Raw genomic sequence first — 57,671 nt, 5'->3', positions numbered from 1 at the left:
CATACATCAACAGGAGGCTATCCATAATGACCAATCCCAACATCGCAAAACAGAAAAGGCTGAGATACATCCAATAGCGGTGAATACCTGAATCGCCATGCATATAGGCTCTGGAGTATATATTTACGGGTAAGGCAACAGTCGGTACCAAGAAAAGCATTAAAGTGCTCAAATTGTTCAGCAGGATACCAACTTTAAATGATGTTTCGCCGATGGTGAACCAATTTGCCTGAATTGATACCGCCGGATTATTCCATATGGAGAACCAGGTTAAGCCGCCAGCGATAAAGCTGAGGATGATGGCCGTGAGAGAAACAAGGCCGGACTGGTCGCGTTTACCTACTATTGCTTGATATACGAATGCCGCTAATGGTGCTATCAAGGTAAGCAACGCGGTCAGAAGGGGCGATATGTGAACAAATTGATCCAATGCTTACTTGTCTTTTAATTGGTTTATCTCATCCGGATTAATGGTTTTGTAATGTCTATAAACATTTAATACGATAGCCAATCCAACAGCGACTGCGGCCGCGGCAAGAACGATGGCAAATAATGCAAAAATTTGCCCACCATAACTCAATTTATCATATTTTCCAAAAGCAACAAAGTTCAGGATAGCTGCATTGATCATCAACTCAATACCGACCAAAATCATAATTGCATTTTTCTTGGAAAGAACGGTATAGAGACCAATGCAAAAGATGCAGGCACTGACAACTAAAAAATGCGTCAGCGTAATCATATTGTACGCTCCTTTCTGGATAAATGTGAGGCTCCTATCAAGGCCATCATCAAAAACACGGATATGATTTCAAATGGCAATACATAAAAAGTCATAAAACGTAATCCGATCTGATGAATATTATTGTCTGTTGCAACAATCTCGGTGTTATTTTCTCTAGCTTGTAAAATCCACGTAGAAGGGGCTTGTTGCCATTCAATAATGCCATATAGCATTAGGAACAGGAAGCCAAGCACTACTGGAATAGTCTGCCATTTGGGTATGCTTAAGAATGAACCGCTGCTATCTTGGAGATCTTTTAAAAGCTCTTTATTGGAAAGCATAAAGGCAAATAACATCAATATGAGCACGCCGCCAACATAAACCATAATTTGTGTAATGGCCACGAAATCGGCTAAAGCAAATAGGTAAAGTCCTGCCATTGCAAATAAGACAATAAAAAACAGGAATAAAGCACGCGCAATATTTTTAAGATTGACGAGCAAAAGTGCTGAACCGATTGCTAGGGTAGCAAAGGCGTAGAATAAAATACTTTCCATCTTTTATTTTTGCTTTGCTGCCTCCTTTTCAGCTTGAAACTTGGTCCATTCTGCTTTACGTTGTGCAACCTCGCTATCGGTCATATCTGAAAAACCATAGATAAGATCAGTCAGTTTTTGTGAGCTGCGGTCATATTCGTTGGTCATGGTAATACATTCTGTCGGACATACGACAGTACATAGCCCACAATACATACATTTAGCCATATCAATGTTGAATTTGGCCGGGTATAGTCTTTTAACGCTACCATCTGAGGTTTTTCCAATCGCTTCCGGTGATTTGATGGCTTCGATTTCGATGCAGTCGACAGGACAAGCCTTTGCGCATAAATCACATACAATACAGTCCTCGATATCGACTTGCAGTTGATAGCGGGCAACCTCGGGGATAGGCATTTTTTCACGCGGATATTGAACAGTAACAATACCTTCCTGCTGATCAAAGTAGTTATCCTTTTTAATATTTAATTCCGTTCGCGAACGTCGGGCACCAAACAAGTGTTTAACAGTCAAAGATAAACCCTTGATTGCCGTACGAAATGCATGCGAAGCCGTTTTAAATATCATATCCTATGCTATAACTAAAATTCGCCAAATTGCAGAAATGGCCATACAAATAAAAGCCAACGGTGTCAATACTTTCCAACATAAACTCATCAGTTGGTCTGCACGTAACCGAGGTAATGTCCATCGAATCCACATTTGGATACCGACAATAAATAATGATTTTGCTAAGGTCCAAAATATTCCCCACACTAAGCCTGTGGTCCAATCGGCCAAACGTATCACACCTATGTTTGGTAATGGTGTATTCCAAGCTCCTAAGAAGAGGACAACCCCCAACATCGAGACCAAAAACATCATGGCATACTCCGCCAAAAAGATAAAGGCAAATTGTATCCCGCCATATTCCGTATGGAAGCCACCGACCAATTCAGATTCGGCTTCCGGGATATCAAAGGGAGCACGATTACATTCGGCAAGGGTTGCGATAAAGAATATGATGTAGGTGATAATCAAATGTGGGGCCTGAAAAATATTCCAGGCGAAGAGGCCCCCAATCTCATTGACTTCCCAAAGACCTAAGAATTTAATGCTTCCATTGGTTAGGATGCCTTGCCCAATAGCTATTTCATTCAAATTTAGGGTTTGGGTTAGCATAACGACCGTAATCAGCGAGAGGCCTACCGGAATTTCATAGGACACCATCTGTGCTATGGCACGCATGGATCCTAATAAAGAATATTTGTTGTTAGATCCCCAACCAGCCATTAAAATGCCCAAAGCATCAATGGAGATTATCGCCATTATGAAGAACAGACCCGTATGTGTATCCGCTGGAATAAAATCTTTGGCCCATGGAATAACGGCAAAACCTGTAAAAACAGCCACGAAAATAACGATAGGAGCAACTCTAAAGAGAATTTTATCGGCCGATGAGGGGGTAATTAATTCTTTTTGTAATAATTTGAGAATGTCGGCGATCGTTTGGAGACTGCCATACTTTCCTGTTTCCATCGGTCCTAGACGATCTTGTACAAATCCCGCGATCTTTCGCTCGGCATATACTGCAAACAAGGTGAAAGCTGCTATAAAGGTGAAAATAGCAATGGGAACCAAGATATGTAGTATTGTTTCTAACAAGTCTTATTTATAATGATTTTTAATAAGAGACCAATGAATACGCAAACTTAACGAAAAACAGGGAATTTAGATAAGGAAAAATTAAAATATACTTAACAAGTAGATTATCGTGACAATAGCGTAACGACGAGTAATCATATATTATTCGAGTGGGTGGTTTCAGATAGCTGTAAAGCCATTCATGTTAGCTCGGGTGAAAATAAAAAAGCACCCCGAAGGATGCTTTTTTAGGATATAAATCGAAATCGGATTAACGATTTGAAAATTCAACGTAGTCGCGTTCTGTGTGGCCAACGTATACTTGTCTAGGACGACCGATAGGCTCTTTGTTTTCGCGCATTTCTTTCCATTGTGCAATCCATCCCGGTAGACGGCCTAAAGCAAATAATACGGTAAACATATCTGCTTTGAAACCTAATGCACGGTAGATGATACCTGAATAGAAGTCAACATTCGGATAAAGTTTTCTGTCGATGAAATATTGGTCATTCAATGCTGCTTCTTCGAGCTTTTTAGCGATATCCAATACCGGATCTTGAACGCCTAATTTCTCCAAGATATCATCACATGCTTTTTTGATAATCTTAGCACGAGGGTCGAAGTTTTTGTAAACCCGGTGACCGAATCCCATTAAACGGAAAGGGTCGTTTTTATCTTTTGCTTTAGCAAGATATTTTTCAGCATCACCACCATCATTTTTAATGGCCTCCAACATCTCGATTACGGCTTGGTTTGCACCACCATGTAATGGTCCCCATAATGCATTGATACCCGATGCAACGGATGCATAAAGGTTTGCATTGGATGAACCAACGATGCGAACAGTAGATGTTGAACAGTTTTGCTCATGATCAGCATGTAAAATCAACAATTTGTGCATGGCGTCAATGACAACAGGATCAAATGTTTTTTCATCATTCACTTCTCCAAACAGCATGTTTAGGAAGTTGTCAATGTAACCAAGGTTATTTTTTGGATAAACAACAGGATGACCTAATGATTTCTTTTGAATCCAAGAAACGATTGTTGGCATTTTTGCCAAAAGATTGATGATCGTTTGATCTTCTTCTTCTTCTGTTAAGTTTGGATTTAAAGATTCTGGATAAAATGCCGACAATGCGCCTACTAAACACGAAAGTTGGCCCATTGGGTGAGATTTGGATGGGAATCCAGCGAAGAAGTTTTTCATATCTTCGTGAATCATCATTTGCTTTTTGATGTCAGCTCTGAATTTTTCCAATACCTCTTTTTTTGGAAGCTCTCCATAAATCAACAAATAAGCAACTTCCAAGAAAGTCGATTTCTCTGCCAATTGTTCAATTGGATATCCTCTATATCTCAATATGCCTTTTTCGCCATCAAGGAAAGTAATCGCACTTTTCGTTGCACCTGTGTTTTTGTATCCTGGGTCTAACGTAATAAATCCGCTTAGATCTCTTAATTTGGAAATATCAACTGCTTTTTCATTTTCAGTACCGACAATGACTGGAAGGTCATACGAAGTACCGTCTAAATTTATAGATGCTTTATCTGACATGTTTATATATTATCTTATATCTGATTTGTTATGCTAATCTCACAAATTTAACTATTTGATATTTAAAATTGAAAGTTCTTTTGGAATTAAAATGACATGATTGCGTCATTTTGGATAATATTCACTAATTATTTACTTAAATAAGCAAATAATTTATTCAAATTTAACATTATCTTATTTTGCAAAAAATATCAATCTATTTTTCTTTGTGCAACCTTTCCTTTGTCTTCGTAGTTGCCCTGTTTACCCGATCCAAAAAAGGGTAGTATGACAAAACACACCAGAATAATGGACGTTAGTGTCAGAATTCCTGTAGTCCACAATATTTTGCTGAAGTTCTCTGCATCCAATAGCTTAATGCCCCAAAGTCCCAGTAGGAAATAGGTGGCAACGAAAAGTATCACCAAGGTGAATAATATACCGAATATGTATTTCATAGCTGAATTAATTTATGTGTTATGAATTGATTCACCTCGGTATAATTGAGCTGAATCGTCAGATGAATATCCCCGCATGCGTTATATTTTGTTGAGGATCTGTTTTTTTAGTGTATCGAATTCTTCTTGGGTAATGATGTTCTCACGGAGCAACAGCTGCAGCTTTTGAAGTTTCTCGACAAAGTCGCCCTCTTGCTGAATATGATCTTTAATCTCCTCTTTTTGAAGGTCAAACTGTTTTCCGAGTTCCATACCGACGCCCAGCTGTGCCCCTACACCGGCGATTCCCCCTTCATTTTTAGCGGCATCACGGAGCGCACGTAGTTTTTCTAATTCAACATAGCTTAGACCCGCCTGTTGTGCCGCCTGATTTTGTGTGCTTAAATCGGCGATTTCTCCAATTCTTCGTTGTGTATTGGGATCAAATTGAGTTCCTAAGATTTTGAAATCCGTAATGTCGAGACCAAGGTCATTAAAATCTTGTTCAACCGCAGTCTTGATGTCGTTGGATAACAGTCCCAGTTGACTGTCAATCTCATTGTAACCCAGTTTTTTTTGTGCAATCTGCGCAATAATTTGTTGTGGGATCCGATTATTGATGATGTCCTGAATGACAGCTGTGCTAACCGTATTTTGATTAGCTACAATGTTTTTATAGAAATGTACCGGTTCCTTGATGAGGTAAGAGAACGTACCATTCAAGCCGATTTCTATTGGTAAATTGTAATGGGGGTCGATGTATTTAATAGGTGTCCCCGTTCCCCAGGATTGATTGACGATAGCGGCTGTGCGAAAAAAGTAGATGTAAAGCTTATGTTCGGATTCAAAGTTCTGCCGCAAACGCGCTAAAGTGGTAAAGAATGGATGGTTGTCCGTTTTGAGGTTGTACGTTCCCGGTTCAGTCAACAGGTTTTCACCTTTTCCTTCATAGACAAGGATGCAACCCTGCCCTGGAGCGAGGATCAGCTTGCTGGAATTTTTGATCTCATTCCTTTCGGATGGGAATTTATACCACAATAATCGAGGGTCTTGGTTTTTCCACTCGATGACTTCAGAAAGCTGGTTGTTAAAAAGATTAAATAGTCCCATAGTGTTTAATTTAGTGTGTCGAATTTGGGGTTATACCCTTCAAACTTGTTGATTTGTTTGCCGCTATTATCAAAATAATAATAGTCGCTGGCTCCCTTTATAATAAAACCATCTTTGAGGAGGCTCCCATTTCCATACATGGATTTAAGGTCTGTGGTCACTGTTTTTTGTATTGCGCCTGTTGCCACATCCAATAGTTGGATCTGGAAAGGGTCGTCTTCAGCAGGCGTTGGTTTATACGCAATGAGTAGCGTTTTGTCATTCTGCGCAATGATTACGGGCTGAAAGTAAAGTCTTCCTGGCGTAAAGTCTTTGAAGCTGATCAGACGGGCGCCTTTAAATTGCCATGGATTAATCAATACCTTTTTATAAGGATCGCGGTCGGTGAATATGCCCGACCCGCCATAGTCTTTATCCCAGGAAAATCGCGGGCTATCTTTTGGGAATCCATATTGATATTGGTAACTGTACTGGATTAACTGGATTTTTTCTTCTGGATAATAACTGGATTTACTTGAAAAGGTAAATTCCGTTTTTGTCGTTGGGTTGGGAAGCTTTTTCCTTCTTTCGTCGTACAGCTGTTTATCGGGAATAGATTTGTTAATCAAGGGATAATAAGCTAGGTTTTGTCCTTCATTGTTGACAATTTGATAAGCCGAACCATAGTCTTCGTATTTAAATTCAACTTTAGCGATGCCTGTGCTTAAAGATGGTGCATCTTTTACATAGTTCTCAAGGACACTTTTATACGTGAATGTATTTCTGTCCAGCTGATAAATATATTTGGATTTGACGATGATATATAGATTCTGGTCTTCAAATACCTGAAGTTTGACGTCGCTGCTTGACAGTTCGACGGGAGTTTCCATCAAAGTCTTTACCCATTCTTTTTTACCTGTTTTGGGATCGAAGAGTCCGATATAAACTTTATTGTCCTTACCTTCGTCCATTCGTTTTCTGAAAGTTCCGACATTACCGACGACAACAACGTGTGGCGTATTATCTTTATCCAAAAATAGCGTGTTGCTTGCATAGTTCCATTCCAGTGGTTCGGCCTCTTCTTTTTTCTCTGCTGTATTGGAAGTGCTGTAAGTTGAATAATTGGGCGCTGGCTTTTTGGAAAAAATAGCGCTTAGGGCTCCAATGACAAACATAAGCGCAATAAAGCCTACAACAGCAAATAATACAATCCGTATGGCTTTATATTGATCTTGGTTGTTGCGTGGGTAGTTATAGTTGTGGTTGATATTGATGTCATCACTATCCAGAAAAAATTCTGTTCCACAGCTATCACATTTGTAATAATCGGGGCGTAATGTGGTGATTTTTATACTGCCACAATGCGGACATTTGATCGCTTTGATATTTTTAGCCATTTATCTTTCTTGTATTTGTTTTAAACCATCTCCTTTTGGAATGAACAGTGCGACTGATTGCTATCAATTTTATACAGTGGAAATTCTTTTTTTTCAATTGATGAAGCGATTTATGAATGAATTTAGAATTAAAATAAACGTATCGCAAATTTTCTGCCAGCTAACTTATATTCGTCGGATTTGAGTTTAAATACGCAAGAAATGAGCCACTTCTTTTTTGGGAGGGTTGAGGAAGGCCTTATTTTGGGAAAGATCCGAAAAGGAACGAAAAAATATTTTTTGTATTTACGAATTATTCGTAGATTAGTGATAGATTAGAAAAAGGAAGATAAAGACATGGAAAAATTAACAGCACAGGAAGAGCAGGCAATGCAGTCCATTTGGAGCCTCAATGGAGGTTTTATAAAAGAGATCTTGGATAATGTAAAGGGCGAGAAGATGCCTTATACGACTTTGGCTTCGACAGTAAAGAATCTGGAGCGTAAGGATTTTGTGAAAGCAGTACGCTATGCCAATGCCAAACGCTACGAGCCGATGGTGAGTGAGGAAGATTATAAGGCCAAGTTTATGAACTCCTTTGTGGGCGATTATTTCAAAAATTCCTATAAGGAGATGGTTTCCTTTTTTGTACAGGAAGAAAAACTGACGGCCGATGAGTTAAAGGAGATCATGGATATGATTAAGCATAATAAATCTTAATGGCATGGAAAGTCTACTAACCTATATTATACAAGTCAACCTGTTGTTGGGTATTATCTATCTGGGATATATTGGACTGTTGAAAGGCTTGACGTTCTATTTTTTAAATAGAGCCTACTTCTTAGTAGGGGGGCTATTTGCTTTTCTGTATCCGTTTTTGGATTTAAAGTCTTTGTTTGTACAGCGTGGATTGAGTATTGGGGTCGTAGGCGAGCGGATTTCACTTTATATTACGGAGCCGGAGGTTCAACAGCAGCTGACGTTAGGAAGGTTGGTGGAAATCGTGTTTATGGCCGGTGCTGTTGTATTGTTATTAAAATTTGTATTTCAATTATTGAGCTTATTGCGAATTCATCTGAATTCGAGGTCCGATCAATGGCGGACTTATCTATTCCGGAATGTGCTTATTCCTATTGTTCCATTTTCGTTTTTGAATAAAATCTATGTCAATAAAGGACAGCATGTTGATGCTGAACTAAAAGATATTTTTAAGCATGAAGATATTCATGTGAAAGGCCTTCACAGTCTGGATATTTTACTGTTTGAAATGATATTGGTGTGTTGTTGGTACAATCCTTTCGTCTGGCTCATGCGCAGGGCCATTCGCCAAAATTTGGAGTTCCTGACTGATCAACAGGTTCTCGATAAAGGAATTGACAAGCAGACGTACCAATACAGCCTATTGAATGTGTCCAAAAAGGGCACTTCAGTAGGGTTGAGTAATCAATTTAATTTTAAACTTTTAAAACGTCGTATTATGATGATGAACAAGAAGCGATCATCGAAAATAGAGCTGAGTAAATACGCCTTTCTTTTACCGGTATTTTTATTGACGGGAGCAGCATTTACGGTAAGTAAAGCGGAGGGTAGTATTGAGGGGGTAGTTGAGAAGGCAAATGAGACAGTATTACCTATTCAGTTGCCAACAGCTGATTTAAAATCTCAGGAAGATCAATCAAATAGGAGCTCTATTGCGTTAGCGGATACTGTGGCTAAAGCAAATCAGGTGGAGGCGAGAGATTTTAGGGAAATCAAAAGATCTGCTATTGATTTCTCAAAAAATCAAAAGTATTTTGTGGATAATAAATTGGTCTCCAAGGCAGAATTTTTGGCTATTCCTGAAGGAAAACTGGCGAAGTACTGGTTTTCGAATGATAGTGATATGATCAAGTATCGGACGAAGTCTTCAATTGATATTGCTGGCGGAGCAATCTTGGCCAATACTGTTGAGATGCAACAACATTCGGATATAGCGCAAAAAAAATTACGTTGTGTCATGAATGGTATTGTGCAGGAAAGAACTTTTACTGTGGATGATATCGATCCAAATGCTATAGCATCAGTCTCGGTATTACAGGGGAAGGCTGCTATTGAAAAGTATGGTGAAGATGTTGGGAAAGACGGTATCCTTGAAGTGAAATTGAAGGAAGGAGCTCATATTGGCAAAGATATGACCAAACTCAAAGGGCTTACGATAGGGGTGACGTATCGTGATGATCAGCTAACGAATGATAAGTCAACTGATGTGGTGTATGTTATTGATGGCAAGAGAGCAGATCAAAAAATGGTGAAGGAGCTGGCGCTGACGCCGGATGGAATTGACAATATAACGGTATTAAAGGGAGCGTCTGCGACCGTTAAATATGGATCAGATGCAGAGAATGGCGTTATATTGATTACGACAAAAAAATGGGCCCGTGAAAATCCGGATAAAGTGAGTGATAAAGTGCGTCCAATTGGACAGGATGATAAAAAGGGGGATAATGTTGTTACCGTCGTTGGCTATAAGAATGACAACAGAGCGGATGATAAGATTAGTTCGACGATTGGTTCTAAGAAAAACGAAGGACAGAATGACAAGGTTGTTACTGTTGTTGGTTATAAGAAAAGTGAGAAATCAGATGACGCGAAACTGGATGTTTTTTCGGATAAATCAAAAAGGATAAGTTCTAACGCGGTAATGGGATTGTTGGGGAATAATTCAGCGAATGAGTCTATTGGTACTGATTTTCCATCTGTTCGTGTTCGTGGCTATGATGGAAAAGTCAAGCCATTGCTTGTGGTTGATGGGACGGTTAAGAGGGAGACCAGTTTGGAAAAACTTGATTCGAAGGATATTGAATCAATAGAGATTTTGAAAAATGCAAGTGCGACTGCGTTGTATGGAAATGCAGGCAAAGATGGTGTCATTATCGTTACGACCCGGAAGAAAGTAAGTGAACAGAAAAACGATGAGCAGGCTAATGGGAAATTAAAAGAGAAGGTAAGCGGCACGATTAAGATGGAGATTGAAAAAGAAAAGGCCCGGGCAGAAAGCAGTAACTAATGTAAAGTTCTCTGAGTAAAAAATAAAAAAAGACCGATTTAAATCGGTCTTTTTTGTTATAAATCAATACCAATATAAGGCACTACATTAATGAGCTTTAGAAACGTTTACTATTTTGTATTCAAATTTGTCATCGTCAGCTCGATGCCGATATTGACAAAACTCTGGATCATTTTAACGGAATGGTCAATTAAAGCCGGTAGTTCAGCTTGTTCCTCTTTGTCAAAAGGGCCAAGTACATAATCTACTTGTCTACCTTTTGGGTAATTATCGCCAATACCGAAACGTAAGCGCGGATAAACCTGTCCGCCGCAAAGCTGCTCAATGGATTTGAGCCCGTTATGACCGGCGCTACTTCCTTTGGGTTTCATCCTTAGCGAACCAAATGGAATGGCCAGATCATCCACAATCACCAATACATTCTGAATAGGAACTTTGCATTGTTGCATGTAGTAATTGACGGCCCTGCCGCTTAAGTTCATATAAGTCGTAGGTTTAATCACAGTGACATTGTGCCCCCTTTGTTTAAATTCGCTATAATAGGCCAACTTGAGCAAGGAGAAACTGGCGCCAACCTGTTTAACAAGTTCATCGGCAACCATAAAACCTATATTATGCCGTGTATCGGCATATTCACTGCCAATGTTGCCTAATCCAACGATAAGATAATTCATGCTGCAAAAATAGAAATTTTAATAAACAAAAAAAGCACCGAATTTCGGTGCTTTCTGCAGTATTTTAAAAATCTTGTTCAGATTATTTTTTACCACCTTTAGTTGCTTTAGCTGCTTCTTGTTCAGCTTGACGCAATGCACGAGACATGATTACTGATACGATTGTATCATCAGCATTGTTTAATACTTTTGCGTTTTCCAATTGAATTTGACCTACACGAACTGATTTACCAACTTCTAAAGATTCCATTGGTACTTCAATGTCTTGCGGCAAGTTTGCAGGTAATGCTTTTACGCGTAAATTACGTAATTTTTGAACTAATTTACCCCCCATTTTTACACCTGGTGAAGTTCCTGTTAATTTGATAGGAATATTTAATGATATTTCTTTGTCATCAAATAATTCTAAAAAGTCAACGTGAGTAACTAAGTCAGTTAATGGGTGGAATTGTGCGTCTTGAACGATAGCTCTTTTAGTTTGACCTTCAATGTTTAATTCAACAATGATTACGTCTGCAGTGTAAAGAACTGGTTTCAAATCAGCTGCGGATACAGAAAGAGCTGTTTGCTCTGTACCACCGTAAAGTACTGCTGGTACTAAACCTTGGTAACGCAATTCTTTTGCATCTCTTTTCCCTACGTTCTGTCTTACAGAACCGCTAATAGCAATTGATTTCATCTTTTAATTTTTTATAAATTTGAGGTGCAAAGATAATCTAATTTCTGATATTATCAAAAAAATACGATCGATATTAGCTCGGAAACAGGCACTTATTCAATGTGTTCAATTTTTCTGTGTTCATGACTATACTTATTCAATGCTGCTTGTTTACCCTAATGTATGACCAAATTAATACCATTTCCTATATTAAAACTGGAATAGGACTCTCTTAGTAGGGGTATAACAGGGGGTTAGCAGGGCTTTACCCCTGTTATACCCCTGCTAACCCTCTGTAAATCCCCTGTTATTGTAGAATTTGGTATCAATCAATTGCTAACTTATATACTCGCTTATACTCGATAAAAAGGGCTATTCGCCTATGGTTAAAAGATAAGAACCAAGCGGAAGTGCACTTTTAAATGTTTGTTGTTTTTTGGGAGAAGGTGGGGTGGTGGCGCAATACAAAAAAAAGACCCTGGTCGTTGAGCTGAATGCTTTCTGTACCAGGGTCCAATATCTAGGATCTAAAACTCAAAGATTACTCTACTTCAAATAAATTAGAGATTGAAGAGTGTTGATTTACACTTGTGATTGCTTTTGCAAATAAATCAGCCGTTGATAATACTTTGATTTTGGTCGATTGTTTTGCTTTTTCTGGATCCAATTGAATGGTATCGGTTACGATCATTTCTGACAATACTGAGTTTTCAATTGTTTCATATGCCTTTCCGGACAACACAGCATGTGTACAAACGGCTCTTACAGATTTTGCACCATTTTCCATGATCAATGCCGCTGCTTTTGAAAGTGTACCAGCCGTATCACAGATATCATCGATCAAAACCACATCTTGACCAGTTACATCGCCGATAATTGACATTGATTCGATTTCGTTTGCACGTTTACGACGTTTGTCACAGATAATAACTTCTGCATTGAAAAATTTAGCAAAGGTACGTGCTCTGTATGAACCACCCATATCTGGTGAAGCAATCGTTAGATTTGGAAGTTTTAACGATTTGATATAAGGAACAAAAATGATAGAGCCATCCAAATGGTCAACAGGGATATCGAAAAAACCTTGGATTTGTGCTGCGTGCAGGTCCATTGTCATGATACGGTGGATACCAGCTGCAGTCAACAGATTGGCGATCATTTTTGCGCCAATAGCAACTCTTGGTTTGTCTTTTCGATCTTGTCTTGCGAAACCAAAGTAAGGGACTACCGCTGTGATATAATGCGCTGAAGCTCTCTTCGCTGCATCTGTCATCAATAATAATTCAAAAAGATTGTCGGTAGGTTGGTTGGTAGATTGGATAATGAATACATCGCTTCCGCGAACTGACTCATTGTAGAAAGGTTGAATCTCACCGTCGCTAAAACGTGACAATGTTTTGTCTCCTAGTGGTTTCCCGTAAGATTGTGCGATTTTTTCGGCTAGTTCTGTAGTGCCAGAACCTGCAAATAGTTTAACCGTGTTGAATTGCAAAGGCATGGTTTTGTATATTTATGTTGGGTTATTGTATTGTCGTTTATTCAATATTTTTATTCCCTTACTGTTTTTTAAAGTTAAACATTAAAAAAAATGGATTGTTTTCACAATCCATATACGCTTAACTTTAAAAGTTGTCCGACCTGGATTCGAACCAAGACAAACAGAACCAAAAACTGTTGTACTACCCTTATACTATCGGACAATGTCTCTAAAAAGTCAACGTTTCCGTTTTTCTCTTTTTGACGACGCAAAGATAGAGATTTGTTTTAAAAATCAAAATGTAAATTTAAAAAAATCTAAACCCTTTTATAAATAATAAGCCTTGCATATAACGCAGAAAAGGCTTGCATTTGCAAGCCTTTTCTATTGTTTGTTGTCCGACCTGGATTCGAACCAAGACAAACAGAACCAAAAACTGTTGTACTACCCTTATACTATCGGACAAACAATTCAAAGGTGATTGTTATCGTGATGATCTCGTTCACATTTGATGATGCAAATATACGGACTATTCTCATTTCTGCAAATAAAAATGAACTTAAAAGTGTATTAGGGCTGATTTTCAAAGAAATAATTTTTGTTTTGATTTGAAAAGATATGCGCGCTAAGCTTTTTTATCGAGATGTTGGCCCACAAAAGTACATGCGTGCTTTTGGGAATGCTTTCCTTTCAGCCAATATTGGATCGCGTAATGAAATTTTTTCAATTAATATGTGTTAAAAAATCAGAATAAAGTTCATTTCTTATTAACTTATCCTTATTTTCGAGCCGTATTAATAATACTTTTTACAGTTATCATTTTATGAACTATACTAAAATCAACAATCTTTTAGGATGGATATGTGCGCTAATAGCAACTGTAGCGTATGTCATGACTGCCGAACGATCGACGAGTTGGTGGGACTGTGGCGAGTTTATCGCTTCAGCCTTTAAACTTCAAATTGTGCACCAGCCAGGAGCACCTTTATTCTTAATGATTCAAAATATATTCTCAAACCTTGCTGGTGGAGATGTTACACGAATTGCTTTCTGGATGAACGTGGGATCTGCGGTATGTAGTGGTCTGACCATTTTGTTTTTATTTTGGACAATTACAGCTTTAGCAAAGAAAATCGTTGTAAAAGGTGTTGATGGATCATATACATCAACCGATTTAATCAAAATATTCGGCTCGGGCGCTGTTGGTGCACTGGCTTATGCTTTTACGGATACATTTTGGTTCTCAGCAGTAGAGTCCGAAGTATATGCCATGTCGTCTTTATGTACAGCCGTCGTATTTTGGGGTATTCTAAAATGGGAAAACCATGCCGATGAAGCTGGTTCGGACCGCTGGTTGATCTTTATCGCCTATGTGATGGGACTTTCTATCGGGGTGCACTTACTGAACCTTTTGGTGATTCCGGCAATTGCTTTGGTGATTTATTTTAAACGTTCAAAAACTGTAACATCATCGGGGGCGATCAAAGCTTTTTTGATCGGTGTCGTTGTTTTGGCGTTGATTTTATGGGGTATTATTCAATACACCGTGAAAGCGGCAGCATATTTAGATCTGTTCTTTGTGAATAGCTTGGGAATGGGCTTCGGAACTGGATTTAACCTATTCATGATTTTAGCGGTAGCTCTTTTTGTATATGGGATCTGGTATTCAATCAAAAAGGTCAAGCCGATGCTAAACCTGATCTTAATCAGTGCAGCATTTATCATTTTTGGTTATAGTTCCTTTGCCATGATCACGGTGCGTGCCAAGGCAAATCCTACGTTAAATAACAGTGATCCGGATAATGCGTTTTCTTTTGTGAGTTATCTTGGACGTGAGCAATATGCAAGTGAGCCTCTTTTAAATGGACCTACATTTGATGCGCAAGTGGTTGATGCCGAACCTACGTATACATATCGAAAAGATAAGGACAAGTATACCAAGGTGGAGAACGGTATGGACTATAAATACGATAAAACGATGTTTTTCCCTCGTGTTTACAGTTCACGGGATCAAGGACATATCGAATATTATCGTGATTACTTAAAAATCCCGGAAGGCCAGTCGCCGACTTTTGGCGATAACTTGAAGTTCTTTTTCAGTTATCAGATCGGACATATGTACGGCCGTTATTTCTTATGGAATTTTGCCGGTCGTCAGAATGACCAACAAGGGCAGGGCTCATTTACCGAAGGTAACTGGATTTCAGGTGCTAAACCTGTTGATGAGTTGCATGTTGGTGGACAAAATGCCATTCCAGATTCTTTGAAGACTGACCCTTCGAATAACAAATACTACTTCTTGCCTTTGATTATTGGTTTAATCGGTGCCTTTTGGCATTTTGGAAAAAGACAACGCGATGCGGGAATTGTGGGTCTGTTGTTTTTCTTTACAGGATTAGCAATTGTATTATATTTAAATCAAAGTCCACTTCAACCACGTGAACGTGACTATGCGTATGCAGGTTCTTTTTATGCCTTCGCCATCTGGATCGGGCTTGGTGTTTTCGCTATTGCGGATTATCTGAGCAAAAAAGTGGATGGTAAAATTGCAGCTGGTGCCGCTACAGTAGCCTGTCTATTGGGAGCTCCAGTATTGCTAGGCTTCCAAAACTGGGATGATCACGATCGTTCGGAGAAAACAACTGCCCGTGATCTTGCTAAAAACTATTTGGCGTCATGTGCGCCCAATGCTATTTTATTTACTTACGGTGATAATGATACCTATCCTTTATGGTATGTTCAGGAAGTCGAAAATTATCGTCCGGATGTACGTGTCGTAAACTTAAGTTTGTTGAGTTCGGACTGGTATATGCGCCAGATGAAACAAAAAGTGAATCAGGCAGATGGTTTACCGATCAATATCGATGATGAAAAGTTCAAGAAAGGTGTTCGCGAAGTGCTTTATTATCAGGATATGAAAGTTCCAGGACATGTGGATCTGGATTTGATCATGCAGATTTTATTGTCTGACGACCAGAAGAACAAATTGGAATTGAGAGGTGGTAAGTTTGAAAACTTCCTGCCAACCAAAAACTTTAGCCTTCCAGTGAATAAAGAATCTGTTCTGAAAAATAATGTCGTTCCTAAAGCTTGGCAAGAATCTATTGTCGATACCATGAGCTGGACCTACAATAGAAATTATATCTCTAGAGCTGAATTATCTATCTTAAACGTGTTATTGAATAACGATTGGAAACGTCCAATTTATTTTGCCGCAACAGTTCCAAATGATAACTACCTTGGTTTAGATAAATATTTGGTGCAAGAGGGGTTTGCCTTGCGTTTGATGCCAATTGCAACTCCTGCCGGAGCAGAAGGTACATTGGTTGATACACAGTCTGCTTACAAAGACATTACTACGAAATACCAATGGGGTAATATGGCACATGCTTCTTACCTGGATCCTGAATCTTACCGCATGATTACCATGATTACAAATACTGTAATGGGTGGTACAGCGACACAGTTGATGATGGAAGGTCATAAGGATGAGGCGCGTAAAATCGCTGTTGAAACCTTTGAGAAAATGCCAAAACGTGTTTATTTGATGCGTGATATTTTAGGCTATATTCCAATTGTCAATGTGTTGTATGAAACTGGTGAAACGAAGCGTGCGAATGAGATTGTAAACCGTAACTTGAAGTTTATGACCCAAAATATGCGTTGGTATCAGGATATTGCCCAAACGAAGCCAGAACTTGAATATTCCAATATTGGAACAGCTTTGCGTGCTTTGGGTGCCTATAAGAGTATTTTAGCCTCTACCTCGGAAAAACAATTGCTACAGCAAGTGACCGATTTAGAAAAATCGTATAAACAACAATATGGTGTTGAGTAACAATTAGAGACATCATTTTAACCGAAGGAGCTGCCCTTTACTACAGGTATTCGAAAAGGAAAAACACTTTTTGATGCGATGTAGGAAAGGGCAGCATTTTTTTTGATTATTTTTTCTTAGCTTAACGCCATATAAAACCAACCTTAAGTTATGATGAAACGTCAATTAAAATTGTGGGATGCAGTTATGCTGGTCATGGGATCGATGATCGGAAGCGGTATTTTTATTGTATCGAGTGATATGATGCGGCAGCTGGGATCCGGATATTGGTTGGCGATAGTTTGGTTATTGACCGCATTAGCAACTGTTGCGGCGGCAATCTGCTATGGCGAGTTGTCGTCTATGTATCCAAAGGCTGGCGGGCAATATACCTATCTGACAGAAATATTTGGGAAGCCAATCGGCTTTTTATATGGCTGGAGCTTATTTACTGTCATTCAAACGGGAACGATAGCAGCTGTAGCTGTTGCCTTTGGTAAGTTTACAGCCTACCTTATTCCGCAGCTAAATGATGCAACACCGCTATTTCAGCGTGGAGAGTTTAAGATTACCTGGATACAGATTGTTGCTATGGGTGTTATTATTCTCCTTACTTTTATTAATACAAGAGGGATCAAGAGTGGGAAAGCTGTTCAATCTTTCTTTACTTCAGCAAAAATCATTGCGCTGATTTTATTGATTTTAGGTGGCCTTTTCTTGATTAAAGAAAATCATTTTTCAGAAAATATGGCTTATGGCTGGGACTCTTTTCAAAATTTGAAAGGAGCAGGCTGGTCGCAGATCTCAGGAGGCGTACTGATGGGGGCATTAGCTGCTGCCATGGTAGGTTCTGTATTTAGTAGTGTGGCCTGGGAAAATGTAACGTTTGTTTCCGGTGAGATCGTCAATCCGCAGCGTAATGTTGTTCGGGCATTGGTTATCGGAACTAGCTTGGTGATGTTGCTCTATATAAGTTGTAATTACATTTACCTGGCGGCATTAAATAGAGAGGAAATTGCTTTTGCGGCAAATGATCGTGTTGCCATAGCGGCGGCTGAAAAAATATTGGGACATAGTGGCACGGTAGCGATGGCGATTTTGGTCATGATCTCGACCTTTGGTTGTGTTAATGGACTTGCACTGTCCGGAGCGCGTGTTTTTCAGACCATGGCAAAAGATGGATTGTTTCTGAAGCAGGCGATTCCCAATAACAAATATGATGTGCCCGCGCGATCGTTATGGCTTCAGGGAATCTGGGCTTCCTTACTTTGCCTGAGCGGACAATATGGCAATTTACTGGATATGATATCTTTTGTTATTGTCATATTTTATATGGTCACAGTGCTAGGTGTTATTATTCAGCGTATCCGGAGACCCGATTTGGAACGTTCTTATAAAACCTTCCTCTTTCCGATTACACCAATCTTGTACCTGTTGATAGGTACCGTATTTTGTGTATTATTAATTATCTATAAGCCACAATATACCTGGCCCGGCTTTATACTTGTATTAATCGGTGTACCGGTGTATTTTTTTGCACGGAATAATAAACGTGCCAAGCTAGATGAATAGTCTCTACCTATAGCATTTCGATTTCAGGGAATTTGCTGTAAATGATTGGCAATTCGTATTGTATATAACTTCAAAATCTGTTAATGTGCTAGAATAATTGGTTTGTAAATTTCCCTGAAAGGAAGATATTCTTTGTTTAAATCACTTTTTGTTATTGTGCCAGTTGGGTGCAAATATTGAAATTAATTGCCCTTCATGGCTTCGTTTTTGTTAAAAAAAGTGTAGCTTTGCTCAAACATTCCCATAATGAAACAGTCGATTTTATTAGACGGACCAAAATTTCAAATCACAATTCAAAGACTATGTCGTCAATTGATTGAGAATCACGGTGATTTTTCAAATGCTGTCGTCATAGGTATTCAACCCCGAGGAACTTTCTTAGCGAGACGTATCGTCAAAGAGCTTGAACAAATGATCGGAAAAGAGATTTTAGTTGGCGATTTGGATATTACCTTTTATCGCGATGACTTCCGTACGAAAGGGAATACTGGTCCAATCTTAGCAAATAGCACAAATATCAATTTTATTGTAGAAGGTAAAGAGGTCATCTTTATAGATGATGTCTTATGGACAGGACGTACTATTCGTGCGGCAATGGATGCTGTACAGGCATTTGGCCGTGCAAGAAGAATAGAATTGCTTGTTTTGGTCGATCGCCGCTTCTCTAGACAGATCCCTATTCAGCCTGATTATATCGGAATACAGGTAGATTCTATTGATTCACAAAAAGTAATTGTTAACTGGAAAGAATCAGAGGATCAGGATAGTATTATCTTGATTACAGAAAAGAAGACGTCAGCTAGCGATTAATAGCGGTGTCATGACGATACTAGAGGTTATTGGTGACCTTTGGAAACAGGCACTTTCAATAAAAAATGATTAGTAAATATTTGAATATACTATAAAATGTCATCTGTAGCAGAACAATTAAGTACCCGCCATTTATTGGGGATCAAAGATCTAAATGAGAATGATATCCAATTGATCCTGGATACAGCAAGTAATTTCAAAGAGGTATTAAATAGACCAATCAAAAAGGTTCCGTCGTTACGGGATATTACGATTGCCAATGTGTTTTTTGAAAATTCAACGCGGACACGTCTATCCTTTGAACTTGCTGAAAAGAGACTTTCTGCGGATATCGTGAATTTTGCGGCATCCTCATCTTCAGTAAGTAAGGGTGAGACACTCATCGATACGGTGAACAATATTCTTGCAATGAAGGTTGATATGATTGTGATGAGACATCCATACGCCGGAGCTGGGGTATTTCTAAGTAAACATGTTGATGCACAAATTGTCAATGCAGGTGACGGAGCACATGAACACCCTACACAAGCTTTACTTGATTCATTTTCGATCCGTGAACGCTATGGTGATGTAGCTGGTCGTAAAGTAGCTATCGTTGGGGATATTACGCATTCACGCGTTGCCTTGTCGAATATCTTATGTCTTCAAAAGCAAGGTGCAGAAGTGATGGTTTGTGGTCCGACCACACTAATTCCTAAACATATTACATCATTGGGTGTAAAAGTAGAGCATGATTTGCGAAAAGCGTTGAACTGGTGTGATGTTGCAAATATGTTACGGATTCAATTGGAGCGTCAGGATATTGCCTATTTCCCTTCCTTAAGGGAATATTCCATGCTATATGGATTGAATAAAGAGATTTTGGATTCTTTAGAGAAGCCAATCACAATTATGCACCCCGGGCCAATCAATCGGGGGGTCGAAATCACATCGGATGTCGCGGATAGCGAACATTCAATTATTTTGGATCAGGTTGAAAATGGTGTTGCTGTGCGCATGGCTGTCTTGTATCTATTAGCAGGGCAACGCGGATAGTCGAAATTGGTTTTGACGTGCGTTAATGTACGTATGAGACTAAATAGCACTGTTTTCAAATGCAACAATAGTATGCCTGACTTTATTTTTTGTCGGGCATATTTTTTGTGCAAAATTTCCGTTATAATACGGGGTTATTCACAGATGTTAATAACTTTTGTGTAAAATAGCTCAATTAAAGTATAATTTAGTAAAATGAATAAAACTATCTCCCTGAGAAGTGGAGATTTGAATTGATTTTCAATAAATTTGGGGCTATCTTAAAGCCTTTAATGGCAGAGAGGCTTTCGATAAATTTGCTTTGAAATGCGAATTTATCACGGTTTGGAGGGAGATTCATTTACATTTGCAGATAAATAACATATTAAGGTTTCACATATTATGTATAAGAAGATTTACCAGGTGGGAGTTGCATTAACCGTTATGGCGACGCCAGCATTAGCGCAACAGACAGAATGGCAACAAATCAACAAGGCGTACAAAACAGGGATGGAATTGTATGAACGCGGAAAATTTAGTTCTGCTTCAGCCCAATTTGACCGTGTTGAAGCTTTGCGGACAAAATCCAACTTGCAATTGGACGAAACAGAGGAACTGTCTTTGTTGAAAGAGAACGTACGGTATTATCAAGCGGTTTGCGCACTGGAATTGGGCGAATCCGATGCCGAAAACCGTTTTCTGAAATACATTAAAGATTTCCCTGTCAGTGCAAATGCTAAAGCAGCTTATTTTCAAATCGGTAAATCCTATTATGCTAAAAAAGATTATGTTAAGGCCTTAGAGTGGTTTAACAAGATCGACAGCAAAAATTTAGCAGGTAAAGAAAATGTAGAATATCGCTTTAAATATGGATATGCTTCCTTTATGACAAAGGATTATAAAACGGCGAAACCATTATTTGAAGGATTGAAAGATCAGAAAACTGAATTTCAGGAAGCTTCAATCTATTATTACGCGTATCTTTCTTACTTAGACGCCGAGTATAAAACGGCGTTGAATGAATTTGAGCGCCTAAATGGATCTAAACAATTCGAAAATAGTTACCCTTATTATATTACTGCTTTGTATTTCTTGGATAAACGCTACGACGATGTGTTGGATTATGCGTTGCCAATTTTGTCGCGAACAAAACAAGAAAATGAAACAGAGATGTTCCGTATTATAGCGGCAACATACTTTATCAAAGGTGATTTAAAAACATCAAAAGAGTATTACGATAAATTCCAGGCACAAGACCAAGGTAAGACGCAGAATAATCAGGATAGCTACCAAATCGGTTACATCGCTTACAAATTGAAGGATTACGATAAAGCGATCACTGAATTGGAAAAAATGACTGATCCTGACGCATATTATCAATCTGCGATGATTACTCTAGGGGATGCTTTCTTGAAGAAAGGCAATAAGCAATCTGCGCGTAACGCATTTTTCCGTGCTTCGAAATTGGATTTTGATCCAGCAATGCAAGAAGAAGGCTTATTCAACTATGCTAAGCTTTCGTATGAATTGGAATTCCACCAAGTGGCTTTGGCTTCGACACAAGAATACCTGAAAACGTACCCAAAATCGAAACGCTTAGAGGAAGCAAAAACTTTGCTTGCTGAAGTATTGTTGAGTACAAAAAACTACCGTGAGGCAGTTGATATTTTGGAATCTATCCCTAAACGTGGAAAAGAAGCAAACGCAGCTTATCAAAAGGTGACCTACTATAGAGGTTTGGAGTATTATAATGAGCGTGCTTTTGAAAATGCAATTTCCCTATTCATGCGCTCTGAAGAGTTTCGCTATGACGAGGAAATTTACGCTTTAGCCACCTATTGGAAAGCGGAAGCAATGTACGAAGTGCGTAAATACGGTGAAGCGGTTACAAATTTCAATAAATTCCTACGCTTGCCGGGAGCTAGTAAAACTGATGTGTATGGGTATGCCAATTATGCGTTAGCCTATGCGGCTTTCCGTAATGGTAACTACAGCACGGCGGCAAATTACTTCGAGCGTTTCTTAGCGTCTGGTGGTTCGAAAGGAATAGAAATGAATACACGTAATGATGCAATTGCACGCTTAGGTGATTCTTATTTCTCTTCGAAAAACTACGGCAGAGCATTAACAGAATACAATAAGTTGATCTCTTCTAAAGCGCCTAGTCAGGATTACGCGTTATTCCAGCGTGGTATTATTCAAGGTTTACAAGGGGATAACAATGGTAAAATTTCAACATTGAATGCTGTTATTGCACAATTCCCGAGTTCTAATTATGCTGATGATATTGCGTTTGAGATTCCTTACACACGTTTCTTGATGGGAGAAAGTGATCAGGCAATTGCTGGCCTTCAAACAATGGTTGAAAAATATCCGCGCAGCAGTTATGTGCCACGTGCTTTGGTGACGATTGGTCTAGTTCAGTATAATCAAGATAACAATGATGCTGCATTGGCAACTTTCCAACGTGTAGTCGACCAATATGGATCAACAGATGAAGCAAGACAGGCCATGCGGTCAATTGAGAACATCTATTTGGACAAAGGCGATGCAACAGGGTATATCAAATATGCAACTGGAACAAACTTAGGGGATGCGTCGAAATCTGAACAAGACTCACGTTCATTCTCGACTGCCACAACCCTATTCTCGAGAGGAAATTACCAAGGGGCGGTGGAAGCTGTAAATGCGTATTTCGACAAATTTCCGAAACCAAATCAAGAGAAATATGCGCGTTTTGTTCGTGCTGAAAGTAACGCAGCTTTGGGCAATACAGAAGATGCACTACATGATTATAATATTATCTTGAATGACTGGACATCTCCTTATACGGAACGCACGTTGATTTCGGTGTCAAATTTGTATTTGAAACAAAAGAAATATAACGAAGCAACACAGTTGTTGAAAAAGCTGGAGCTTACTTCTGAATACAAGGCTAACTATGGTTTCGCAATAAATAACCTAATGGTCTCTTATTTCCAAATTGGGGATTATAAAGAAGCATTAAATTATACCAATGCTGTCAAGAACTACGAGAAGTCTTCGGAAGAGGAGATCGCAAATGCATTCTTGTATGCCGGTAAATGCTATGTGAAGCAGAATAAGAAAACTGAGGCAATGAAAGAATTCAGTTTAGCTGCATTGAAGAGCCGTACAGTATACGGTGCCGAAGCAAAATACAATGTTGCGGTACTACAATTGGAAAATAAACAATACGATGCTTGTATCAAAACAGCAATGGATCTATCCGATAATTTCTCTTCGTACGAATATTGGGTGGCGAAAAGCTTTATTACCATGGCTGATGCTTATGCAGGTAAAGGAGATTCTTTCCAGGCGAAAGCTACACTTGAATCGATTGTGGATAACTATGATGCGAAAGATGATATTTTGCCAGCAGCAAAAGAACGTCTAAATAAATTGAACAACAAAAAGAAATAGGATACAATGATGAAGTTGCAAAATAGAAACGTGAAGAAATATACTTTAGCAGCGCTTTTGATGGGCGTGGGATTGAATTCTTTTGCACAGGAAACAGGCAAGAAGAATGATCCTGAGAAACCGGTCACTATCGATTCTTTTGATGTTGTTCGTGATTATAAGCCAATTCTTGCGGATGCAGTGAAAATCCGCCGCAGTCCGGATATGACCAATAAAAGGGAATACCAGCCCAAATTGTCCTACAACAATATTTTGGATAAGAAATTGGATATTAATACCGGTTTGAAACAATTGAATGTACAGGAGATTCCTTTTGCACAACCTTTTGAACATAGTAGCAACTATGTCAAATTTGGTATCGGTAACTATAACAGTATATTGGGCGAGGCTTATTTAGCTTCTGAACAGTTTGAAAATACACGGTTTGGTTTATTTGCAAAGCATTTGAGCCAAAAGGGTAATATTGACGGACAAAAGTTCAGTACACAGGATATCGGTATCTTTGGCCGTCGTGTATTGGATGCGGTAACCGTTAAAGGTACCATCGGATACAATCGTTATGGCACAAACTTCTATGGCCAGACTTTTGATCAATCGGGAACAACCTTGTTGAATACGACTCCAGATAAACAGACCTTTACAGATATCTACTTGAATGGAGAGCTGTCAAGTAATGTGGATCCAAAAAATGAGCAAGCATTAAGCTATTCCGCAAAAGTTGATGGTTATTTGTTTAAAGACGCTTATAAAGCCAAAGAAAATTCCATCGCATTATCCGGTTATTTGAACAAACGCCTAAGTGCATTCAATGTTGGTGCGAATTTGAGCGTGACAATGAATAATGTGAAAGATAGTGCTGAGGTAAAAAATCATTTGGCGGTCATCAATCCATATATTCGTTTTAAGGGCGACAACTATAACGTAACCTTGGGTGCGAATTTAACTTCTGAATTTGGCGATAGCTCAAGATTCAATATTTTCCCATCCGTAGAGGCTGATTTTGCTTTGGCACCTGAATATATCTCTTTGTTTGCCGGAATTAATGGGGGAGTGAAACAAGCTTCTTTCCGTAGTTTCGCTAAAGAAAATCCGTATTTGGCTCCTAACGCTAAAATGATAAACTCGATTGAGAAAATGAATGTTTATGCGGGTTTAAAAGGAAATGCTGGCGCAACATTTGGTTATAAAGTAAAGGTATTCTACAAGCAGATTGAGGGATTGCCTCTATTTAAAAATAGTGCATTTGGCGATATTCAAAATGGTTATGTTCCTTGGGCGTTTGATGTCGTTTATGATGGCGTGATCAATAAAGCTAAACATATGGGATTGGAAGGAGAAATCAATGTACGTCTTTCACAACTGGTTAATCTGGGTGGAAAAGTGTATATAGACGATTATAAATTGAGTGATGAGGAAGAAGCATGGGGATTGCCAAAATTCCGTATGCAGGCTAATGCACGCTTCAATATCTCCGATAAATTTTTCGTAGATGCTGAACTTTCTACACAAGGAAACACCTATGCGTATATTTATGATTATAACGCAGATGGCAGTCGTGTTGACAACAGTGGACATAAGGCAACAATAGCGTCGTTTGCTGATCTTAATGCAGGCGCAGAGTACCGAATCAAAAAGCAATTTGGTATTTTTGTCAAAGCAAATAATATCTTCGGAAAAGAATACGAACGTTATATGTATTACCCAAGATTGGGCTTTAATGTAATTGGTGGTCTTAATTATTCGTTTTAACGAATTAAGATTATAAATTTGCATCTTAAAATAGTGCGCGATGAATCTAGGCAAAAACATCAATAGTTTATTAAAACGTTATGCGGAAGTATACGTGCCCGGAATAGGTGTGTTCAAACGAATTCATTCTCCGGCTCAGTTCGATAAACAAAATAATGTGTTTTTGCCGCCAATTTCTTATGTTGAGCTGGACTATTCTGCTCAACATGGATTTAATATTGTTCATTATATCCAACAACAGGAAAACTTGGGCCTCAATCAGGCGCAACAGATCTTGTCGGAAACTGTTGATAACCTGCGGGCCGATTTAGGTCAGTTTGGACAGGCTAAACTCGATGATCTTGGCTTATTGATTAGTTATGGTGCAAGTTTAGTCTTCAAACCCTTAGACTTGTCGGGATTCGATTTCCAGCCGGTTACAAATCTTGTTGCACCAGCGATTGAAACAGTTGTTTCTTCTTTGGAAGAAGCCAAAGAAGAAGAACTTACGACCTTAGCTGTTGAAGAAGACCCTGTTGTAGAAGAAGATCCGATGGTGGAAGCCGATCATAACGTGGAGCCTGCCGAGGAGTCTTTGCCGGATACGGCAGATCAAGACGAAACGATCGAGGTTGAAGAGGTCAAAGAAGAAGTGGAATCTGCAGATCAACCGCTTGTGGTAACGGGTCTAGTAGCAGAGGAGCTTTCTCCGGAGACAGAACCGACAAGTGATCGTACCGATCTTGAAGCTGAAGAATCGTCGATAAAGAAAGAGGAAACTGAGCTGTCTGAACTTGTAGATGCACCTGTAATAACTGATAGCCATCTATCTGCACCTCAAGAAGAAAACACTTCAAAAAGAGAAATCGGTGCTATTGCGTCGGCTAACGCCAATTCAACATACGCCCCAAATATCTATGAGGAAGAGCCGCGTAATTCAAATGCGATCTGGTATTGGATGACTGGAATTATTGTGCTGGCAATGGTTGCTGTTGCGGTCGTTTACACCAATCCTGCGTTGAAGGATTCGTTATTTGGGTCGACCAAACCTGTTGTAAAAGCGGCAGATACCCTTATTCAACAAAAGCCGATCATACCTGCCGATACATTGTCCAATAAGTTGCAAGCCGATAGTTTGAAGAAAGTTGATTCATTGGCTAATCGCACTGTGACAGATTCTGTTAGAAAGACAACAACTGTACCAGCAACCAATGCGGCTTCAAAACCTCCGGTTTTGGAAGCAAATCCTGTGATCAAAGAGTCTATTCCTGTTGCTCAACCCAGATATCAATTGGTAATAGGTTCTGCAAAGACAATGGCACAAGCAGAGCAGGAAGCCAAGCGCCTTCGGGAAATGGGCTACAAAACAGCACGTGCTGTAGAGGGAAAGTTTAAAAAAAATAGAAAGAAAATCATCTTAAACACCTACATGACAAAATCGGAGGCAGACCTCGCTAAGAAATCTGTAGAGAAAAAGATTGAAGGTGCTTGGGTAGATCCCCTATAAAAGTTAAAACTATATAAAACTGTTAATAATTATGTCATTAGTACAAGATACAGCACGGGCTGCTGTGGATTCGTTTAATCAAGCTGCACAACAACCATTACCTGCTGCTGCGCCTACAGAAAACATGAGTTTGATCGATATGATGATCAAAGGGGGATGGATCATGGTTCCAATCCTACTGTTGTTCTTTATTGGATTGGTTATCTTTTTTGAGCGTTATTTGACCATTCGTCGTGCCGCAAAATATGATAACAGCTTAATGTCGCAAGTAAAAGCAAATGTTTTGTCCGGAAACCTGGATTCGGCATTAGCTGTAGTTCGTTCAAGTAACTCAGCTTTGGGACGTATGTTGCAAAAAGGCTTATTGCGTGTCGGCAGACCGATCAAAGATATTGAAGGAGCGATCGAAAACGTGGGTAAATTGGAAGTTGCCAAGTTAGAAAAGAATATCAATATTTTGGGTATTATTGCTGGTATTGCCCCGATGCTTGGTTTCGTAGGTACGATCTTTGGAGTAATTAAGATTTTCCACGACGTGGAATTAGCTGGTGGTATTGATATTGCTTCTGTATCTGGGGGTCTATATGTAAAAATGGTGTCTTCTGCATCAGGTCTTGCGGTGGGTATCTTAGCTTATTTGGGCTACCATATCTTGAATATGATGGTGGAGCGATTGATTTTACGTATGGAAACGGATGCAGTAGAATTTATTGATTTATTGGATGAACCCGGAAGATAATGAACTTACGAAGTAGAAAAAATAAACCATCTGCGGAAGTACATACTTCAGCGCTGAATGACATCATGTTTTTCTTGATGTTGTTCTTCCTGTTGGCTTCTGCAGTTTCTAATCCGCAAGTGGTGAAGCTATTGTTACCAAAGTCAAGTGCGGGAGAACAATCTGTTGCTAAAAAGACCGTCACGGTATCGATTACAAAAGATTTGGGCTATTTTATTGACAAAACTCCAGTTCCCATTGAAGGATTGGAAGCAGCAATTCAATCGCAAATGGCTGCGGGTGAGGAAGTGACAATTATGCTCTATGTCGATAATACGGTTCCCATTCAAAATGTTATTTCTGTAATGGATGTAGCTAATCGATTGAAGATTAAAGTGGTATTGGCAACAGAACCAAAAAAAGATAAATAGGAACAATTAAACTTTTTTTAAGTTTATTGGTCAGCTATTAATATAGGAGATTAATGCGATGAGATATCACCTTCAACATGAAGAAAATAATTTCCCCAAAGCATTGGGGATATCGACTTTGGTCATGGCATCGTTGCTCTTGATTGGATTTTTTGTTGTTTTTAAAGCTCAGGCACCTGATGAATATGGAATGGGGGGAATGATCGTCAATTACGGTACTTCACCTGAGGGAATGGGAGATGACTATATGAGTGTTGAGGAACCATCGGTGGATCCCAATGCCAATAATGAACGCCCTGACCGTATTGATCCTGTTGAAACACCTACCCCAACCCCAACGCAGCAAGTTGCGGAGAAAGCGGTTGTCACACAGGATTTAGAAGATGCCCCTGCGGTAACAAAAACTGAAAAGAAGGTCGTTTCAAAAGCACCGGAAACAACCAAAGCTGTAAAAGAAGTGGCACCACAGGCCAATGCCAAAGCGCTTTTTAAAGGCAATAAAAATAACGGTACTGGGGCTGGTGATGGTACAGGGACAACTCCTGGAAATCAGGGTTCCAAACTGGGTGATCCTTTAGCAAGTAACTACGGCGAAGGTGGATCTGGAAACGGTAACATGATGTTGTCTATTGAAAACCGAAGTTTTACGCAACGGCCAAGTATCGACGATAATGGACAGCAAGCAGGAAAGGTTGCTGTGGAGTTTAGAGTGAACAAGCAAGGGGTTATCACCTATGCGCGTGCTGGTGTAAAAGGAACGACGATTACCGATCCATCCTTGTTGGAGAAATGTGAGCGTGCTGTACGTGGCGCCAGGCTAAACCAATTGCCGAATGCTCCTGACTCCCAAACAGGACGGATTGTATTCAATTTTAGATTAAGATAAAAATCATTCACATGAATGCTTATAATGAGGCAATCGAGTATCTGTATACTCGATTGCCTATGTTTACAAGGGATGGCGCCTCTGCCTTCAAAAAAGACCTTGACAATACCATCAAACTTTGCGCTGCTTTGGACAACCCACAGCGAAAATTCAAAACATTACATATTGCCGGTACAAACGGAAAAGGATCCACCTCCCATATGTTGGCCGCTATTTTGGCCGAAGCAGGATATAAAACCGGCCTCTATACTTCACCACATTTACTGGATTTCAGAGAACGTATTCGTGTCAATGGTCAGTTATGTGAGAAAGAATTTGTTGTTGATTTTGTCAATACCCATCGCGAGCTGATAGAAGAAGTCAGTCCATCGTTTTTCGAAATTACTGTAGCGATGGCTTTTGATTATTTCGAGAAGAATAAGGTTGATATCGCTGTCATTGAAGTCGGCCTTGGCGGACGTTTGGATAGCACCAATATTATTCAGCCTTTGCTGTCCGTAATTACCAATATCGGTTTTGATCACATGAATCTTCTTGGTAATACATTGGCGGAAATTGCTGGCGAAAAAGCGGGAATTATCAAAAGAAATACACCTGTCGTTATTTCGGAATATGCTGAAGAGACAGCAGCTGTGTTTTTAGATAAAGCAGCGATCGAGCATGCACCGATCCAATTCGCTTCCGACAAGTATGAGACGAAAATGCTGGACGTGGACCAAGATTATTTGACGGTACAAGCGACGGATACTGCAGGTCATTCAGCAGACTATCAACTGGATTTAAAAGGCTCCTATCAGGTCAAGAATCTCGCTGGCGTCCTGTTAGCTGTGGATGAATTACGTCAGCTGGGCTTTGAGATCAGTGATCAACATGTGCATCAAGCGCTAAAAAATGTGCAGGCAACCACAGGAATTCAAGGCCGATGGCAACAATTGTCGAAGGATCCATTTATCATCTGTGATACAGGGCACAATGAGGACGGAATTCATGAAGTGCTCAAAAATTTGGCTACAACAGCTTATGATAAATTGCACTTTGTGATAGGGGCCATGCGCGATAAGGATTTATCACATATGTTGCCCTATCTACCCAAGGATGCAACCTACTATTTCTCTGCTCCGGATATGCCACGTGCAATGCCATCCGAGGAGTTGCGGAAAGAAGCTATGGAATTTGGTCTAACGGGGCTTGATTATCCATCGGTAGGAGCTGCGTTTGATGCAGCAAAAGAAGCGTATCAACAAGGGAACCTTATTTTTGTTGGCGGAAGCAATTTTGTTGTTGCGGAAGTGCTTGCTAGTTTGACGCAGGAATAAGAAAATCACCGTTCCTCGCAAATAAATCTGCGGGAGAAATTCATAGAAACCGATCACAAAAAGGGAGCTGCGTGAAGTGCAGCTCCCTTTTTGTGATTTTGTACCGTTGGTCATTAGTCATTGATCGTCAATTCACCACGGATATCCTTTTCAATCCAATAGGCGACCTCTTTTTGATCTTCTAACTCACCTTGAAGATACATTAATTTGGTTACTGCCGCTTCGAATGTAAGGTCGTAGCCATTGAGCACGCCGATGGATTTAAGTCCTTGTGAAGTCTCATAGCGACCTAATTCAACAGACCCTACTTTACATTGCGAAATGTTGAGGATATTTTTACCCTGTTCAATTGCTTCCTTCAATAGATCCAGAAACCACGTGTCGGTGGTTGTATTGCCCGATCCGAATGTTTCCATAACAATGGAGCGGACATCGGAATCTAGGACTGCTTTGATTGTTTGCGCAGAGATCCCCGGAAATAATTTCAATACGGCTACCCTATTGTCCAGTTTGGTATGTAGGATAAATTCTTTATCAATATTATTTAATAAAGCATCTGTATTATATTTGAGGTGAATACCTGCTTCAACCAATACGGGATAGTTTGGCGATCTAAAAGCCTCAAATTTGGCCGAATTATATTTAAATGAGCGATTGCCACGGAATAATTTATTGTCGAAAAGAATGCATACTTCTTGGATAATGGAGATACCATCCTGCTTCGCAGAGGCTATTTCCAACGCTGTCATCATATTTTCCCGGGCATCCGTTCGAATTTCCCCAATAGGCAATTGGGAACCTGATAATATGACCGGTTTTTGGAGCCCTTCCAACATAAAGCTCAATACTGAGGCCGTAAAAGCCATTGTATCGGAACCATGTAGAATAACAAAACCGTCGTAATCTGCATAGTTATCCTTAATAATTTGTGCCATTTCAATCCAGATCTCAGGCTTCATGTTCGATGAATCGATAATGGGTTCGAAAGAGTGCACGGTCAGCTTATAGTCTAAGCGACTTAAATCAGGGAGATTACGTTTGATCAATTCAAAGTCGAAAGGAACGAATGTTCCTGTTTCATCTTTAACCATTCCAATGGTCCCACCTGTGTAGATAATAAAGATATTATGCATTGAGTTTTGAAATTATATACCAAATATACGTTTTGAATTTTCTGTTGTGATTTCGGCTACCTTTTCGATGGAGATCTGGTGAAGGTCAGCTACCTTTTGTGCGACGTAAACCAAATAGCTACTTTCATTTTCTTTACCGCGAAAGGGGACAGGAGCCAGATAAGGTGCATCTGTCTCCAGAACAATATGTTTTAAATCGATTTCTTTGACCACCTGATCTAAGCCCGCTTTTTTAAAGGTAACGACTCCGCCAATACCAAGAGCAAAACCTAAATCGATAGCCTGGTGGGCTTGCTCCAGGGAACCGGTAAAGCAGTGCAGAACGCCAAATAATTTGTCGTCGTGAAGTTCTTCCAATAATTCGAACAGTTCAGTGAAGGCTTCCCGGCAGTGGATATCGATCGGTAAATTTAATTCCTTAGCCCATTGAACCTGAGTTCGAAAGGCATCTTTTTGAATTTCAAGCGTGCTTTTATCCCAATAAAGATCCAGCCCGATCTCACCTATGGCATGGACTTTGTGTGTTTCCAAGCTCTTTCGGATGGTTTCTAACTCTTCCACATAGTTTTCCTTTACATCGCAGGGATGTAATCCAAGCATCGGAAAACAATGTTCTGGATAAGCTGCTACGGTATCAAATACAGGTTTTATGGAAGCGCTATTCACATTCGGCAAAAAAAGGCGTTGTATGCCATTATCGAAGCAACGTTGTAGATGTTCTTGCAGTTTTTCGGTTCCTGCATGGTAATAAATGTGTGTATGTGTATCTGTAAGCAACATAGTTTTCTGCGTGGAGGCAGCGGGTTAGGGTAAAAACTTGTTTTTGTTATTATCGAATAAAGTGGTAGACTTAATTACCAAAATTTCAATTCGATCTCCAAAGATAACTTATTAATTAGCAAAAATGAAAATTAATACAGGATTCCTTCTACAGAAACGAATTCCTTTTTTTGTATCTTGGAAAAGCTAACAGGTGGAGGTCAGTCCTTCATGTCATGGAGACATTAGCAAAGATTGTTATTGGCCGTTGAAAAGATACGTTTAATTAAAAAGAGTCAGAAGTCAAACATACCGTACGATTTACTGTTAAACAGATAAAAGAGGTGGTTGTTGTCCTATTTTTACAAGAATAAATGAATCATATGATGAATAAGAGGTTATGCCTGGGTTTATTGACTTTGGCGTCGGTTATGTTTTTAAACAAACTACATGCGCAATCATTGATTGACCCTTCGGTAAAAGATATTATTCAAAAAGCCTTTCAGACAAATAAAGAATTGAAATTGAAGGCTTACGAAGTCGATAAAGCACGTCTGGAAGCCGATGGAGTAAAAGCAAACCGGCTGCCACATGTCTCGGCACTCGGGCTATACGGTTATGTACATAGCAATGGGAGTATTGATATTCCTACAGTTAATATCCCTTTATTGAACTTAGGCTTGTTTGAAGGAGCAACAGGATTTAGTATGCATGGGCAAGCTGCCTATGCGGGGGTGTCTGTAAAGCAGATTATCTTTTCGGGATTGCAGATTCCGAATGGAATAAAAGCATTGCAAGAAAAAGCTGTGGCTCAACAATATTTAGAATCGGCCGGTCGAGAGACACTTTCAAAGGATATTATTGCCTCTTTTGATCAGCTGATGTTGTTGGATGAGGTGGATAAATTGATTGTAGATTCTGAAAAGCGATTAAAGAAAGAACAGGAAAAGGTGAATAAAGCGATTCAAAATGGCCTTGCAATACCTTATGATAGAGATAAATTGAAATTGGCCTTGCTGGAGCTGGAAGAGAAAAAGGTAGAGGTTTCTGGCAATCGGGATTTGTTGTGTCAAAAGATCGAACAAGAAACAGGGGTATCTTTTCAGGAGGTTGGCGGAATTCATTATGGACTTAAACCTATATTTTTGTTGGATCTTCCACGTGATGTCGAACAAAGATCCGAATTGAAAGCACTAGATGCTTCCTCAAAAGCGTATGAGTACCTGTATAAAAAAGAAAAGGGGGGAGCTCTTCCTGCTGTCTTTGCCTTTGGATCCGCAAACTATCTGAATGTATTCAACTCCAAACTCACGGTGAAAGACCAACCGCTATTTGGTACAGTCAACTTACCGCTTAATTCCATCAAGGGGAGCCCCAATTTAATGGTCGGTGTAGGGGTTAAATGGGATCTCTATACGGGAGGAGAGCATCATAATAAGATAAAGCAAGTTAAACTCGATCAGCATATCAATACGACCAAGCGAGAAGATGCGCAAGAAAAATTAAATTTATTACTCAGCAAAAATACCGTTACCTATACGACAGGCAATCAAAAGTTGAAAGTGGGGGAACAGCAGTTGAAAGTTGCCGAAAATAACCTTTCTATGGCTGTTAAACAGTACCAAGCGGGCTTAATAGATGTTACTGAGTTATTGGCTGCTGAAAACGATTGGTACAAAGTTAATTTGGGTTATTTTAACAATGTTTTGCAGCAACGTACAGCTGCAGTTGAATTACTACATACATCAGGAAAATTATTACAAACTATACATGAGTAACATGAAGAATTTATATGGGATATTATCTCTGTCTATTTTTGTTTCTTGTACAAATCAAGTGAAAGAGAAGCCTATTGAAGGGAAGGTGGAGCGAGAGCAAGTGACGGTTGTGACAAAGGTTCCGGGGAAAATTGCGAAGCTTCTGGTTGAAGAAGGTGACTTTGTGCATGCGGGGGATACCTTGGCTATTTTGAGTATTCCCGAGGTAGACGCTAAAGAAGAGCAGGCAAAGGGAGCGCTGCAGTCTGCTGATGCACAATATAACATGGCAGTCAAAGGTGCTACGAAAGGGCAACTCGTGCAATTGCAGGCGAAGGTAGATGGACTTAAAGAACAATATGAATTTGCGAAAAAATCAATAGGTAGGCTGGATGCCCTTTTGCAGGACAGCCTGATTCCGCAGCAAAAGTACGACGAGACCTACGCCAAATATCAGGGGGCCAAAAATCAATATCTTGCAGCACAGGCTGAATTAGCTGAAGCAAGGGGTGGGGTTAGACAAGAACAGCAGATTATGGCTTTGGGGCAAAAAGAACGTGCACTGGGAGCGGTATCTGAAGTCAATGTTGCTGCACAGGAGAAATATGTCATTGCTCCACAAGACATGAGTGTGGAGACGATTAATCTGAAAGTCGGTGAATTGGCGATGGCAGGTTATCCAATTATAAATGGTTTTCTCGATCGATCGACTTATTTTAGATTCACATTGCCCGAAAATAAAATGGGAAAACTTCAAAAAGGAGAGGCCGTGGAGGTAGAAATTCCTTATTTGAATCACAAAAAAGTGAAAGCAAAGGTGATTAGTATCAAAGCCTTAAATTCGTACGCAAGCATTGCCTCAGCTTATCCTGATTTCGATCCGCAACAGGCTGTGTTTGAATTGAAAATTGTTCCTGAAGATGTTGCCGGTAGCAAAGATTTGTTAACAAAAACGCTTGTGGTTCTCCATGCGAATTAAAGAGCTTGACTGTGAAAAAATTTTTAGAATTGATCCAACGGGAGTTTAAGCTCTTCTTCAATAATAAAGTGCTATTGATGCTTTTTCTAGGTGCACCTGTATTGTATGGTGTATTGGTGGGGCACGTTTATCAACAAGGTAAGGTAACTCAGATGCCGGTCATTGTGGTTGATGAGGATAATAGCCCCTTAAGCAGTTCATTTATTGATATGCTTTCGGATAATGAGAGTATTGAAGTTGCCCGTGTATTACCGTCCTTATTTGATTCAAAAGATATTGCCATGCAATATGAGGCAACAACGATTGTACATATTCCCAAGGGTTTTGCATCCGGAGTACAACAGGGGCGTTTGCCCGAAATGACTGTTTTTGTAGACGGTGCCAATACATTGACCTCCAATACCGCCATGATGGCTGTCAATGTGTGTGCCTCGACGTTGAAAGCGGGCATACAGATTCAGGCGCAAATGAAACGTGGTGTTCCGGCAAAGATCGCTGCGCAGCAGTACGAACCATTTAAGACAACTTTTGTTAAGCAGAATATTCGAAGTGGAAATTATCTGTATTTTATGCTACCGGGAGTTCTAATTACTGTGCTGCAACAGGTCTTGCTCTTAGGCTTGGCTTTGTCCTTTTCCTCAGAATTTGAAGGCAATACATTTCCGGAACTTGTACGTAAAATCGGTAATCCTATCGGACTTATTCTTGTTAAGATATTACCATATGTTTTGATGTCTGTCGGTATCCTGGTTTTATATTGGGGTTTTGGTCAATATTACCGTATGCCTTTGCAGGCCGAATTTGGTCGCTTTGTACTGTGCACTTTCGTCTTTTTGCTCGCCGTGTGTTTTATAGGTGTACTCGTCAGTATTCTACTGCCTTCGCAGTTGAAATCGACGGAAGTCCTTATGGTAATTGCGACGCCAGCATTTATCTTGAGTGGCTTTACCTGGCCTTCGAGTCTAATGCCAGGCTGGGTGCAGGCAATAGCAAATGTAATCCCATCGACCCATTATCTGCGAATTTTTAGGTTAATGTTTATTCAGCATGCTGAAAATTACCATACCGATAAGGCGCTGATCGCATTGACCATCATCATGATCATCAGTTTTATATTGGCGGTAATAATACTATGGCTGAAAATACGGAAGATCAAAAAAGAAGATAAGAAGATTAGCGTATAGTGAATAAAAATACGAACAACAAAAAAGCGGTTTCATCTCGATGAAACCGCTTTTTTGTTAACTGAAATTTACAGTCGAATTATTTTTTTGCTGCAGGAGCTTTAGTTGCAGGAGCTGTTGCCGCTGGAGCAGTAGTTCCAGTAGGCGCTACCATGCCTGGAGTTGTTGCTGTAGGAGCAGGAACTTTTCCAGGTTTGATATCCAATACTTCTACTTCAAATACTAAAGGAGCATATGGAGGGATAACACCTGAAGGGCGATCGCCATAAGCCAAAGATGAAGGAATGACTAAAGTTGCTTTTGTACCTTTGTTAAACAATTGGAAAGCTTCAGTCCATCCAGGGATCACACCATCAACACCTAATTGGAATTTTAATGCTTCATAAGGACGTTGAGGGTTGAAAATTTTCTCTTTTTTAGCTACATCTGGAAGGTTTGTATCAAATACTTTTCCTGTAGTTAATGATCCTACATAGTTCACGTGAATAGAATCACCTACTTTTGCATTTGCTCCTGTTCCAGGTTTAGTAATTACATATTGAAGACCTGAAGCTGTTTTAGTTGTTTTCAAGCTTTTATCCTTGATGTATTTTTCAAGTTTAGCTGGTTCAGCTGCCTTGTGTTTGTTCAATTCTTCTTCAAAATATTTCTGAACTTGTTCACCCAATTGTTGGTCTGTTAACTTTCCTTTTTTGAAGTGTTTTTTGACCTTGATCGAATAAACAATAAACTTATCTGCGAATTCTGGTTTTGGTTGATGCGTTTTAGCAGCCATAGAATCCAAATTGATTTTGAATACCAAGCTATCGCCTTCACCTACGTATTTGAATAAACCAGTAGGGTCACCTGGATTTTTTGCGATGATACTATCTGGATATAATTGAACGATTTGAGGGACTCCCATGTCATACGTACTTTGCATTGTAGAATCTCTGTCCGTTTTCACAACCATGTCAAGTGCTAATAAATCGCCTGATACTGCTTTTTCTTTTGCATTATCATCTACGATTTTATACTCAAGACCACCTTCAGCCTTTTTGAATTTTTGGCATGACGTCATCAAAAGACCGGCAGCCGCGAAAAATAGAATTGCTTTCTTCATTTTCTAATGTATGTTACGATATCTTATTTTGTTAATATTTCTTTATAATTTGGTAAAACCGATTTGAATTTTGCAATCACTGCTTCGAGGCTTTCTTTCGAATTACCTCCTGAAGCGTTAAGATGCCCCCCTCCATTGAAATACAATTTACAGATCTCATTGCAAGGAACTTCTCCAATCGAACGCAAAGATAGTTTAATTTGTTCATTTCTGTCAATAATTAAAGCAGCCAATCGAATTCCTTTGATAGAAAGGGCATAATTGACTAATCCTTCGGTATCACCGGTGATCACTTCAAACTGAGTGAGATCCGCTTTGGTTACATGGATAATGGCGGTGTTATATTCATGGATAACCTCTAGACGATTCAATAAACAGAACCCTAAGAATTTCAGGCGGCTTTCTGACGAGCTATTGTAAATCTCTTCGTGAATAGCCCAGTTTTGTGCACCGCAATCAATGAGTGATGCAATGATGCGGTGAATTTCAGCAGTGGTAGAACGGAAGCGGAAAGAGCCCGTATCGGTCATAATACCGGTATATAAGCATGTCGCCATGTCAGCACTGATATGGTCTGGATCTTGCATCTCATGGACTAAGAAGCGATAGATCAATTGTGCAGTCGCTGCAGCAGATGGATCCCAAAATGCGTAATCTTCAAACCCTTCCGGATCTAAATGGTGATCAATCATGCATTTGATTCCTTTCGCTTGACGAATAGGTTCACCCATTTCGTGAATCCGGGCAAGGCCATTAAAATCTAAGCAGAAAATTAATTCAGCTGCGTCAATCTGTTGATTGTGCAGGTCAATATCCTGCGTATAAATTTGTACATTTTCTAAGCCAGGTAACCAATCCAAAAAGGCAGGAAAGTCTGACGGTACAATGAGATTTACGTGGTGTCCTTTCGCGGTCAACCAAAAATATAATCCTAAAGATGAACCCAATGCGTCCCCATCTGGTTTGTAGTGCGTTGTAATTACAATACGTTTTGGTTCAGCTAATAATTCTTTTAATTCTTCCGATTTCAGCATAGTCATATTAAGTCTGCAAACCTACTATAAAAAAATTAAATTAGACAAATTTTTTATAAAGATCTTTTAGCATCTTATAGCGTTTGGTTTTGATTTTAAAAAATTGATTTTCAGGTTTTTAAAACTTATATACATAGATCTTGAAATCCCGCTTCATGCAGATTAAATAATTGGCATTGTCGCCATAGTTAATCGGTCCATAATAGAACTTTGAAAAACCTTCTACAGGGAATCCCTCCTGAACCAGGCCATCAGATCCGAAGACATAAATCATGCGGTTGTCGGTTCCTACGCCTATGATATCAGATTTACCTATTCGTTTGAAAAACAAGGGTCTGTTACTGGCCTCTTCGATGAATTTATATTCAAAGTAGGAAGAAGAGTCTCTTGAACTGTAGGCATTCAGTTTGTTGTTGGCTAGAATAACAAAATCTCTGTCTGCTCCACCGCTAATGTCTTCAAAATTAAAGAAAGCATCTTTGCCCCAGTCACCCAGTTTTATTTTTTTTGTTTCGCCTTCGAAAGGAATTTTGAATACACTACCTTTATTGTTCGCCAAGTAAATGAAGGAGTTCTTTTCATCCGAGGCCGCAACTAAACCAATTGGATTTTTAACACTTTCTCCATCGGTATCCAATGTTTTTTTATGGATGACCTTACCATTTTGATCAAAGAAATAGACGGAAGCAGTGCTTGTCCCGGCAATAATATAATTTGTCTGTCCCAGGCTGGTTGTTTTTAGATCGAATAAAATTCGGCCATCAACGCTATTATTTTCAAAGCCATCCACTTTTTTGCCATCGAGGGTATACGCAAGAATTCGGTCTGTTGCCGGAATGTAAATACGTTGCTCCTTATTGAAGGTGGTGATTGTAGCCCCGTAAGTTGCCGAGTATGGAAGTTCAACGGAGAAGCCAGTCCTGTTTTTACCATCGGGCATAAAGCGATATAAGCGGTTTTTCGTGACGGCGACAATACTGAGATCCTGTAACTGAATTGGCTCGCCCAAAATTTCACCTTGGAAGAGGTTTTGCCAAAGTTCTTTTCCATCCGGCGAAAATGCATGTACCGTATGATCTTGTTCTTGAATCAGGATAAACTTGTTCTTCCCATCTTGATCGAAAATCCAAGGTTTATTGATAATTCGGTTATCCAGCTGGACTGTCCATTCTGGTTTGCCGCCTAGTCTCGTATCACTCTTAAAGAGGGCATATAAACTAGACGAAAATGTGCCCTGATTGCCACTCAACTGATAAGACCAGGAATAGAAATTTTGAAATCCATATTCATCCTCATCTTTAAAGTTCTTTGCAAAATCAGCTTTTAAGTTATCCAGAATATTGCTTTTACCAGCTTTAGGTTCTAAATAGAAAGTCACGTTACTGCGGCTATTCTGCAATGCTGCATGATTTTTGAAAATAGCCGTTCCGGAAAGAAATTGCTTTTCCCGGAAAGATTCCCGATAGTCTCTCAAGATGCCCGTCCGTGTAGCTACTACCATAATGTTGTCTACAATGGTGAAATATGGTCGGGTAAAGCTTTTGAATGGCTCACCAAATAGCGCATGTAAGAGATTCGAATATTTAAATTGATAGATTGAATCACCTACAGATGAACTGAATTTCTTGAGATTATCAGCAAACTGCGTTGAATCCGAAATGCTGATCAAACCTATTGCATCCTGATTATCTAATTCCGCGAGCGCAAATTCATCGTTGAAAATTGGCGCGATGATACTGTCAAATGATACTTTGCTGTCTTCTTCAAAGTTCTTTATACTTTTAGCCAATCGACCGTCTTCTTTTTGCTGTACCAACAAGGCTTTCAGTCCGCTTCGAAAACTATGGGGATCTGAAATACTAAAGTCTATATAAGATGCAGCATTTTTAGGAAGATAATTCCCCAGAGCTTGCACTTGAGCCGTCTGCGTTGCAAATAACTGTAGGTAGCTATTTTTGCTCGCCGTGAGATCTGTTTCACCCTTAAAAATAAAAGCATCCTTTTTGAAATTCATGTTCCAGGACGTTTGGCCCTTCAGCGAATCGATTAAGTTGAGATAAGTGCCAAATTTGGATTTCATCAATATTCGAGCAATTTGCGACAATTGTTCATTGAAAAAATAGAGACTAAGTGGCGTGTTTTTATTGTTATGGTTTACGAAGAACTCGATTTGTTTGGTACTTATTTTCTTAACCTGTTTATCAAAGATCTGGGAAAGTACCTGTTTGGAGTAGCTGGCGAAAATGATTTCGTGGGAATAAGCGCAATAAAGTGTACTATCCTTGCTGCCTTGATTAAGCCCATAAAATCGTTGCCCTAAGGTGTCAAAAGGTTGTATTTTGTAGTTTTTACCGACGTTTTCAAGCAATGTTGCCAGTGAGTTATTATCAATGCTTTGACCAACCTGAACGCTGTATAGCGGAGTAATCTGGTCTTTTTCCTGGTGAAAAGAGAGCAATATTTGCTGCCCCGCTACAAGAGGCGCTAACTGTTCACTACGTAATAATTCGTCTTTAAGACGCTCCAAGTTACCAAAATTGCGTTGACCTATAATGGCTTTAAAGAGCTCATAGTCATTGAAGATCGTATCAACAGTCTGATCATTGGCAAAGGAGGCAATTGCTAATGTACTTTCAGGAAGATATTGTAAAGCTTTAGAATCTTGTTTATTGTTTTTATTGAAGTCTCCAAAAAGATAGATCGTGGCCGCGATGACCGCGATGAATAATATAACAGTGATGATGATTGTTTTTTTCATCCTTTTTATTTTTTTCAATGCCTGATAGGAACTCGAATAAATCGTCACTACCACGCTGGTCGATACGATTAAAAATCCAGTTTAATCAGAACAACTATTTATGAGGTACTTATTTTCTTGTCAGCAGATAAGTACACTAAACTTGTTTTTTTAATAGTGATGAAGCCATCATGCGGCAGATGTTTATCAAGGATATACAAATCTTGCACCTCGTTCAAGATTTCGGTGAGCTGCACGATGCTCATGATGATTCATACGTAAAACAAACCTAATAAAAATATATGGGAAGAGATAGAAAATCGTTCCTATAATGCGCCTTTGTAATATAAATTTAACAAAAAATTCCTTATTTTGCTCTGTTTTTAATACATTTATCGCTAGAAACTCATTTTCAGCATTCACTTTAACATAATGAATAAGAAAATCATTTTAGCCGCTTCGTTGTTGGGAGCATTAGCTGTAATATTAGGCGCCTTTGGTGCTCATGGTCTAGAAGGAAAGGTAAGTACATATCATATTGAAACTTGGAAAACTGCAAATCAGTATCATTTCTATCATACCTTCGCCCTGTTATTTTTATCTACTTTTTCGCGAGCAAAGACGTACTCCATTAAAGTATCATTTATAGCTTTCCTCATTGGTATACTTTTTTTCTCGGGATCGTTATATGTCTTAAGCGTGCGCGAAATAACCGGCTTTGGAAATCCGTCTATTTTAGGACCTATCACCCCTTTGGGAGGATTGTCGTTAATCGTTGGCTGGGTTGCTTTATTTATTGCTGCGCTAAAAAACAAATCGTAATCCTATTTAATTGCCTATGTTCATACGAAATCATATTCGTATCTAATCATAATGGAGCCTTCTTGAATAGATTTCAGGAAGGCTTTTTTAGGTTGCAATTGATTGACCTGTGGTCTCTTGGTTTTTTCACTCCGATATCGCTTTGAGGCCGTATGGTTGTTGTCGGTTTTATGTATCTCCGGGGTCGTTTGACCTCTTTTCCTGAAGGTTTTTTTGTACTTTTATACCATAATTTGAATTTATGTCCAATCCACAATCTACGATTTTTAGTGAAAGAGATACGCTGTTTGTTGATGTTGTCCTACCACTAGCATTGGCAAGAACATATACCTATCGTATTCCGGTTGACTGGAATGATCGTGTGCAGGTCGGTGTACGTGTCATTGTGCAATTTGGGAAGAATAAGATCTATTCTGCGGTTGTGAAGTCAATTAGTCAGGAGGCGCCAAAGCACTATGAAGCAAAGTATATTTTGGACATCATTGATGACAAACCCATTGTTAATTTGGCTCAATTTAAACTTTGGGATTGGCTAGCCGATTATTACATGTGTAGTTTGGGCGAAGTCATGCAGGCTGCGCTGCCTTCGGCATTGAAGCTGGCCAGTGAGACCAAAGTCGTTTCATCGATTGCGGCAGATTTTGACCGTTCTACACTTTCAGATAAAGAGTATCTTATCATCGAGGCTTTGGAGGTGGCGGGAGAACTTAAAGTCAATGATATTGTGAAATTGCTGGGACAAAAAACAGTCTTCCCCATATTGAAGCAATTATTTGACAAAGGAATTGTTCTGATTTCTGAAGAGATTACAGAAAGATATAAACCCAAGACCAAAGCATTTTTACGTTTTGCTCCCGACTTTAGAAATGAAGATGCAAAAAGAGAATTGTTGGATAGCTTAAACCGTGCGCCAAAACAACAAGATGCGGTATTGGCATTTATGCAGCTGGTCAAAAAAAACGAGGAGATCACGCGGCCCATGTTGGCTGAGGCCTCGGGCTGTGGTAACGGTGCTATTACGGCTTTGATTGACAAAGGTGTTTTTGAAATAAAGGAAAAGGTTGTTTCCCGGTTCCAGGGGGAAGATATTGAACTGGATGCCAATTTTCAATTTAATGAAAACCAGCAAAGGGCCTATACTGAAATACAAGAGTCGTTTGAAGAGAAGGAAGTTACCCTGTTACATGGTGTTACTGCTTCGGGAAAAACACAGATTTATATACGACTTATCGAACAAGCAATCGCTGCGGGAAAATCAGCCCTCTATCTACTGCCTGAGATTGCGCTGACAGCACAGATTACGGCGCGTTTAAAGCTGCATTTCGGCGATAAATTGGGGGTGTACCACTCCAAGTTTAATGATAATGAACGTGCCGAGGTATGGCATAAAGTAATGAAAAATGAATTTCAGGTCGTGATTGGGGCCCGTTCTTCAGTTTTTCTGCCATTTCAGGATTTAGGGATTATCATCGTTGATGAAGAGCATGAAAGCTCCTACAAACAGTTTGATCCAGCCCCACGTTACCATGCCCGCGATACGGCTATTTACCTCGGGTTTCTACATCAGACCAAAGTGTTATTGGGATCAGCGACGCCTTCTTTGGAAAGTTATTACAATGCCAAGGCTAAGAAGTATGGTTTTGTACAACTGCTTGAGCGTTATGGCAACGCACAATTGCCAAGTATTGAGTTGGTGAATATTCCCGAAGAAGGAAGAAAAGAAAATATGTTTTCCTATTTTTCTGGCACCTTGTTAAAGGCAATTGAAGAAGCCGTAAAAAATAAAGAGCAGGTTATATTATTTCAAAATAGACGTGGGCACACGACAATGATCCAGTGTAATACCTGTGGATTCGTTGCAAAATGTGTCAATTGTGATGTCAGCTTAACCTATCACAAGAGCTCTAATATGATGCATTGCCATTATTGTGGTCATGTGGAGCCTCCACTTCGTGTTTGTCCCGCCTGTGGAATGCCGCATATCGAAAGTAAAGGGTTCGGTACAGAACGGGTAGAGGAAGAGCTTGAAATCCTGATGCCCGAAATTCGCATCGGTCGTTTGGATCTGGATTCCACAAAAGGTAAATACGGTTTCGACAAAATTATCACGGCTTTTGATGAGCATGAATTTGATGTTCTTATTGGAACGCAAATGGTCGCTAAGGGGCTCGATTTCGGAAGAGTAAGCCTCATCGGTGTTGTCAATGCAGATACGATCATTAACTTTCCGGATTTCCGTTCTTATGAACGATCTTTTTCGTTGTTTTCCCAGGTAGCAGGACGCGCAGGTCGGCGTGAAGCAGGCGGAAAAGTGATCATTCAAAGCTACACCACGAATCATCGGGTGTTAGAACAGGTGGTCAATAACGATTATGAAGGGATGTTTATGACGGAAATTACAGAACGAAAAAACTATCTTTATCCTCCTTTCTACCGGCTTATTCGGATTGATATTAAACATATGGATTTTCAGAAATGTTATGATTCGGCCAATCGTTTTGCCTCGGCGCTGCGTCAACAATTGGGTGCAAGGGTATTGGGTCCGGAACCGCCTTTAGTTTCACGCGTGCGGAATAATTTTATCCAGACGATTACCTTGAAGATTGAACGCACAAATATTAGTATTGCAAAGGTCAAGGAATTGATCCGTTCGGTTCTCCTGGATTTTGAAATAGATAAAACCAATGCTGGTGTACGCGTTCAGGTCGATGTAGATCCATATTAGCGACAGCTATTACCCATATAGCTTTTAAAGACTTGCGTTTTAGGTAAAGTTAAACCATATGCGCTTATCGTTTTGTTCGGTCCCAAATTCAAGAGGTCAGCGTAGATTGGGCATAAGGACAGATGATTTGGAAAATAAAGCAAATTGACTTGAAAATGTGTACTGTGTTGGTATTGAATTATTTGTGATTAATTCTGCTTAATGTGCCTTTTAAAAGGTAAATTTGAAACATCATGGCGTACAAGTTTATTGATAATTATCGAGAGAAAGGTGCTCGTAAGAAATTGGTTGAACATCTTAAAAGCCGGGGGATTGCGGATCAGAAAGTATTAGATGCCATTGGCAAGGTACCACGACACTATTTTTTTGATGAAACATTCTGGAATCAGGCCTATCGGGACATTGCTTTTCCAATAGGTGACGGGCAAACAATTTCACAGCCGTATACCGTCGCCTATCAATCTGAACTGCTCCACGTCAAAAAAGGAGATAAAGTACTGGAAATTGGCACCGGATCCGGATACCAAACCTGTATCTTATTGGAACTTGGCGCGGACGTGTATACCATCGAACGTCAGGAAAACCTATATCAACGAACCATTCAAGTGTTGCCTTACATGGGCTATAAACCGAATTTCTTTTTGGGCGATGGCTCCAAGGGAATTGAAGAGCACGCTCCTTATGACAAGATTATTGTAACTGCGGGTGCGCCATTCGTGCCAGAGGTTATGTTAAAGCAGCTGAAAATGGGCGGAATTTTTGTGATCCCTGTAGGAGACGAAAAATCGCAAAAGATGATGACGATCATTCGTGTGGGTGAAAATGATTTTGACCGTATCGAATTGGATACTTTTCGTTTTGTGCCTTTGGTGGGTGATCAGGCCTGGTAGGATATCCATTCAACCAGCTCAAACGACTTCCCCCAAGGTCTTTAAGCGACACCAAAACATCCATGATTAAATTGAAATGAACGTGAAAGAATAAATATTCACCTTATGACCCCAACTGCAATATTATATGACCAGAAGCATCGCGAAATCGCTTCAACTGTCCTCAAATTAAATAAACAAGTCAATACGCTCAGCTTGTCGCGGCTATTTGTGATACTCGGTGGCGGAGCGTTATTATTTTATACCTTTCAACTGGAAAGCCTTCCGTTGGTCTTTTTCTGTTTTTTTGCATTATTGTTCCTATTCGCCTATCTCGTGCGGAAGCAGAGCCAGCTAGAGCTTCAGAAGAACTATTTTGAAGCCTATCTGAAAGTTTTGGCAAATGAACAGGCCTTGGCAGACGGAAAATTAAATATGTATGATCATGGCCAGCATTTTGAAAATGGAGCTCATCCTTATAGCTCCGATATGGATGTCTTTGGGACATACTCCTTATTTGCGCAGATAAATCGGGCAACTACCAAACAGGGAATTGATCTTTTGGCTTCTTGGCTTGATGCACCTCTCCAAAGCTATCAAATTCAACGCAATCAAGAAGCTTCCCAGGAACTTGAAAATGAATCGGAATGGATATGGGATTTTCAGGCAAAGCTTTTGGCCAATCTGAACCATAAATTGGATATCAAAGCATTTTTGATAAATTACTTTCAAGACCGAAATTTTCAGTTCGGAAATGCCTTCATGCGAGTCTATATCAAAGTAGGGCCTGTTTTATTTTTGGTCGCTTTAGTAGGCAGCTTTTTCGTGCCAAAATTGGCTGGGGTGGCAACATTGATTGGGCTATTTCATATTCTTTGGGCATTAGCCAAAGCTGGAAGTGTTAGTATATTCTCCTCTCGAATAGACAAGATAGGTGGCGTGCTGGGATCATATGCAGACGCAATTCAATCTATTGAAGACCACGCATGGAATTCTATTGCTATGCAGGAGATCGCGGGAGAGCTTAAACAAAACCAGGGTACAGAATCCATTTCCCTTGCCTTTAAAAAACTCGCTGGTCTTATTAACAATTTGGACGCCCGGAATAATGTCTTTGTCGGGATATTTCTAAACCTGTTTCTGCTTTGGGATTTTAGACAAGTATTGGCTATTGTTGACTGGAAGAATAAATACGAACACGAGATTCTAAATTCATTCGATACCTTAGCTAAGGTTGAGGCTGTAACTAGCCTTGCTATTTGGAAGAGAAACCATTCGTCGTACATTTATCCAGTAATTTTGGATAACCCACTGGAAAATAAGATTGAAGCGCAAGGCTTATATCATCCATTGATTCCAAGCAATCAGGTGGTAGCTAATGATTACAGTAGTATAGATCATCGTGTTGCTTTGGTGACAGGTTCAAATATGGCTGGAAAGAGTACGTTTCTGCGGACAGTAGGTATTAATGCAATTTTGGCATATGCCGGAGCTGCAGTTGCAGCGGCTTCTTTTCAGCTCCCGATTTATAAACTGATATCCTATATGCGAATCAAGGATAATCTGAATGAAAGTACGTCGACCTTTAAAGCTGAATTGAATAGGATGAAATTTATATTGGATACAGTTTCAGCACATAGCGATAGTTTTTTCCTAATCGATGAGATGCTTCGTGGGACAAATTCGGTCGACAAATATCTTGGCTCCCGTGCAATCATAAAGAAACTGGTTCGATTGGATGGTAAAGGTATGGTGGCTACACATGACTTACAGCTGTCCAGTTTACAAGAGGAATTTCCGGGAGATATCAAAAATTACCATTTTGACATTCGTGTCGACGAGGGTCAGATGCTGTTTGATTATAAGCTGAAGATAGGAGAATGTAAAATATTCAATGCTTCGCTTTTATTGAAAGGTATAGGAGTGGATATCGACGAAAATATGGAATAAAAATGACGGAACTGGAGCTAGATTGGTTTACATTTGTCTCCTCTTAAATCCACTTAATAAAAAATAAATGACTTTACAAGAACGTATTGATTTATCAGAAACACACGTCTGCACGACCGTGTTTCCGTTTTTGACGAATCATCACGATACGCTATTCGGCGGCAAGGCGATGTCCATTATGGACGAAGTATCGTTTATGGCTGCAACACGATTTTGCCGCAAAACTTTGGTGACTGTATCGACGGACCGCATAGACTTCAATAAGGCAATTCCTTCTGGAAGTATTATTGAAGCTATTGCAAGGGTTCAGAATGTAGGCCGGACCAGCTTGAAGGTGAAGGTCGACATATTTCTGGAACATATGTATAAGGAAGGAAGAGAACTTGCAATTGAGGGTGTTTTTACATTTGTTGCCCTGGATGAAAATAAACAGCCAATTCCAGTCCTTGAAGGCTTGGATATCGAATAAAATTTTAGCTTCCGAATGCGGAAACTCAGGGGAGAATTTTATAGGTCATCTCTACAGTGTTATGATTCTATGGTGTTTTATGCTTTTTGGTCATTCGTTTCGCTTGATTGGGCTGAGGTCATTAAGCTCTTCGGCTGTAAATAGGCGATAATGAACTTTGAAAGTTTTACCCAGTGGAGTTTCCAGTGAGAATCCTCCGGGACCAAACCCATCCAGTACATCGAGTGTGAAATGCGCATGTTTCCAATATTCAAAGAGATCACGATCCACCCAAAATTCATATCCTTCGGCTAAGCCTATCATGGCGTCATTCGTCCTTGGAAAATACCCTCCTTCCTCAAAACACTGTGGTTGTGTACCCTCGCAGCAGCCTCCGGCCTGATAAAACATTAATTTACCATGCTTCGCTTCAAGTTCATGAATGAGCTCCCTTGCTTTTTCAGTGATGTCTAATCTATTAATCATGGTGAAATCAGTTTATGTGTTTTAGCGTTGGTTCATATGAAATTCAGCGGAAGGGGCAGCATTTGCTCCCCCTAGACTCGGGTATCAAGCTGTTCGAAAAGTATACCCGGTATGCTTCAGTTAAAAGAAACCAAGTTTTTCTTTACTGTAGGAAATCAACATATTCTTAGCCTGTCTGTAATGTGCAAGCATCATTTTATGGTTTTCCCGTCCAATTCCTGATTGTTTGTATCCGCCAAATGGAGCGCCAGCTGGGTAGGAGTGGTATTGATTTACCCATACACGTCCAGCTTGTATGGCACGTGGAACCTGATAAAGCTGATGTGCATCTCGGGTCCATACACCTGCTCCGAGACCATACATGGTATCGTTGGCGATGGCAATTGCTTCTTGTTCATCTTTGAACGTGGTCACTGCCAGCACAGGGCCGAAGATTTCTTCCTGGAAAATACGCATGCTATTATCTCCTTTGAATAGCGTAGGTTTGATGTAGTAGCCTTCTTCAAAACCAGCGCCGACATTGTTTTCATCACCGCCAGTCAATACTTCGGCTCCTTCTTCTTTGCCAAGTTTAATATAGGACATGATCTTATCTTTTTGAATCTTCGATGCCTGAGCACCCATCATTGTTGTTGGGTCTAATGGATCCCCAACTTTGATCTGATTAACCCGATCGACCACTTTAGCGATGAATTTTTCATAAATATCCTCCTGGATCAGTAGACGAGATGGGCAGGTGCAAATTTCGCCCTGGTTGAGCGCGAATAATACGGCCCCTTCAACTGCTTTGTCCAAAAATGCATCATCTGCATCCATAACCGAACTGAAGAAAATATTGGGCGATTTTCCGCCCAATTCTAGGGTTACTGGGATGATATTTTCAGTAGCATATTGCATGACCAAACGTCCTGTTGCTGTGGAGCCTGTGAATGCTGCTTTGGAAACCTTTGGATTTGTGACCAAGGAACGACCAAGCTCTGCGCCGAAACCGTTGACGATATTGACCACTCCGGCAGGAATCAAATCACCGATGATTTCCATAAGAACAAGAATAGATGCTGGTGTACTTTCAGCGGGTTTTAACACGACAGTGTTCCCTGCAGCAAGGGCCGGAGCTAGTTTCCATACGGCCATCAGAATTGGGAAATTCCATGGAATAATCTGTGCAACAACCCCGATTGGTTCGTGTACAATCAGCGACACCGTATTGCTGTCCAGTTCGCTTATGGATCCCTCTTCAGCACGGATTACACCAGCAAAATACCGGAAATGGTCGATGGCCAATGGGATATCCGCATTGAGGGTTTCACGTACAGCTTTTCCGTTATCTATAGTTTCAACGGCTGCGATATATTCTAAATTAGCTTCAATACGGTCAGCAATTTTATTGAGGATAATACTTCGTTCTGTAGCGGAGGTTTTTCCCCAAGTTTCAAAAGCTTTGGCTGCAGTGTTGACAGCGAGATCCAGATCTTCTTTTGTTGAATGGGCAACTTGAGTAAACACTTTTCCGTCTACTGGCGAGATATTATCAAAGTATTTTCCTTGAATTGGTGCGACAAATTTACCTCCAATGTAGTTGTCATATCGTTCTTTGAACGATGGTCTTTTGATTGCGCTCATATGGTTTATTATTAATTATTTTTAATCCCTTCTTATCAAAGTTAGCCAGCAATTATTCAATGGCGTAGCAGAATTGATCCAAAACATAGCACAATTGTGGCAGATGACTTTCGGTCATAATTTATTTTTTTATTATATTTGATTGACTGCCAATTATATTTAATTGTTGCACTATGGGAGATAGGACGCTGATTCATACATTGCCATTTTCGCGCGCGGGGGAGCTTAGTACATTAGTGGAGAACCGACGCGCATTTACGTTAGATAGCTTGGAGCTTAATATCTACGAAACATATCGGGTGTCGCAGCATGTGCCTTTATGTTTTGATGACTTGGTTATGATTAACATGATCCAGGGTAAAAAGATCATGCATTTGGAGAATGTAAAGGCTTTTGACTATCTGCCGGGTCAGATGATGGTGTTGCCTGCATCGGTAGCTATGCATATTGATTTTCCAGAAGCGACCCTCGATCAACCCACGCAGTGTACCGCTTTAACGATTCATAAAGAGAAGATAGCAGCAGTCTTGGACTATCTAAATGAGTTTTATCCGAAAGAACACGTCAATCAGTGGGGGCTTGATCCGGATTTTTTTCATCTGTACAATTCGACTGAGCTTGCCGACCTGGTGAACAAGTTGTTTCAAATTATTATTAGTGAAAACCCGTTGAAAGATGTACTTGCAGATTTGACTTTTAAAGAGCTTACGATTCGGCTACTTCAGTCACAGTCACTGATTGCATTAAAAATTGGGAAGTCACCTAATAAAGTGCTGTTACACGTGCAGGAATTTATTCAGAAACATATTACCGAGAAAATTTCAATTGGTCTATTGGAGCGGACTGCTCATATGAGCAAAGCAAGCCTTACGCGGATGTTTAACCGTGAACTTGGACTTAGTCCGATGGAGTATGTGATCCAACAGCGTATCGAGAAGGCAAAAAAAATGCTTTTACTCACCCGTAATGTAAAGGAGTCCTGCTATGGGGCTGGATTTAATGATGTCAACTATTTTGTTCGGCTTTTTAAAAGCAGGGTAGGAATGACGCCAGGCGCATTTGTCCTGGCGCGTTAATCTAGAATTTCATCACGCGATCAAGCTCACGTTTAATATCTTTTTCTTTGATGTTTTCTCGTTTGTCAAAATCTTTTTTACCCTGTGCCAAGGCAATTTCAACTTTGGCAAAACCCCGGGAACTGATAAAGATGCGTAGGGGTACAATGGTAAAACCACGTTCTTCCCCTTTCTCTTTCAGTTTTTTTAATTCTCTTTTTGTCAATAGCAGTTGACGGTCGCGTTTTGCTTCATGGTTATAGAAAGATCCCATGGAGTATTCGGCAATGTGCATGTTACGGATGTATAATCCGTCCTCAAAAAAACTACAGAAACTATCGTTAATATTTGCCTTTCCTTCGCGTATTGATTTTATTTCTGTACCCAATAATCGAATTCCTGCAATGTACTTGTCCAGTAAGTGGTATTCAAAAGAAGCTTTTTTATTTTTTATATTGATATCTGAAGATAAAGCCATATATTGTTGTATATTAGTAAGTCTATACCATTGCTATTGCAATGAACCTAAATGTAACTAATTATAGGATAATTTAAAGTTCGCAAATATAATTATTAAAATTGTCTTATTTTAAAGTAGAATTGTGTGGACAGATGTTAGCGGAGTATTAAAATAAAATTAACAGTTTTGGGCGATGTGTTAAAAATATGACTAAATTTAAGTGAAAGTCAGATTATGTTTTCGTATGTTTGCAACGTTTTTGGAATTATTGTGAATCTATACAACGTAGAATTTCAACTTACATTGTGGATATAGCAGATTTTTAGTCGGAGACCGAGTTTTTTATATAAAAGTCCAATTCGATAATTTTGTTTGTTACAATAACATCTAAAAGTTAGAAATAGTTTTAGAAATACCTTTTTATCGCATGAGTAAAGGAAAGTTAGGCGAAAAAATATCGCAATTTAAGATTGTTGAGGAGTTGAAAGCTAAGGGCTTATATGCCTATTTTAGACCTATTCAATCAAAACAAGATACCGAAGTAAAAATCGATGGTAGACGTGTATTGATGTTTGGTTCTAACTCTTATTTAGGGTTAACGACTGATACACGTATTATAAAAGCAGCGCAAGATGCTTTGGAAAAGTATGGTACTGGATGTGCTGGATCTCGTTTCTTAAACGGTACGTTGGATATTCACGTGGAACTGGAAGAAAAATTATCTGCTTATGTGGGTAAAGAATCCGCTATTCTTTTTAGTACAGGATTCCAATCAAATCTAGGGCCTTTGTCATGTCTAATGGGACGTAATGATTATATTTTGTTGGATGAACGTGACCACGCGTCAATTATTGATGGTAGCCGTTTGTCTTTTTCTAAAGTAATCAAATACGGTCATAACAATATGGAGGACTTACGTGCTAAGTTATCACGGCTACCTGAGGATAGTGCGAAGTTAATTTGTACGGATGGTATCTTTAGTATGGAGGGTGATATTGTTAATTTGCCTGAACTTACATCGATTGCCAATGAGTTTGATGCTGCCGTAATGGTCGATGACGCACACAGTTTAGGTGTTATTGGGCACAAAGGAGCTGGTACAGCTTCTCATTTTGGGCTTAATGATGATGTAGACTTGATTATGGGTACATTTAGTAAATCGTTAGCTTCTTTAGGTGGATTTGTGGCTGGTGATGCGGATGTGATTGATTTCTTAAAACATAATGCGCGGTCTGTGATGTTCAGTGCTTCAATGACTCCAGCTTCGGTGGCTTCAACATTGAAAGCTTTGGAAATTATTCAAAATGAGCCAGAGCATATTGAAAAATTATGGAAAAATACAGATTATGCCAAAGCACAATTACTGGATCATGGGTTTGATTTAGGTGCTACGGAAAGTCCTATTTTACCAATCTTTATTCGTAGCAATGAAAAAACGTTCTGGGTAACTAAAATGCTCCAAGATGATGGCGTATTCGTTAATCCAGTTGTTTCTCCGGCAGTTCCTGCGGAAGAGTCTTTGATCCGTTTTTCATTGATGGCGACACATACTTATGACCAAATCGACGAGGCTATTGAGAAGATGGTTAAAGTATTCAAACAAGCTGAAGTTGAAACATTAATATAAAATCTAATCGTATGATTCAGATTATACCCGTTGAAACAAAGAAACAAAGACGGCTGTTTATAGATTTCCCTCATAGTCTCTATGAGGGAAATCCTAATTATGTACCTGCCTTATTTCTTGAACAAAACGATTTGCTTTCCCCTGACAAGCATCCCTTTTATAAACATTCCCAAGCACAACCTTTTCTAGCTTATCGTAACGATAAGATTGTTGGTCGTATATGTGCCATCTGGAACAACAATCATAATGCCTTTAATCATGTGAATGAAGGACAGTGGGGTTTTTTCGATTGTATAGATGATCAAGAAGTCGCAAACGCGTTATTTGAAACCGCAGAAAAATGGGTTAAAGCTAAAGGTGGGGATACGATCGTTGGGCCGATCAATTTATCGACCAATGATACCGTTGGTTTATTGGTTGACGGTTTTGATAAGCCTCCAGTAGCCATGATGCCCTACAATTCACCTTATTATATCGACTTGATTACCAATTCAGGCTATGGACATAAAGTGGATTTGAGAGCTTATTTGGTCATGGAAAAGTCTGCGGATAAACGTTCTGTATTGCTTTTGGATAGGCTGGAAGAGCGTTTGAAAAGATCTGGTATTACATTGCGTCAATTCAATGTGAAGGATTTTGAAAACGAGGCAGCAAAAGTTCGTGACATTTATAATAGAGCATGGGATAAAAATTCAGGTTTTGTTCCGATGACAGAGGACGAATTTAATTATACGGCCAAAGATTTAAAAATGATTCTCGATCCACGTTTTGCTATCGTTGCAGAGAAAGATGGTGAGCTTATTGGCTTTGGTCTAGGGATACCTGATATAAATCAGATCCTTATCAAAGTGAAGCGAGGGCGTCTACTTCCTACGGGTATTTTTAAATTGTTATTTGGAAAGAAAAAAATCAACTTGCTTCGTGTACTCATGTTAGGGGTATTGGAAGACTACCGTAAACTTGGTATTGAAGCATGTTTGTATGGCCGAATTATAAAAGAATCAAAAGATTCTAATATTAAGGGGGCCGAATGTTCATGGATGTTGGAGCATAATTACATGATGAACCACGCTATTGAACAAATGAATGGAGAATTGTACAAACGTTATCGTTTGTATCAAAAATCATTATGATAGAAAAAGTATTAATCACCGGAGCGAGTGGTTTTGTAGGCTATCATTTGACAAGAGCAGCGAAAGAGGCGGGGATGGAAGTTCATGCCGCGGTGAGGAAGTCAAGTGATGTTTCAGAAATTCGCTCCGTTGTAGATAAATTTGTTTATCCGGATTTCTCTGATGAAGAGTCTATCAGAGAATTACTGGAAGCGGAAAACTATACCTATGTTGTTCATGCTGCGGCAATGACTCGTGCCAAACATGAAGAAGATCTCGAAAAGGTCAATGTTGGTTATACAAAAAACTTGGCATCAGCTTGTTTTTCTTTAAAAACTCCCATCAAAAGATTTGTTTTCGTTAGTAGTCTTGCGGCGATCGGTCCTGTTAACTACGATGCTAACCCTATCGATGAAAGCAACCCTTATCGTCCTGTTACGGCGTATGGTCGTAGTAAGCAGAAAGCGGAGCTCGCGTTGAATGATTTTAAAGATCAGCCACTAACGATTTTGCGCCCTACTGCAGTATACGGCCCTCGTGAAAAGGATATTTTTATTGTTTTTAAAACAATGAACGGAGGCCTGGATGCCTATGTTGGTCGCTCTCCTCAAAAGCTTAGCTTTATTTATGTTGCCGACTTGGTGCAGGCGATCATTCATGCCTGTCGTTTTGACCAAGGTGGAAAGCAGGTGTATAACCTCAGTGATGGACAGGTATATGGCCGTTATGAGTTGGCTAGGTTTTTCAAAGAGTTTAGCCAAAAGAAAATGATTCGTATGCATATTCCTTTGGGTGTCGTGAAGACTATCGCGGTTATTTTTGAACGTTTGTATAAAAATTCTAAAGCAATACCTGTACTATATCCTGAACGGCTGAATGAACTTACAGCTGAAAACTGGGGCTGTGATATCTCGGCGGCTCAGCGTCAGCTACAATACCAACCTAAATATGATTTGAAGAAAGGCTTAATGGAGGCATTGGCTTGGTATAAAGAAAATAAATGGCTATAATCGCAGATAATGAGTGAGTTAAAAATAAATAAAAAACTTTTTCAGGATAGAAAGAGAACAAATATCTTAAGTGAACCCGAACAAAAACTTATCTCGTACCTCGTTCCTAGAATCCCCAATTGGATTACATCGGATGGACTTACGGCAATTGGATTTTTAGGTTCCTTAATGATATTGGGGAGTTTTATACTGGCTGAATATGTTGATATTCGCTATTTACTTTTAGGAATCCCTGGTTTCTTTGTACAATGGTTTGGTGATTCATTAGATGGGCGTATCGCATTCTACCGCAATAAATCCCGCCGCTGGTACGGTTTCGCGCTAGATATTGTAATGGATTGGATCAGTACTGTTTTTATAGGATTAGGATATGTGCTGTATACCGTGGGCGATTTTAAGTATCTGGGATTTACATTGGTCGCATTATATGGCTGGGCAATGATTATTTCTCAGCTCAGGTATAGAATTACAGATAAGTATACGATAGACGCCGGAATTTTGGGGCCTACTGAAATTCGAGTGATTATTTCATTGGTTATGCTCTTTGAAGTTTTAATGCCAGGATCTATTAATTGGTGTGTACTGGTAATCTGTATTGCACTTTTTATAATTAATGCAAATGATACACGCCTACTTCTTAAATTAGGCGATGAAAAAGACAAAGAGGATAAACTAAAAAAACAGCAGGAGGAGGCTATTTAACGATGTCTTCAAAAGTTATTACTTTTTTAAAAGCTCAACTTTCCGCCTTTTTAGGCGGATTGTTTGATTTTGGAGTATACTCTGCTTGTTATAAGCTTCTTCATATCAGTGCTCCTTTTTCTAATGCTATTAGTGGTAGCCTTGGTGCTGTTGTTAATTTTTTGATCAATCGATACTGGTCCTTTGGTAGTACGCAAAAGTCCGTAGGGAGTCAGCTATGGAAATTTGTGATTGTCGTCTGTGGTAGTATTGCATTGAAGTCTACAGGAATTCATTTTCTGGTGGATGTATATCATTTAAACTTTTTGTTCTCAAAACTAGTCGTTGAGCTGCTCGTTTCTTTGGGCTTCAACTATACACTTCAGCGTTTTTGGGTTTTTAAAGCGGAGGAGAAATAGTAATTTCCTTCTTTTTGCGAATCAGCTTTAGCTGGTTTCAGTTTCTTTTCTGTTTTCTGATTCTTTGATCTCTCTTGTTCTTTTCTTACCTAGTTTTGGTTTTGTAGGATGTTAGTTTAGCTCTTGTTCTAGACTAAAAGGGCTTCTTAGCGTCTTATCTCTGTTATATTCCTTCAAATCGCTGTTGTTTTCTGTTTCTCTGGGGCAAATCCGAGGTGAAGCGTGCTACTATCTTATTTGTTGATTCTATTTATTCGCTTTTATTTAGTTCTTCTTTAAACTAGATTTTAATTGGTATTTAGTTAGCTTTTGGTTAGGGTTAGTTTAGCTATAACCTAAGCTATACCTAAACAAACCCTAACTAAACCCTAAGTAAAAGCTATACTAAAATGAGAATTGATCCAGGTTTACTTTAGACTGGTCCCGCCATCCTCTATTCCGCTGCGGTTGCGGTTCCCGGTCACGTCCCATCTCTGTTATATATATCGATGGTATTAAACTATACGGTTCTCTATTCCGCTGCGGCTGCAGTTCGCGGTCACATCCTATCTCTATTATATATATCAATCTATATATATCAATCGTATTAAACTATATTGTTCTCTGTTCAGCTATGTTTACGTTTTCCAATCTCCCTTTCTATGCTGTGTCGGTGGGGCAGTAGACCCGGCAGGTGCAGTTCGGGATGTTTTCGTTGCCAGATGCCGCTATCTGTCCCCATTCCGGATTAGGATCAGCCATCCCAGCCTTCCGATTACCTGTTTTACAAAAAGAATCTCGCACCGTTACAGGTAGTTAAGGGCAAAATGAAAATAATAAGAACAAAAGGCTTGGAAGTTTGTTGGTAAACTCCCTATCTTTGCACCACTCCGCAAGGGAGGAACGGTTACCCCGAAAGAGGGAATCATGAAAAAAGAAGGGTTTAAGAGAAGCCTGACAGGATTTAAAATCCCGCTCAGTTTATTTTAAACGCGGAAATCGAAAAAAGGGAAAAGAAAAAAAACTTGAAAAAGTTTTTGGAAGTTCAAAAAAGATTTCTACCTTTGCAGTCCCAACGGAAACGAAGGGTAAAACAAAACGATAAAGAGGGGCGCAATGCCCATCGGAATATAGCGGATACGGGAGTTGAAGCGCGAAAAGTTCTTTAAGAAAACACAATCATGTAAGCGTGACGAGTAGACAAACGAAAGTCATGAACAAATTCAAGAATTAGTTCAATTCGATCCAAGATCAGAGATATAAAAAAAGAATTCTGATTATG

The 57,671-nt window shown here is 39.5% G+C and carries 48 protein-coding genes (1 of these 48 running past the window's edge); 28 read left to right on the top strand and 20 right to left on the bottom strand.

The window, feature by feature from the left end:
* From GVK91_RS04390 to GVK91_RS04350, 9 genes are all read right to left on the bottom strand, one after another.
* Positions 1-430 carry the beginning of an NADH-quinone oxidoreductase subunit L gene (locus GVK91_RS04390; protein ID WP_159727219.1) on the bottom strand. 1,625 nt of this gene lie to the left of the window's left edge, so the window shows 430 of its 2,055 coding nt (coding positions 1-430); the start codon lies at positions 428-430; its stop codon lies beyond the left edge, outside the window.
* Between the two features lie 3 nt (positions 431-433).
* On the bottom strand, positions 434-742 hold the full coding sequence (gene nuoK, locus GVK91_RS04385) for an NADH-quinone oxidoreductase subunit NuoK (protein WP_075994232.1): 309 nt from the start codon (positions 740-742) through the stop codon (positions 434-436).
* Positions 739-1,281 (bottom strand): NADH-quinone oxidoreductase subunit J, encoded by a 543-nt coding sequence (locus GVK91_RS04380; protein ID WP_159727217.1) that lies wholly within the window; start codon positions 1,279-1,281, stop codon positions 739-741. The genes nuoK and GVK91_RS04380 overlap by 4 nt, the downstream gene beginning before the upstream one ends.
* Before the next feature lie 3 nt (positions 1,282-1,284).
* Complete coding sequence (locus GVK91_RS04375) at positions 1,285-1,848, bottom strand: NADH-quinone oxidoreductase subunit I (protein ID WP_046672765.1); 564 nt, start codon at positions 1,846-1,848, stop codon at positions 1,285-1,287.
* A gap of 3 nt (positions 1,849-1,851) precedes the next feature.
* Positions 1,852-2,925 (bottom strand): NADH-quinone oxidoreductase subunit NuoH, encoded by a 1,074-nt coding sequence (gene nuoH / locus GVK91_RS04370; RefSeq protein ID WP_153845663.1) that lies wholly within the window; start codon positions 2,923-2,925, stop codon positions 1,852-1,854.
* 250 nt (positions 2,926-3,175) lie between these two features.
* Complete coding sequence (locus tag GVK91_RS04365; RefSeq protein WP_153845662.1) at positions 3,176-4,462, bottom strand: citrate synthase; 1,287 nt, start codon at positions 4,460-4,462, stop codon at positions 3,176-3,178.
* A gap of 191 nt (positions 4,463-4,653) precedes the next feature.
* Positions 4,654-4,899: a hypothetical protein gene (locus tag GVK91_RS04360; protein WP_120333696.1), complete on the bottom strand. Its 246-nt coding sequence runs from the start codon at positions 4,897-4,899 to the stop codon at positions 4,654-4,656.
* An 81-nt stretch (positions 4,900-4,980) separates the two neighbouring features.
* Complete coding sequence (locus GVK91_RS04355; protein WP_159727215.1) at positions 4,981-5,988, bottom strand: SPFH domain-containing protein; 1,008 nt, start codon at positions 5,986-5,988, stop codon at positions 4,981-4,983.
* Positions 5,989-5,993: 5 nt separating this feature from the next.
* A complete protein-coding gene (locus GVK91_RS04350; protein ID WP_159727213.1) occupies positions 5,994-7,364 on the bottom strand; it encodes a hypothetical protein in 1,371 nt (456 codons plus the stop codon).
* A gap of 336 nt (positions 7,365-7,700) precedes the next feature.
* On the opposite strand from GVK91_RS04350, the gene GVK91_RS04345 reads away from it, so the two are divergent.
* Positions 7,701-8,063, top strand: coding sequence for a BlaI/MecI/CopY family transcriptional regulator (locus GVK91_RS04345; RefSeq protein WP_075994224.1), 363 nt, complete (start codon positions 7,701-7,703; stop codon positions 8,061-8,063).
* A gap of 4 nt (positions 8,064-8,067) precedes the next feature.
* Positions 8,068-10,389 carry a M56 family metallopeptidase gene (locus GVK91_RS04340; RefSeq protein ID WP_159727211.1) on the top strand — a complete coding sequence of 774 codons (2,322 nt, stop codon included), beginning with the start codon at positions 8,068-8,070 and terminating at the stop codon, positions 10,387-10,389.
* 110 nt (positions 10,390-10,499) lie between these two features.
* On the opposite strand, the gene pth is transcribed toward GVK91_RS04340, so the two are convergent.
* The 3 genes from pth to GVK91_RS04325 all read right to left on the bottom strand — a co-directional run bounded on the left by pth (position 10,500) and on the right by GVK91_RS04325 (position 13,219).
* Positions 10,500-11,063: an aminoacyl-tRNA hydrolase gene (pth, locus tag GVK91_RS04335; RefSeq protein WP_159727209.1), complete on the bottom strand. Its 564-nt coding sequence runs from the start codon at positions 11,061-11,063 to the stop codon at positions 10,500-10,502.
* A gap of 82 nt (positions 11,064-11,145) precedes the next feature.
* Positions 11,146-11,742: a 50S ribosomal protein L25/general stress protein Ctc gene (locus GVK91_RS04330; RefSeq protein WP_153845657.1), complete on the bottom strand. Its 597-nt coding sequence runs from the start codon at positions 11,740-11,742 to the stop codon at positions 11,146-11,148.
* 520 nt (positions 11,743-12,262) lie between these two features.
* The gene (locus GVK91_RS04325; RefSeq protein WP_153845656.1) at positions 12,263-13,219 is read right to left on the bottom strand and encodes a ribose-phosphate pyrophosphokinase; all 957 of its coding nucleotides are present in this window, start codon (positions 13,217-13,219) and stop codon (positions 12,263-12,265) included.
* 802 nt (positions 13,220-14,021) lie between these two features.
* On the opposite strand from GVK91_RS04325, the gene GVK91_RS04315 reads away from it, so the two are divergent.
* From GVK91_RS04315 to GVK91_RS04265, 11 genes are all read left to right on the top strand, one after another.
* Positions 14,022-17,036: a DUF2723 domain-containing protein gene (locus tag GVK91_RS04315; RefSeq protein ID WP_153845655.1), complete on the top strand. Its 3,015-nt coding sequence runs from the start codon at positions 14,022-14,024 to the stop codon at positions 17,034-17,036.
* A 150-nt stretch (positions 17,037-17,186) separates the two neighbouring features.
* Positions 17,187-18,587 carry an APC family permease gene (locus GVK91_RS04310; RefSeq protein ID WP_227550148.1) on the top strand — a complete coding sequence of 467 codons (1,401 nt, stop codon included), beginning with the start codon at positions 17,187-17,189 and terminating at the stop codon, positions 18,585-18,587.
* A 246-nt stretch (positions 18,588-18,833) separates the two neighbouring features.
* Positions 18,834-19,397 (top strand): bifunctional pyr operon transcriptional regulator/uracil phosphoribosyltransferase PyrR, encoded by a 564-nt coding sequence (gene pyrR / locus GVK91_RS04305; protein WP_075994219.1) that lies wholly within the window; start codon positions 18,834-18,836, stop codon positions 19,395-19,397.
* A gap of 96 nt (positions 19,398-19,493) precedes the next feature.
* A complete protein-coding gene (locus GVK91_RS04300; protein WP_046672752.1) occupies positions 19,494-20,432 on the top strand; it encodes an aspartate carbamoyltransferase catalytic subunit in 939 nt (312 codons plus the stop codon).
* Positions 20,433-20,813: 381 nt separating this feature from the next.
* The gene (locus tag GVK91_RS04295) at positions 20,814-23,852 is read left to right on the top strand and encodes a tetratricopeptide repeat protein (protein WP_075994217.1); all 3,039 of its coding nucleotides are present in this window, start codon (positions 20,814-20,816) and stop codon (positions 23,850-23,852) included.
* 6 nt (positions 23,853-23,858) lie between these two features.
* A complete protein-coding gene (locus tag GVK91_RS04290) occupies positions 23,859-25,601 on the top strand; it encodes a TonB-dependent receptor (protein ID WP_153845654.1) in 1,743 nt (580 codons plus the stop codon).
* A 40-nt stretch (positions 25,602-25,641) separates the two neighbouring features.
* Complete coding sequence (locus GVK91_RS04285; RefSeq protein ID WP_159727207.1) at positions 25,642-27,087, top strand: SPOR domain-containing protein; 1,446 nt, start codon at positions 25,642-25,644, stop codon at positions 27,085-27,087.
* A gap of 31 nt (positions 27,088-27,118) precedes the next feature.
* Positions 27,119-27,826 carry a MotA/TolQ/ExbB proton channel family protein gene (locus GVK91_RS04280; protein WP_046672749.1) on the top strand — a complete coding sequence of 236 codons (708 nt, stop codon included), beginning with the start codon at positions 27,119-27,121 and terminating at the stop codon, positions 27,824-27,826.
* Positions 27,826-28,236, top strand: coding sequence for a biopolymer transporter ExbD (locus GVK91_RS04275; protein ID WP_046672748.1), 411 nt, complete (start codon positions 27,826-27,828; stop codon positions 28,234-28,236). Before GVK91_RS04280 ends, GVK91_RS04275 begins: the two co-directional genes overlap by 1 nt.
* Before the next feature lie 58 nt (positions 28,237-28,294).
* The gene (locus GVK91_RS04270; protein ID WP_075994214.1) at positions 28,295-29,122 is read left to right on the top strand and encodes an energy transducer TonB; all 828 of its coding nucleotides are present in this window, start codon (positions 28,295-28,297) and stop codon (positions 29,120-29,122) included.
* Positions 29,123-29,133: 11 nt separating this feature from the next.
* Positions 29,134-30,438: a folylpolyglutamate synthase/dihydrofolate synthase family protein gene (locus tag GVK91_RS04265; RefSeq protein WP_159727205.1), complete on the top strand. Its 1,305-nt coding sequence runs from the start codon at positions 29,134-29,136 to the stop codon at positions 30,436-30,438.
* A gap of 113 nt (positions 30,439-30,551) precedes the next feature.
* On the opposite strand, the gene GVK91_RS04260 is transcribed toward GVK91_RS04265, so the two are convergent.
* Positions 30,552-31,571: an asparaginase gene (locus GVK91_RS04260; RefSeq protein WP_088162974.1), complete on the bottom strand. Its 1,020-nt coding sequence runs from the start codon at positions 31,569-31,571 to the stop codon at positions 30,552-30,554.
* A 12-nt stretch (positions 31,572-31,583) separates the two neighbouring features.
* Positions 31,584-32,351, bottom strand: coding sequence for a TatD family hydrolase (locus tag GVK91_RS04255; protein WP_159727203.1), 768 nt, complete (start codon positions 32,349-32,351; stop codon positions 31,584-31,586).
* Positions 32,352-32,713: 362 nt separating this feature from the next.
* On the opposite strand from GVK91_RS04255, the gene GVK91_RS04250 reads away from it, so the two are divergent.
* Genes GVK91_RS04250 through GVK91_RS04240 form a run of 3 tightly spaced genes read left to right on the top strand, consistent with a single transcriptional unit; the run spans position 32,714 to position 36,250 of the window.
* Positions 32,714-34,108, top strand: coding sequence for a TolC family protein (locus GVK91_RS04250; RefSeq protein WP_235032757.1), 1,395 nt, complete (start codon positions 32,714-32,716; stop codon positions 34,106-34,108).
* A gap of 1 nt (position 34,109) precedes the next feature.
* On the top strand, positions 34,110-35,066 hold the full coding sequence (locus GVK91_RS04245) for an HlyD family secretion protein (protein WP_159727201.1): 957 nt from the start codon (positions 34,110-34,112) through the stop codon (positions 35,064-35,066).
* A gap of 11 nt (positions 35,067-35,077) precedes the next feature.
* Entirely contained in the window at positions 35,078-36,250 is a 1,173-nt protein-coding gene (locus tag GVK91_RS04240) for an ABC transporter permease (protein ID WP_088162972.1), read from the top strand.
* A 79-nt stretch (positions 36,251-36,329) separates the two neighbouring features.
* Here GVK91_RS04240 and GVK91_RS04235 read toward each other — a convergent pair whose 3' ends face one another.
* The 3 genes from GVK91_RS04235 to GVK91_RS04225 form a co-directional block, all read right to left on the bottom strand.
* Entirely contained in the window at positions 36,330-37,352 is a 1,023-nt protein-coding gene (locus GVK91_RS04235) for an FKBP-type peptidyl-prolyl cis-trans isomerase (RefSeq protein WP_159727199.1), read from the bottom strand.
* A gap of 23 nt (positions 37,353-37,375) precedes the next feature.
* On the bottom strand, positions 37,376-38,386 hold the full coding sequence (locus GVK91_RS04230; RefSeq protein WP_075994208.1) for a bifunctional oligoribonuclease/PAP phosphatase NrnA: 1,011 nt from the start codon (positions 38,384-38,386) through the stop codon (positions 37,376-37,378).
* A gap of 118 nt (positions 38,387-38,504) precedes the next feature.
* Positions 38,505-41,144, bottom strand: coding sequence for a hypothetical protein (locus GVK91_RS04225; RefSeq protein ID WP_159727197.1), 2,640 nt, complete (start codon positions 41,142-41,144; stop codon positions 38,505-38,507).
* A gap of 411 nt (positions 41,145-41,555) precedes the next feature.
* On the opposite strand from GVK91_RS04225, the gene GVK91_RS04220 reads away from it, so the two are divergent.
* The 5 genes from GVK91_RS04220 (at position 41,556) to GVK91_RS04200 (ending at position 47,958) form a co-directional block, all read left to right on the top strand.
* Entirely contained in the window at positions 41,556-41,945 is a 390-nt protein-coding gene (locus tag GVK91_RS04220; protein ID WP_046672738.1) for a DUF423 domain-containing protein, read from the top strand.
* 241 nt (positions 41,946-42,186) lie between these two features.
* Positions 42,187-44,670, top strand: a complete 2,484-nt coding sequence (gene priA, locus GVK91_RS04215) for a primosomal protein N' (RefSeq protein WP_159727195.1) — start codon at positions 42,187-42,189, stop codon at positions 44,668-44,670.
* Between the two features lie 233 nt (positions 44,671-44,903).
* Positions 44,904-45,560 carry a protein-L-isoaspartate(D-aspartate) O-methyltransferase gene (locus GVK91_RS04210; protein WP_075994205.1) on the top strand — a complete coding sequence of 219 codons (657 nt, stop codon included), beginning with the start codon at positions 44,904-44,906 and terminating at the stop codon, positions 45,558-45,560.
* A gap of 105 nt (positions 45,561-45,665) precedes the next feature.
* Positions 45,666-47,489 carry a DNA mismatch repair protein MutS gene (locus GVK91_RS04205; RefSeq protein WP_159727193.1) on the top strand — a complete coding sequence of 608 codons (1,824 nt, stop codon included), beginning with the start codon at positions 45,666-45,668 and terminating at the stop codon, positions 47,487-47,489.
* A 67-nt stretch (positions 47,490-47,556) separates the two neighbouring features.
* Positions 47,557-47,958: an acyl-CoA thioesterase gene (locus GVK91_RS04200; RefSeq protein ID WP_075994203.1), complete on the top strand. Its 402-nt coding sequence runs from the start codon at positions 47,557-47,559 to the stop codon at positions 47,956-47,958.
* A 90-nt stretch (positions 47,959-48,048) separates the two neighbouring features.
* On the opposite strand, the gene GVK91_RS04195 is transcribed toward GVK91_RS04200, so the two are convergent.
* Positions 48,049-48,423, bottom strand: coding sequence for a DUF779 domain-containing protein (locus GVK91_RS04195; RefSeq protein ID WP_046672734.1), 375 nt, complete (start codon positions 48,421-48,423; stop codon positions 48,049-48,051).
* Between the two features lie 120 nt (positions 48,424-48,543).
* The gene (locus GVK91_RS04190) at positions 48,544-50,046 is read right to left on the bottom strand and encodes an aldehyde dehydrogenase family protein (protein WP_159727191.1); all 1,503 of its coding nucleotides are present in this window, start codon (positions 50,044-50,046) and stop codon (positions 48,544-48,546) included.
* 173 nt (positions 50,047-50,219) lie between these two features.
* On the opposite strand from GVK91_RS04190, the gene GVK91_RS04185 reads away from it, so the two are divergent.
* Positions 50,220-51,122: an AraC family transcriptional regulator gene (locus GVK91_RS04185; RefSeq protein ID WP_153845644.1), complete on the top strand. Its 903-nt coding sequence runs from the start codon at positions 50,220-50,222 to the stop codon at positions 51,120-51,122.
* Position 51,123: 1 nt separating this feature from the next.
* Here the strand turns inward: GVK91_RS04185 and smpB are convergent, their stop codons facing one another.
* Complete coding sequence (gene smpB, locus GVK91_RS04180; RefSeq protein ID WP_120333714.1) at positions 51,124-51,579, bottom strand: SsrA-binding protein SmpB; 456 nt, start codon at positions 51,577-51,579, stop codon at positions 51,124-51,126.
* Between the two features lie 409 nt (positions 51,580-51,988).
* Between smpB and GVK91_RS04175 the strand changes: the two genes are divergently transcribed.
* From GVK91_RS04175 to GVK91_RS04150, 6 genes are all read left to right on the top strand, one after another.
* A complete protein-coding gene (locus tag GVK91_RS04175) occupies positions 51,989-53,188 on the top strand; it encodes a pyridoxal phosphate-dependent aminotransferase family protein (RefSeq protein WP_153845643.1) in 1,200 nt (399 codons plus the stop codon).
* A gap of 11 nt (positions 53,189-53,199) precedes the next feature.
* Entirely contained in the window at positions 53,200-54,321 is a 1,122-nt protein-coding gene (locus GVK91_RS04170; protein ID WP_153845642.1) for a hypothetical protein, read from the top strand.
* On the top strand, positions 54,318-55,310 hold the full coding sequence (locus GVK91_RS04165; protein WP_153845641.1) for an NAD(P)-dependent oxidoreductase: 993 nt from the start codon (positions 54,318-54,320) through the stop codon (positions 55,308-55,310). Before GVK91_RS04170 ends, GVK91_RS04165 begins: the two co-directional genes overlap by 4 nt.
* Before the next feature lie 9 nt (positions 55,311-55,319).
* Entirely contained in the window at positions 55,320-56,012 is a 693-nt protein-coding gene (locus tag GVK91_RS04160) for a CDP-alcohol phosphatidyltransferase family protein (protein ID WP_153845640.1), read from the top strand.
* 2 nt (positions 56,013-56,014) lie between these two features.
* A complete protein-coding gene (locus GVK91_RS04155; RefSeq protein ID WP_159727189.1) occupies positions 56,015-56,410 on the top strand; it encodes a GtrA family protein in 396 nt (131 codons plus the stop codon).
* A 1,004-nt stretch (positions 56,411-57,414) separates the two neighbouring features.
* Positions 57,415-57,558: a hypothetical protein gene (locus GVK91_RS04150; RefSeq protein WP_159727187.1), complete on the top strand. Its 144-nt coding sequence runs from the start codon at positions 57,415-57,417 to the stop codon at positions 57,556-57,558.
* Positions 57,559-57,671 lie beyond the last annotated feature (113 nt).

The sequence above is a fragment of the Sphingobacterium sp. 18053 genome (assembly GCF_902706145.1).
Taxonomy (GTDB): Bacteria; Bacteroidota; Bacteroidia; order Sphingobacteriales; family Sphingobacteriaceae; genus Sphingobacterium; species Sphingobacterium paramultivorum.
Note: the sequence above shows the minus strand (reverse complement) of the source record. Positions and strands in the feature narration are given on the sequence as shown.

Coding starts and splice junctions, on each gene's coding strand:
- GVK91_RS04270 (WP_075994214.1), top strand. CDS start 28,295: ATGAGATATCACCTTCAACATGAAGAAAATAATTTCCCCAAAGCATTG.
- GVK91_RS04295 (WP_075994217.1), top strand. CDS start 20,814: ATGTATAAGAAGATTTACCAGGTGGGAGTTGCATTAACCGTTATGGCG.
- GVK91_RS04325 (WP_153845656.1), bottom strand. CDS start 13,219: ATGCCTTTGCAATTCAACACGGTTAAACTATTTGCAGGTTCTGGCACT.
- GVK91_RS04185 (WP_153845644.1), top strand. CDS start 50,220: ATGGGAGATAGGACGCTGATTCATACATTGCCATTTTCGCGCGCGGGG.
- GVK91_RS04210 (WP_075994205.1), top strand. CDS start 44,904: ATGGCGTACAAGTTTATTGATAATTATCGAGAGAAAGGTGCTCGTAAG.
- GVK91_RS04265 (WP_159727205.1), top strand. CDS start 29,134: ATGAATGCTTATAATGAGGCAATCGAGTATCTGTATACTCGATTGCCT.
- GVK91_RS04380 (WP_159727217.1), bottom strand. CDS start 1,281: ATGGAAAGTATTTTATTCTACGCCTTTGCTACCCTAGCAATCGGTTCA.
- pth (WP_159727209.1), bottom strand. CDS start 11,063: ATGAATTATCTTATCGTTGGATTAGGCAACATTGGCAGTGAATATGCC.
- pyrR (WP_075994219.1), top strand. CDS start 18,834: ATGAAACAGTCGATTTTATTAGACGGACCAAAATTTCAAATCACAATT.
- GVK91_RS04300 (WP_046672752.1), top strand. CDS start 19,494: ATGTCATCTGTAGCAGAACAATTAAGTACCCGCCATTTATTGGGGATC.
- GVK91_RS04235 (WP_159727199.1), bottom strand. CDS start 37,352: ATGAAGAAAGCAATTCTATTTTTCGCGGCTGCCGGTCTTTTGATGACG.
- GVK91_RS04345 (WP_075994224.1), top strand. CDS start 7,701: ATGGAAAAATTAACAGCACAGGAAGAGCAGGCAATGCAGTCCATTTGG.
- GVK91_RS04375 (WP_046672765.1), bottom strand. CDS start 1,848: ATGATATTTAAAACGGCTTCGCATGCATTTCGTACGGCAATCAAGGGT.
- GVK91_RS04310 (WP_227550148.1), top strand. CDS start 17,187: ATGATGAAACGTCAATTAAAATTGTGGGATGCAGTTATGCTGGTCATG.
- GVK91_RS04255 (WP_159727203.1), bottom strand. CDS start 32,351: ATGTTGCTTACAGATACACATACACACATTTATTACCATGCAGGAACC.
- GVK91_RS04355 (WP_159727215.1), bottom strand. CDS start 5,988: ATGGGACTATTTAATCTTTTTAACAACCAGCTTTCTGAAGTCATCGAG.
- GVK91_RS04285 (WP_159727207.1), top strand. CDS start 25,642: ATGAATCTAGGCAAAAACATCAATAGTTTATTAAAACGTTATGCGGAA.
- GVK91_RS04245 (WP_159727201.1), top strand. CDS start 34,110: ATGAAGAATTTATATGGGATATTATCTCTGTCTATTTTTGTTTCTTGT.
- GVK91_RS04290 (WP_153845654.1), top strand. CDS start 23,859: ATGATGAAGTTGCAAAATAGAAACGTGAAGAAATATACTTTAGCAGCG.
- GVK91_RS04365 (WP_153845662.1), bottom strand. CDS start 4,462: ATGTCAGATAAAGCATCTATAAATTTAGACGGTACTTCGTATGACCTT.
- GVK91_RS04220 (WP_046672738.1), top strand. CDS start 41,556: ATGAATAAGAAAATCATTTTAGCCGCTTCGTTGTTGGGAGCATTAGCT.
- GVK91_RS04155 (WP_159727189.1), top strand. CDS start 56,015: ATGTCTTCAAAAGTTATTACTTTTTTAAAAGCTCAACTTTCCGCCTTT.
- GVK91_RS04170 (WP_153845642.1), top strand. CDS start 53,200: ATGATTCAGATTATACCCGTTGAAACAAAGAAACAAAGACGGCTGTTT.
- GVK91_RS04160 (WP_153845640.1), top strand. CDS start 55,320: ATGAGTGAGTTAAAAATAAATAAAAAACTTTTTCAGGATAGAAAGAGA.
- GVK91_RS04190 (WP_159727191.1), bottom strand. CDS start 50,046: ATGAGCGCAATCAAAAGACCATCGTTCAAAGAACGATATGACAACTAC.
- GVK91_RS04260 (WP_088162974.1), bottom strand. CDS start 31,571: ATGCATAATATCTTTATTATCTACACAGGTGGGACCATTGGAATGGTT.
- nuoK (WP_075994232.1), bottom strand. CDS start 742: ATGATTACGCTGACGCATTTTTTAGTTGTCAGTGCCTGCATCTTTTGC.
- GVK91_RS04175 (WP_153845643.1), top strand. CDS start 51,989: ATGAGTAAAGGAAAGTTAGGCGAAAAAATATCGCAATTTAAGATTGTT.
- GVK91_RS04205 (WP_159727193.1), top strand. CDS start 45,666: ATGACCCCAACTGCAATATTATATGACCAGAAGCATCGCGAAATCGCT.
- GVK91_RS04350 (WP_159727213.1), bottom strand. CDS start 7,364: ATGGCTAAAAATATCAAAGCGATCAAATGTCCGCATTGTGGCAGTATA.
- GVK91_RS04315 (WP_153845655.1), top strand. CDS start 14,022: ATGAACTATACTAAAATCAACAATCTTTTAGGATGGATATGTGCGCTA.
- GVK91_RS04200 (WP_075994203.1), top strand. CDS start 47,557: ATGACTTTACAAGAACGTATTGATTTATCAGAAACACACGTCTGCACG.
- GVK91_RS04275 (WP_046672748.1), top strand. CDS start 27,826: ATGAACTTACGAAGTAGAAAAAATAAACCATCTGCGGAAGTACATACT.
- GVK91_RS04195 (WP_046672734.1), bottom strand. CDS start 48,423: ATGATTAATAGATTAGACATCACTGAAAAAGCAAGGGAGCTCATTCAT.
- GVK91_RS04230 (WP_075994208.1), bottom strand. CDS start 38,386: ATGCTGAAATCGGAAGAATTAAAAGAATTATTAGCTGAACCAAAACGT.
- GVK91_RS04225 (WP_159727197.1), bottom strand. CDS start 41,144: ATGAAAAAAACAATCATCATCACTGTTATATTATTCATCGCGGTCATC.
- GVK91_RS04340 (WP_159727211.1), top strand. CDS start 8,068: ATGGAAAGTCTACTAACCTATATTATACAAGTCAACCTGTTGTTGGGT.
- GVK91_RS04330 (WP_153845657.1), bottom strand. CDS start 11,742: ATGAAATCAATTGCTATTAGCGGTTCTGTAAGACAGAACGTAGGGAAA.
- smpB (WP_120333714.1), bottom strand. CDS start 51,579: ATGGCTTTATCTTCAGATATCAATATAAAAAATAAAAAAGCTTCTTTT.
- priA (WP_159727195.1), top strand. CDS start 42,187: ATGTCCAATCCACAATCTACGATTTTTAGTGAAAGAGATACGCTGTTT.
- GVK91_RS04280 (WP_046672749.1), top strand. CDS start 27,119: ATGTCATTAGTACAAGATACAGCACGGGCTGCTGTGGATTCGTTTAAT.
- GVK91_RS04165 (WP_153845641.1), top strand. CDS start 54,318: ATGATAGAAAAAGTATTAATCACCGGAGCGAGTGGTTTTGTAGGCTAT.
- GVK91_RS04250 (WP_235032757.1), top strand. CDS start 32,714: ATGATGAATAAGAGGTTATGCCTGGGTTTATTGACTTTGGCGTCGGTT.
- GVK91_RS04360 (WP_120333696.1), bottom strand. CDS start 4,899: ATGAAATACATATTCGGTATATTATTCACCTTGGTGATACTTTTCGTT.